Annotated in this window: 48 protein-coding genes, 1 tRNA gene and 2 pseudogenes (2 of these 51 cut by a window edge); 28 read left to right on the top strand and 23 right to left on the bottom strand. The window is 67.1% G+C overall.

Going from position 1 to position 56647, the window contains the following annotated elements; all coding sequences use genetic code 11:
• The 5 genes from BBJ41_RS05535 to BBJ41_RS05515 all read right to left on the bottom strand — a co-directional run.
• A protein-coding gene (locus BBJ41_RS05535) for an MATE family efflux transporter (RefSeq protein WP_069745663.1) crosses the window boundary here: on the bottom strand, window positions 1-1135 show its 5' portion. 230 nt of this gene lie to the left of the window's left edge; only the first 1135 of its 1365 coding nucleotides appear in the window; its start codon is at window positions 1133-1135; its stop codon lies off the left edge, out of view.
• Window positions 1136-1145: 10 nt separating this feature from the next.
• Window positions 1146-1469 (bottom strand): DUF2288 domain-containing protein, encoded by a 324-nt coding sequence (locus tag BBJ41_RS05530; RefSeq protein WP_069745662.1) that lies wholly within the window; start codon window positions 1467-1469, stop codon window positions 1146-1148.
• Window positions 1470-1532: 63 nt separating this feature from the next.
• Window positions 1533-3152 (bottom strand): acyl-CoA synthetase, encoded by a 1620-nt coding sequence (locus BBJ41_RS05525; RefSeq protein ID WP_069745661.1) that lies wholly within the window; start codon window positions 3150-3152, stop codon window positions 1533-1535.
• A 367-nt stretch (window positions 3153-3519) separates the two neighbouring features.
• A complete protein-coding gene (locus BBJ41_RS05520) occupies window positions 3520-4221 on the bottom strand; it encodes a peptidoglycan DD-metalloendopeptidase family protein (RefSeq protein ID WP_069745660.1) in 702 nt (233 codons plus the stop codon).
• Window positions 4222-4353: 132 nt separating this feature from the next.
• Window positions 4354-5265, bottom strand: a complete 912-nt coding sequence (locus BBJ41_RS05515) for an aldose epimerase family protein (RefSeq protein ID WP_069745659.1) — start codon at window positions 5263-5265, stop codon at window positions 4354-4356.
• 486 nt (window positions 5266-5751) lie between these two features.
• On the opposite strand from BBJ41_RS05515, the gene BBJ41_RS05510 reads away from it, so the two are divergent.
• From BBJ41_RS05510 to BBJ41_RS05500, 3 genes are all read left to right on the top strand, one after another.
• A complete protein-coding gene (locus BBJ41_RS05510; RefSeq protein ID WP_069745658.1) occupies window positions 5752-6582 on the top strand; it encodes an undecaprenyl-diphosphate phosphatase in 831 nt (276 codons plus the stop codon).
• Window positions 6583-6754: 172 nt separating this feature from the next.
• A tRNA-Arg gene (locus BBJ41_RS05505) sits at window positions 6755-6831 on the top strand.
• A gap of 174 nt (window positions 6832-7005) precedes the next feature.
• Complete coding sequence (locus BBJ41_RS05500; protein ID WP_156814745.1) at window positions 7006-7404, top strand: hypothetical protein; 399 nt, start codon at window positions 7006-7008, stop codon at window positions 7402-7404.
• 85 nt (window positions 7405-7489) lie between these two features.
• Here the strand turns inward: BBJ41_RS05500 and BBJ41_RS05495 are convergent, their stop codons facing one another.
• From BBJ41_RS05495 to BBJ41_RS05485, 3 genes are all read right to left on the bottom strand, one after another.
• Entirely contained in the window at window positions 7490-8764 is a 1275-nt protein-coding gene (locus BBJ41_RS05495; RefSeq protein WP_371295762.1) for an IS256 family transposase, read from the bottom strand.
• A gap of 104 nt (window positions 8765-8868) precedes the next feature.
• The gene (locus BBJ41_RS05490; protein WP_197680893.1) at window positions 8869-9246 is read right to left on the bottom strand and encodes an Imm1 family immunity protein; all 378 of its coding nucleotides are present in this window, start codon (window positions 9244-9246) and stop codon (window positions 8869-8871) included.
• A 25-nt stretch (window positions 9247-9271) separates the two neighbouring features.
• Window positions 9272-9964 carry a hypothetical protein gene (locus tag BBJ41_RS05485; RefSeq protein WP_069745656.1) on the bottom strand — a complete coding sequence of 231 codons (693 nt, stop codon included), beginning with the start codon at window positions 9962-9964 and terminating at the stop codon, window positions 9272-9274.
• Window positions 9965-10258: 294 nt separating this feature from the next.
• On the opposite strand from BBJ41_RS05485, the gene BBJ41_RS05480 reads away from it, so the two are divergent.
• Entirely contained in the window at window positions 10259-10573 is a 315-nt protein-coding gene (locus BBJ41_RS05480; protein WP_069745655.1) for a hypothetical protein, read from the top strand.
• 136 nt (window positions 10574-10709) lie between these two features.
• Here BBJ41_RS05480 and glmS read toward each other — a convergent pair whose 3' ends face one another.
• Window positions 10710-12527 (bottom strand): glutamine--fructose-6-phosphate transaminase (isomerizing), encoded by a 1818-nt coding sequence (gene glmS / locus BBJ41_RS05475; protein WP_069745654.1) that lies wholly within the window; start codon window positions 12525-12527, stop codon window positions 10710-10712.
• A gap of 49 nt (window positions 12528-12576) precedes the next feature.
• Window positions 12577-13670: pseudogene (locus BBJ41_RS05470) on the bottom strand (hypothetical protein).
• A 1326-nt stretch (window positions 13671-14996) separates the two neighbouring features.
• Here BBJ41_RS05470 and wecB point away from each other — a divergent pair.
• The 6 genes and pseudogenes from wecB (at window position 14997) to BBJ41_RS05440 (ending at window position 23558) form a co-directional block, all read left to right on the top strand.
• Window positions 14997-16213, top strand: a pseudogene (gene wecB, locus BBJ41_RS05465) (non-hydrolyzing UDP-N-acetylglucosamine 2-epimerase).
• 658 nt (window positions 16214-16871) lie between these two features.
• A complete protein-coding gene (locus tag BBJ41_RS05460) occupies window positions 16872-17333 on the top strand; it encodes a (2Fe-2S)-binding protein (RefSeq protein ID WP_069745652.1) in 462 nt (153 codons plus the stop codon).
• On the top strand, window positions 17330-19654 hold the full coding sequence (locus tag BBJ41_RS05455) for a xanthine dehydrogenase family protein molybdopterin-binding subunit (RefSeq protein ID WP_069745651.1): 2325 nt from the start codon (window positions 17330-17332) through the stop codon (window positions 19652-19654). The genes BBJ41_RS05460 and BBJ41_RS05455 overlap by 4 nt, the downstream gene beginning before the upstream one ends.
• Before the next feature lie 69 nt (window positions 19655-19723).
• Window positions 19724-20491 (top strand): class II aldolase/adducin family protein, encoded by a 768-nt coding sequence (locus tag BBJ41_RS05450; protein ID WP_069745650.1) that lies wholly within the window; start codon window positions 19724-19726, stop codon window positions 20489-20491.
• 108 nt (window positions 20492-20599) lie between these two features.
• The gene (locus tag BBJ41_RS05445; RefSeq protein WP_069745649.1) at window positions 20600-22429 is read left to right on the top strand and encodes an acyl-CoA dehydrogenase; all 1830 of its coding nucleotides are present in this window, start codon (window positions 20600-20602) and stop codon (window positions 22427-22429) included.
• 148 nt (window positions 22430-22577) lie between these two features.
• Window positions 22578-23558 (top strand): NADPH:quinone oxidoreductase family protein, encoded by a 981-nt coding sequence (locus BBJ41_RS05440; RefSeq protein ID WP_069745648.1) that lies wholly within the window; start codon window positions 22578-22580, stop codon window positions 23556-23558.
• A 62-nt stretch (window positions 23559-23620) separates the two neighbouring features.
• Here BBJ41_RS05440 and BBJ41_RS05435 read toward each other — a convergent pair whose 3' ends face one another.
• Complete coding sequence (locus BBJ41_RS05435) at window positions 23621-24538, bottom strand: LysR substrate-binding domain-containing protein (protein WP_069745647.1); 918 nt, start codon at window positions 24536-24538, stop codon at window positions 23621-23623.
• A 180-nt stretch (window positions 24539-24718) separates the two neighbouring features.
• Here BBJ41_RS05435 and BBJ41_RS05430 point away from each other — a divergent pair, with 180 nt between their 5' ends.
• Together BBJ41_RS05430 and BBJ41_RS05425 are read left to right on the top strand one after the other, a co-directional pair.
• Window positions 24719-25417: a pirin family protein gene (locus tag BBJ41_RS05430; RefSeq protein ID WP_069745646.1), complete on the top strand. Its 699-nt coding sequence runs from the start codon at window positions 24719-24721 to the stop codon at window positions 25415-25417.
• Between the two features lie 49 nt (window positions 25418-25466).
• Entirely contained in the window at window positions 25467-25883 is a 417-nt protein-coding gene (locus BBJ41_RS05425) for a DoxX family protein (protein ID WP_069745645.1), read from the top strand.
• Window positions 25884-25895: 12 nt separating this feature from the next.
• Here BBJ41_RS05425 and BBJ41_RS05420 read toward each other — a convergent pair whose 3' ends face one another.
• Complete coding sequence (locus BBJ41_RS05420; protein WP_069745644.1) at window positions 25896-26432, bottom strand: PadR family transcriptional regulator; 537 nt, start codon at window positions 26430-26432, stop codon at window positions 25896-25898.
• 148 nt (window positions 26433-26580) lie between these two features.
• On the opposite strand from BBJ41_RS05420, the gene BBJ41_RS05415 reads away from it, so the two are divergent.
• Window positions 26581-28602 (top strand): NADPH-dependent 2,4-dienoyl-CoA reductase, encoded by a 2022-nt coding sequence (locus tag BBJ41_RS05415; protein WP_069745643.1) that lies wholly within the window; start codon window positions 26581-26583, stop codon window positions 28600-28602.
• Between the two features lie 43 nt (window positions 28603-28645).
• Window positions 28646-29086, top strand: a complete 441-nt coding sequence (locus BBJ41_RS05410; RefSeq protein ID WP_069745642.1) for a nuclear transport factor 2 family protein — start codon at window positions 28646-28648, stop codon at window positions 29084-29086.
• 130 nt (window positions 29087-29216) lie between these two features.
• Here the strand turns inward: BBJ41_RS05410 and BBJ41_RS05405 are convergent, their stop codons facing one another.
• The 5 genes from BBJ41_RS05405 to BBJ41_RS05385 all read right to left on the bottom strand — a co-directional run bounded on the left by BBJ41_RS05405 (window position 29217) and on the right by BBJ41_RS05385 (window position 34294).
• Window positions 29217-30293, bottom strand: coding sequence for an alpha/beta hydrolase (locus BBJ41_RS05405; protein ID WP_069745641.1), 1077 nt, complete (start codon window positions 30291-30293; stop codon window positions 29217-29219).
• A 13-nt stretch (window positions 30294-30306) separates the two neighbouring features.
• On the bottom strand, window positions 30307-31965 hold the full coding sequence (gene mhpA, locus BBJ41_RS05400) for a bifunctional 3-(3-hydroxy-phenyl)propionate/3-hydroxycinnamic acid hydroxylase MhpA (RefSeq protein WP_069745640.1): 1659 nt from the start codon (window positions 31963-31965) through the stop codon (window positions 30307-30309).
• Between the two features lie 73 nt (window positions 31966-32038).
• Window positions 32039-33106: a maleylacetate reductase gene (locus BBJ41_RS05395; RefSeq protein WP_069745639.1), complete on the bottom strand. Its 1068-nt coding sequence runs from the start codon at window positions 33104-33106 to the stop codon at window positions 32039-32041.
• 7 nt (window positions 33107-33113) lie between these two features.
• Window positions 33114-33416: a Dabb family protein gene (locus BBJ41_RS05390; RefSeq protein ID WP_069745638.1), complete on the bottom strand. Its 303-nt coding sequence runs from the start codon at window positions 33414-33416 to the stop codon at window positions 33114-33116.
• Window positions 33413-34294: an intradiol ring-cleavage dioxygenase gene (locus tag BBJ41_RS05385; protein ID WP_069745637.1), complete on the bottom strand. Its 882-nt coding sequence runs from the start codon at window positions 34292-34294 to the stop codon at window positions 33413-33415. Before BBJ41_RS05385 ends, BBJ41_RS05390 begins: the two co-directional genes overlap by 4 nt.
• A gap of 118 nt (window positions 34295-34412) precedes the next feature.
• On the opposite strand from BBJ41_RS05385, the gene BBJ41_RS05380 reads away from it, so the two are divergent.
• From BBJ41_RS05380 to BBJ41_RS05355, 6 genes are all read left to right on the top strand, one after another.
• Window positions 34413-35336 (top strand): LysR family transcriptional regulator, encoded by a 924-nt coding sequence (locus tag BBJ41_RS05380; protein ID WP_069745636.1) that lies wholly within the window; start codon window positions 34413-34415, stop codon window positions 35334-35336.
• A gap of 174 nt (window positions 35337-35510) precedes the next feature.
• On the top strand, window positions 35511-36419 hold the full coding sequence (locus BBJ41_RS05375; protein ID WP_069745635.1) for a SphA family protein: 909 nt from the start codon (window positions 35511-35513) through the stop codon (window positions 36417-36419).
• 254 nt (window positions 36420-36673) lie between these two features.
• On the top strand, window positions 36674-38764 hold the full coding sequence (locus BBJ41_RS05370) for a TonB-dependent receptor (RefSeq protein ID WP_069747596.1): 2091 nt from the start codon (window positions 36674-36676) through the stop codon (window positions 38762-38764).
• A 20-nt stretch (window positions 38765-38784) separates the two neighbouring features.
• Window positions 38785-39561, top strand: coding sequence for an ABC transporter ATP-binding protein (locus BBJ41_RS05365; protein WP_069745634.1), 777 nt, complete (start codon window positions 38785-38787; stop codon window positions 39559-39561).
• Window positions 39558-40550: an ABC transporter substrate-binding protein gene (locus BBJ41_RS05360; protein WP_069745633.1), complete on the top strand. Its 993-nt coding sequence runs from the start codon at window positions 39558-39560 to the stop codon at window positions 40548-40550. Before BBJ41_RS05365 ends, BBJ41_RS05360 begins: the two co-directional genes overlap by 4 nt.
• On the top strand, window positions 40547-41593 hold the full coding sequence (locus BBJ41_RS05355; protein WP_069745632.1) for a FecCD family ABC transporter permease: 1047 nt from the start codon (window positions 40547-40549) through the stop codon (window positions 41591-41593). The genes BBJ41_RS05360 and BBJ41_RS05355 overlap by 4 nt, the downstream gene beginning before the upstream one ends.
• 45 nt (window positions 41594-41638) lie before the next feature.
• Here the strand turns inward: BBJ41_RS05355 and BBJ41_RS05350 are convergent, their stop codons facing one another.
• Window positions 41639-43015 carry an ATP-binding protein gene (locus tag BBJ41_RS05350; RefSeq protein WP_069745631.1) on the bottom strand — a complete coding sequence of 459 codons (1377 nt, stop codon included), beginning with the start codon at window positions 43013-43015 and terminating at the stop codon, window positions 41639-41641.
• Window positions 43016-43741, bottom strand: coding sequence for a response regulator (locus BBJ41_RS05345; protein ID WP_069745630.1), 726 nt, complete (start codon window positions 43739-43741; stop codon window positions 43016-43018).
• A 246-nt stretch (window positions 43742-43987) separates the two neighbouring features.
• Here BBJ41_RS05345 and BBJ41_RS05340 point away from each other — a divergent pair, with 246 nt between their 5' ends.
• Entirely contained in the window at window positions 43988-44734 is a 747-nt protein-coding gene (locus tag BBJ41_RS05340; protein WP_069745629.1) for a MipA/OmpV family protein, read from the top strand.
• A 296-nt stretch (window positions 44735-45030) separates the two neighbouring features.
• Window positions 45031-45345 carry a hypothetical protein gene (locus BBJ41_RS05335; protein WP_069747595.1) on the top strand — a complete coding sequence of 105 codons (315 nt, stop codon included), beginning with the start codon at window positions 45031-45033 and terminating at the stop codon, window positions 45343-45345.
• 171 nt (window positions 45346-45516) lie between these two features.
• Here the strand turns inward: BBJ41_RS05335 and BBJ41_RS05330 are convergent, their stop codons facing one another.
• Window positions 45517-46734, bottom strand: coding sequence for a lytic transglycosylase domain-containing protein (locus tag BBJ41_RS05330; RefSeq protein ID WP_069745628.1), 1218 nt, complete (start codon window positions 46732-46734; stop codon window positions 45517-45519).
• A gap of 420 nt (window positions 46735-47154) precedes the next feature.
• Complete coding sequence (locus BBJ41_RS05320) at window positions 47155-48315, bottom strand: porin (protein ID WP_069745626.1); 1161 nt, start codon at window positions 48313-48315, stop codon at window positions 47155-47157.
• Window positions 48316-49020: 705 nt separating this feature from the next.
• Between BBJ41_RS05320 and BBJ41_RS05315 the strand changes: the two genes are divergently transcribed.
• From BBJ41_RS05315 to BBJ41_RS05300, 4 genes are read left to right on the top strand one after another with little or no spacing between them, the layout of a single operon-like run.
• Window positions 49021-49530, top strand: coding sequence for a sigma-70 family RNA polymerase sigma factor (locus BBJ41_RS05315; protein WP_069745625.1), 510 nt, complete (start codon window positions 49021-49023; stop codon window positions 49528-49530).
• 3 nt (window positions 49531-49533) lie between these two features.
• Window positions 49534-50520 (top strand): FecR domain-containing protein, encoded by a 987-nt coding sequence (locus tag BBJ41_RS05310; RefSeq protein ID WP_069745624.1) that lies wholly within the window; start codon window positions 49534-49536, stop codon window positions 50518-50520.
• A gap of 53 nt (window positions 50521-50573) precedes the next feature.
• Window positions 50574-53159 (top strand): TonB-dependent siderophore receptor, encoded by a 2586-nt coding sequence (locus BBJ41_RS05305; RefSeq protein WP_069745623.1) that lies wholly within the window; start codon window positions 50574-50576, stop codon window positions 53157-53159.
• A 55-nt stretch (window positions 53160-53214) separates the two neighbouring features.
• Window positions 53215-53982, top strand: coding sequence for a hypothetical protein (locus BBJ41_RS05300; RefSeq protein ID WP_069745622.1), 768 nt, complete (start codon window positions 53215-53217; stop codon window positions 53980-53982).
• 28 nt (window positions 53983-54010) lie between these two features.
• On the opposite strand, the gene BBJ41_RS05295 is transcribed toward BBJ41_RS05300, so the two are convergent.
• Window positions 54011-54901, bottom strand: a complete 891-nt coding sequence (locus BBJ41_RS05295; RefSeq protein ID WP_069745621.1) for a LysR family transcriptional regulator — start codon at window positions 54899-54901, stop codon at window positions 54011-54013.
• A 111-nt stretch (window positions 54902-55012) separates the two neighbouring features.
• Between BBJ41_RS05295 and BBJ41_RS05290 the strand changes: the two genes are divergently transcribed.
• Both BBJ41_RS05290 and BBJ41_RS05285 read left to right on the top strand, forming a co-directional pair.
• The gene (locus tag BBJ41_RS05290) at window positions 55013-55438 is read left to right on the top strand and encodes a VOC family protein (protein WP_069745620.1); all 426 of its coding nucleotides are present in this window, start codon (window positions 55013-55015) and stop codon (window positions 55436-55438) included.
• A 132-nt stretch (window positions 55439-55570) separates the two neighbouring features.
• A complete protein-coding gene (locus BBJ41_RS05285) occupies window positions 55571-56155 on the top strand; it encodes a flavin reductase family protein (protein WP_069745619.1) in 585 nt (194 codons plus the stop codon).
• Between the two features lie 49 nt (window positions 56156-56204).
• Here the strand turns inward: BBJ41_RS05285 and BBJ41_RS05280 are convergent, their stop codons facing one another.
• Window positions 56205-56647: the 3' portion of a LysR family transcriptional regulator gene (locus BBJ41_RS05280; RefSeq protein ID WP_069745618.1), read on the bottom strand. Its footprint extends 454 nt past the window's final position; 443 of the gene's 897 nt are visible here — the last part of the coding sequence; the start codon falls outside the window, past its right edge; the stop codon is at window positions 56205-56207.

Here is a 56647-nt window from a genome sequence, read left to right as displayed (position 1 = left end):
AGCCCCACACGGACACGATCGGCGAAATCGCAGCCCACGGCAGGTAACGCAGCGCGACCGCGCGAATCTCCGCCTGGTCGGTCAGGCGCGCGACGATCCAGCCGCCGGCCGCCCAGTAGACGAGCGCGAACAGCAGCGCGCCGAGCGCCGACCAGAGCAGCGTGACGCGCACGGCCTGCCTGAACGCGCGGCGGTCGCGTGCGCCGGCTGCCGCGCCGACGAGCGCTTCGGCCGCATGCGCGAAGCCGTCGAGGCCGTACGCCATGAAGGTCTGGAAATTCAGCAACAGCGCATTCGCCGCGAGCGTCGCGTCGCCCTGTTTCGCGCCGAGGTGCGCGAACCAGCCGAATGCGCCGAGCAGGCACAGCGTGCGCAGGAAGATGTCGCGATTGAGTACGATCAACCGCTTGAGCGCCGCGCGATCGGCGAGGGCGCGCACCGCGATCGGCGCGAGGCCGCGGGGCCGCAGCCGCCACAGCATCCACGCGCCTAGCGCGAAGCCGCATGCGTCCGCGGTCGCGGTCGCGGCGCCGATGCCGGCGATGCCCCATCCGAAGCCATACACGTAGAGCAGCACCGCGCCGATGTTCACCGCATTGATGAACACCTGCGCGACGAGTGCAAGCCGCACCCGTTGCACGCCGAGCAGGTAGCCGAGCACGACGTAGTTCGCGAGCGCGAACGGTGCGCTCCAGATCCGTGCGTGACTGTAGGCGAGCGCCGTCGCGCGGACGGCATCGCTGCCGCCGAGCGCGGACAGCGCGAACGACAGCAGCGGCACCTGCAGCGCGAGCACCGCGGCGCCGAGCGCGAACGCGACGATCAGTGCGCGCAGCAGGTTCAGACGGATGCCGGCGGCGTCCCCGGAGCCGTGTGCCTGCGCGACGAGGCCGGTCGTTCCCATCCGCAGGAAGCCGAAGCCCCAGAACACGAAATTGAAGAACAGCCCGCCGAGCGCGACGCCGCCGAGATACTGCGCGCCGTCGAGGTGGCCGGCGACGGCCGTGTCGACGGCGCCGAGGATCGGCTGGGTCAGGTTCGCAAGGACGATCGGGAACGCGAGCGCGAGGACGCGCCGGTGCGTGACGGTGGCCGAGCCGGTGCCGGCCCCGTGCGGTAACGCGGATTCGGACATGGCGGAAGCGTCAGGCGCGTTCCTGCACGCACACCCACGGCGACACGACGACGGCCCACAGCTCGGGGTTGCGCGCCGCGTAGTCGGCGGCGGTCTCGGCCGGCATGCGTGCAACGAGGCCGGCGGACAGCCAGCGCGTGACCTGGTCGGATTCGTCACCGGCGATCGCTTCCGCGACGCTGACGAGGTCGAGATCGCGCGCGACGGACAGCAGCTTGCCCTGCGCGAAGAAGCGTTCGAGATCGCACCAGTCGATCTTGGCGGTCTCACCGAGGAGTTTGGCGTAGAGCGGGCTGTGCGACGCGCCCGCGGCGGGTTGGTGTTCAGAGGACATCGTTGTATTGGAAAGACTGCGTGGCGCCACTATAAACCATCCGGCCGGGGGCGCCGCGGGCGCTCACGCGTCGCGCAGCGCGCGGCGCACGATCTTGCCGGTCGCGGTCATCGGCAGGCTGTCGACGAACGCGATCGCGCGCGGATACTCGTGTGCGGCGAGCCGTGTGCGCACGTGCGCCTGCAGCGCGCGAACGAGCGAATCGTCGCCGGTGTAGCCGGGGTTCAGCACGACGAACGCCTTGACGATCTCGGTGCGCGTGGCGTCCGGTACGCCGACGACGGCCGCCATCCGCACCGCCGGATGCGTGAGCAGGCAGTCCTCGATCGGGCCCGGGCCGATGCGGTAGCCGGCGCTCGTGATCACGTCGTCGTCGCGGCCGACGAAGCGCACGAAGCCGTCGGCGTCGATCGTGCCCGTATCGCCGGTGAGCAGGTAGTCGCCCGCGAACTTGTCGCGCGTCGCACCGGGATTGCGCCAGTACTCGAGAAACATCACGGGATCGGGGCGGCGCACCGCGATGCGTCCCTCGACGCCGGGCGGCAGCGGCGTACCGTCGGCGTCGACGATCGCGACCGCATGACCGGGCACCGCCTTGCCGATCGCGCCCGGCTGCGCATCGAACAGCGCCGCGCACGACGACAGCACCATGTTGCATTCGGTCTGCCCGTAGAACTCGTTGATCGTGACGCCGAGCGCTTCGCGCCCCCAGGCCGTCAACTCGGTGCCGAGCGATTCGCCGCCGCTCGCGACCGATTTCAGCGACAGCGCGTAGCGTTCGCGCGGTGCCGGGACGGTGCGCATCAGCTTCAGCGCGGTGGGTGGCAGGAACGCGTGCGTCACGCCGTGCCGCGCCATCAGCGCGAATGCCGCTTCGCTGTCGAATTTCTCGAAGCGGCGGGCGAGCACGGGCACGCCGTGATGCCATGACGGCAGCAGCACGTCGAGCAGGCCGCCGATCCATGCCCAGTCGGCCGGAGTCCAGAACAGCCGCGCGTCGCGGGGGAAGCATTGCTGCGACATCTCGACGCCCGGCAGGTGGCCCAGTAATACGCGGTGGGCATGCAGCGCGCCTTTCGGTTTGCCGGTCGTACCGGACGTATAGATGATCACCGCAGGATCGTCGGCGGCGGTGTCGGCCGGCACGAACTCGGGCGATTCGGCCGCGAGCGCCGCGTCGTAGCGCAATACGCCCGGCGCATCGGGTGCATCGTCGCCGACGCAATAGACGGTGCGCAGCGCCGGCAACTGCGCGTGCAGCGGCGCGATTTTCGCGTAGCCGGCCGCGTCGGTGACGAGCGCGGCCGCTTCGCTGTTTGCGAGACGGTATTCGAGCGCATCGACGCCGAACAGCGTGAAGAGCGGCACCGCGATCGCACCGAGCTTGTACGCGGCAAGGTGCGCGATGGCCGTTTCCGGGCCCTGCGCGAGAAAGATGCCGATCCGGTCGCCGCGGCGCAGGCCGGCGCGCGCAAAGCTGTTCGCGAGCCGGTTAGAAGCATTCCTCAGGTCGTCGAACGTGAAGCGTGAAACGTCGCCTTGTGCCGTTTCATGGATCAGCGCGAGGCGCCCGCTGCCGTCCGCCCATTTGTCGCAGACGTCGACGCCGATGTTGTAGCGCGCCGGAACGTCCCATGCGAAGCGGGAGAGCAGGTCGTCGTAGCGGTCGGCGGCGGGCAGCATCGGGTTGTCTCCTTGGTGCCGATCATGGCGCCGGTCGCGCGGATTACATCAGGATTTCACGCGGGCGAAACCACAATGGCGTCTGATGATAGGGAATGTGCGGACTCGTCTGTTTGGTACTGCTCAGTGCACGATTCCGGAATGACGCATAAGATCACGACACAACAGTGATAGGACCATGGATTTGCTTCTGATTGCTGCGGGGTTCAGCCTGATCGGAATCGGCTTGCTGGTCGCGTTCGCGCGCCACGTCGATCCGTTGTCCGGCCGGTTTACCGGCCGTCTGCGCAAGCGCTGATTCAACCTTCCCGATTTTGCCCGAGACGGCACGCGATGCACATCGGCATCGCGTGTCGACTGCCCGCGCTCAGCGCGCCGGCAGGTAGCGCGACGGATCGATCGACCGGCCGCCGTAGCGCAGCTCGAAATGCAGCGCGACGCGATCGCTGTCGCTGTTGCCCATCTCGGCGATCGACTGCCCCTGCGTGACCGACTGACCTTCCTTCACCAGCAGCGCGCGGTTGTGCGCGTAGGCGGTGAGATAGTCGGCGTTGTGCTTGAGGATGATCAGGTTGCCGTAGCCGCGCAACCCGTTACCCGCGTAGACCACGACACCCGGCGCGGCCGCGACCACCGGCGTGCCCGGCGAGTTCGCGATATCGATGCCCTTGGATTTCGAGCCGTCGAACGTGCGGACCACGTTGCCGGCCGCCGGCCAGATCAGCGCGATGCTCGTGGCTGGCTTGACGGCCGATTCGACCGGCGCGGAAGGCGCGGGGCGGGCGCGGCCGGCACTGCCGGTGCCGGTGGTCGACGGCGTCGATGCGGTCGTCGTGCCGGGCGGCGGCGCGACGCGCAGCACCTGGCCGACTTCGATCGCGTCGGGGTTCGTCATCTGGTTCCAGCGCACGATGTTCTGTACCGACGTGCGGTTGTCGCGCGCGATCTTGTACAGCGTATCGCCGCGCTCGACGCGGTAGAACCCGGGGCCGACAGGCGCGGAGCCGCACGCGACGAGCAGGGCGGCGCAGGCGGCTGCGAAGAGTCGCTTCGTTGTTGTTCCGAACATTGAACCTCGCAAAACCCTGCCGCTGATGACGCGGCAGGCAACACAAAACGTCCGATTTTAACGGGTTCGACCCGTGTACCGCAGTTTGGGCCGTTGCGGGGGCTGTCGCGCGCCGCTTCGGCGCGCGGCGTATCAGCCGGCGAGCGGCACCACGCGAATTCGCAGCGTGGCCGTTTCGGTCGCGCCCGGCGCGAGCATGCGCAGCCCGAGGCCGTTGTGGATCGCATCCGGCAGGCCGAGCCACGGCTCGACGCAATAGAAGTCCGATTCCGGCTTTTCGGTCCAGGTCGTGACCGCGTACCACGGGATCGAGCCCGGCACGTCGAGCGCGATCTCGATCGTGCGGCGACGGCCCGGCATCACGATGCGCACCGGCGTGGACGGCTCGCCGTCGAGGCAGTGGAAGCGGTCGAGGATGTCCGGATCGTCGAGGCGGTAATGCGCTTCGCCCGGCTCGGGCGTGCTGATCGAGCCGTCCGCGCGCTGCATGCAACGGCGCGTGGGCGGCAGCTCGAGCGTGGTGTCGGCGCGTTCGCCGTGCGGCAGCGCGAAATAGAAGTGGTGGCCGGCGTAGTAGGGCAGCGGCGTGTCGCCGCGATTGGTCGTCGTGAGCGCGACGTCGAGCGTGTGCGCGTCGGCGAGACGGTAGGTCGTTTCGAACCGGAAATCGAACGGATAGCTCGCGCGCAGCGCGTCGTTCGCGTCGAGCGTCATCGACAACGCCGCGCCGTCGGCCGACGGTTGCGCGGCGAACGGCAGGTCGCGCGCGAAACCGTGCATCGGCAGGTCGCGGACCACGCCGGCGGCGTCGCGCCAGCGGCCGAGTTCGCCGTCGACGCGGTGGCGGCCGAGAAACGGGAACAGCAGCGGATTGCCGCCGCGTACGCGCGCGAGATTGCTCCAGTCGGCCGTTTCCGGCCAGAAGATGACCGGTTCGCCGTCGACGTGCCATGACAGCAGGCGGCCGCCGAATTGCGGGGCGACCCGGACGAGCGAAGGGCCGGCGTGAAGTTCGTGAATGTCGTGTTGCTGAAAGATCGGCATGGCGGATCGGGCTGAACGGGTGGACGGAACACTGCGCGACGGCGCGCTCCATTATCGGGCGCGATGCGGTCCGGGAAAACCCTTCTCGGGAAATCGCGAGTTTTTAAGACTGTCAACGGTCGGGATAATGCCTCTAAACCGGTGATGTTGCCGGGTCATGACACTTCGAGGAGGCGCCATGGATCTGGCAATGGCAATGGGACTCGCACTGTTCGGCATGTTCACCGGCAGCACGGTATTATTTTTCTATCAGCTCGGCCGCTGACGGCAATTCCTGCCGAAGTCGAAAGGCCCGCCATGCAAATGGCGGGCTTTTTGCTTTCTGTGTGCTTACAAGTTGCAAGCGTTTGTGTGCATTGCCGCAATATCCAGCCAAATGCCTTGGCGCAGTAATCCTGGCTCGGCATAATCGGGGCGCGTTTTTTCGGACGCGCATCGCGTCGTCCGTCTTTCTTCCCGCTTAATTTTCACTAAAAGGACCGACGCGTGAGTCTCTGGTTTCTGGTATTCCTGAGCGTCCTGCAGGGCGTCACCGAACTCTTCCCCGTCAGCAGCCTTGGCCATACGCTGCTCGTGCCGGCGCTGTTCGGCATGCACATCGACAAGCACGCGCCGCAGCTGCTGCCGTTCCTCGTGGCGCTGCACCTCGGCACCGCGCTGGCGCTGCTGTGGTACTTCCGCGCGCGCTGGATCGCGCTGATCACCGGCTTCTTCGCGCAGCTCGGCGGCCGCAAGAACGACGACGGGCACCTGATGTGGGCGCTCATCATCGGGACGATCCCGACCGGCATCGTCGGCCTGCTCCTCGAGAAACGCATCGAACGCGTGTTTCACGACCTGCGGATCGTCGCGATCGCGCTGATCGTGAACGGCGTGCTGCTGTGGCTCGGCGATCGCATCCAGCGCAGCCGCGCGCATCAGGCGCCCGAGAAGATGACGTTCAAGCAGGCGTTCTTCGTGGGCCTTGCGCAGATCGGCGCGCTGATTCCGGGCTTTTCGCGCAGCGGGCTGACGATGATCGCGGGCAACGCGGCGGGGCTGACGGCAGAGAAGGCGGCGGAGTTCTCGTTCCTGCTCGGCACGCCGATCATCTTCGCGGCGGGCGTGCTCGAACTGCCGAAGCTGTTCCATGCGCGCGACCAGCTCGCCGACGCGCTGCTCGGCGGCGTGCTGACGGCGATCGCCGCGTACCTGAGCGTGCGGTTCCTGATGCGCTATTTCGAAGGGCGCGGCCGGCTCGCGTCGTTCGGCGTGTATTGCGTGATCGCCGGCGTGTTCTGCCTCGGCTGGTTCATGCTGCATCCGCAGCCGGTTTGATGCTGTGATGGCCGGCGTCGCGTGAGGTGACGCGATGATCGGGTATAATTTCGGGCTCGGTTACATACCGGGCCCGTTTCGTTTCGGGGCTTCGAGTTCGGTGGCGCGGTTGCTATTGCTCGAAGGTTCGTGCCAAATGCGGTCCGCGTCAGGCCGTGTCTTTTCTCCTCGACCGCCCTTAGCTCAGTTGGATAGAGCAACGGCCTTCTAAGCCGTAGGTCACTGGTTCGAATCCAGTAGGGCGGGCCAATGTTCCTCGGCAGATCAACGGGTTGTACGCTGTCTGTTTCCCTCGGTGGGTTGCAGGGTCGGTCTTCATCGCATACGGTTCTCGCGTGGGCTGGCGCACCCCGATGACAAAGACATCGGATTGCGCGGCCGTTATGGTGCAGTCGTTGCGATTGCTGTGGAACGGTTAAAGACATGCGAAGAGAAATTCGACCCGCAGCGGTTTCGTTTCTGATGGTGTTCGCGATCGCGACGCGCGCGACAACGCCATGTCCTGGCGATGCCAAATGCGAAATCTCCATCGAAGACAGCGTAGCCATCTATGCTGAAATGGCTGCGATCACCCAAATATGTGCCGAACGGGATGCCGTTAATGCCAGTCGATACGATCTGGGTCTCCGCAAGGAAGTCGAGTTCGATTCGCGAGCAGACCAAGAGCGCTTGAATGCCGTTCTAAAGCATCCTGACCTTCCGAGGCTCATTCAAGATGCATACCGAGCGATCGTCGCCGAGCAGGGGAGTTCATGGCGTCATGATTGCGAGGCGCTGCTGAGAAGTGCGGATGCGATCAAAGGCGGGAAAAGCCCGAATTAAGTCATCGCTCAAGCCGCGTCGCAGCATTTGGCCGCCTTCGTCGAACCTGTCCGCATTTTTGTGGGCGAGGCGGTTGAACAACAGGTTATCCACGCGCCTGCGTGAATCGCTCGCCGAACAGGATAGCAAACTGGTTCATCGCTGATTTCCAGTCGAAGGCGGCCCGCACGGTCTTGGCCAGCACGTTGCGCAGCGCCAGCCAGAGCAGCTTGATCGCCGCCTCGTCATTGGGGAAGTGACCACGGGTCTTGATGATCTTGCGCAGTTGCATGTTCAGACTTTCAATGGCATTCGTTGTGTACACGACCCGTCGAATCTCCGGCGGAAACACGAAGAACGGTATGACGTGCTCCCAGGCGCGCTGCCACGATTGCACGATGGTCGGATATTTCTCGCCCCACGGGCCGTCGGCGAAGTCCTGTAACGCCTGCCTTGCCGCCTCTTCGCTAGCGGCTGCGTAGATCGGGCGCAGGGCTGTGGCGAGCGCCTTACGGTCCTTGTAGCTGGCGTACTCGAGGCTGTTGCGGATCAGATGCACGATGCAGGTCTGAACGGTTGTCCGCGGATAGGCTGCACTGATGGCCTCGGTCAGCCCCTTCAGGCCATCGACCACGGCGATCAGGATGTCCTGGCAGCCGCGCGTCTTGAGTTCGTTGAACACCTTGAGCCAGAACTTGGCGCCCTCGGTCTGCTCGATCCAGAGGCCCAGCACGTCGCGCTGGCCGTCGGCCTGGATGCCCAAGGCCAGATAGACGGCCTTGTTGCTGACCACGCCGTCGTCGCGGATCTTGACCCGCAGCGCATCGAAGAACACCACCGGGTACATTGGCTCGAGCGGGCGGTTCTGCCAGCTCAGCGCCTCGGCCATCACCTCGTCGGTGACCGAGCTGATGAAGTCGGGCGACACTTCGGTGCCGTAGTGCTCGGCCAGAAACCCTTGAATCTCGCGCACACTCATGCCGCGGGCGTACATCGCGATGATGCGTTCGTCGAAGCCGGTGAAGCGGCGCTCGTGCTTGGGAATCAGAATCGGCTCGAAGCTGCCGTCGCGATCGCGGGGGACTTCGACCCGAACCGGGCCACGATCGGTGATGACCGTCTTGCCGCTGGCGCCGTTGCGCTCGTTGGCTTGCCCGGTAGGCTTGGACTGGCCGGACGGGTAGCCCAAATGCAGATTCATCTCGGCGCCCATTGCGCGTTCGATGATCGCTTTGTTGAACGCCAGCATCAGATCCTGGACCTCGGTCGGCGTCATCGGCCCCTTGACCAGTTGGTCCAGCAGTTCCTTGGGCAACTCAGGCAGCGGCCCGCGGGCCGCTGCCTGACGCGCTACGGTTTGTCTTTTCTTCTTCATCGGCATATCCATGGCTTTTACACCTCATGATATGCCCCGCCCACAAAATGACGGATAGGTCCCCTTCGTCTGCCCAACCTTCGGTGGAAGGTTGAGCCCACACCCCACGACTAGCTCTCCAGCCAGTCGATCCATTCCGGTCGCGCGCCGTCATTTACATAGAAGTCTGCGATGGCCTTGTAGCACTGTTCCACCTGAATGCACCACGCCACCGGGTACTCGTCTTTTTGACCGTTGCTCAACGTGTATTCTTCGTTGCCGGGCTGGCCTGCCTTACCGATCGAGGTAAAGCCACTGTCACCCTCATGACGCAGGTACATGAGCCACGCGTGCTCGCAGTTGCGCAGCATGCACATGCTGGGTCCATCTGCGGCTGACACCCAAAGCTCAAACTGCGGCACTTCATCAAAACGGTTCAACGCCTCGCCCAGTTCCTTCAGCGAGACGATGCTTTCCGTACAGCCATTGAACGAGATCGACACGGTCATCGTGGGCACGCTGCGAACAGTCGCGTTATGGGTGTTTGGATCCCGGCGCGAGAGCGCCGGCGATTCCGTCAAGGACGGTCGCCAGGACCCCGCCCATCGCGGGGGAGCCCCAGGTTTTCCCGTCGGCTGTCGTTTGCAGTTTCATGGTCGCGGAGATCCGCTTTTCCGCCGGTGCGGCATCGAGAGCGGTGGCCTCCTGGATCAACTGGTCCACCGTAATGCTGCTGTCGTTCGGGAAGTCGAGCGGCAGGATTACCTTCGCGGCGTCAGGGACGAGACATTCATAGGTGACCGTTGCCGACGCTCCGAGATGGGGTTCGGCATAGGGCGTCACCGTGCCCCCGGTGGTGTGGCATGCCGAGCGACGGACCGCTGAAGCAACCGCATGGGCAAACGTAGCGACAGCCTGCTCTTTCCGGGCGTGATCGGGCTCATCATCCGAACTGAAATGCCTCAGCAGATTGTGCGTCAGTGCTTTAGTGAGACTGTCGCCGACATAGGGAGCGTCGGAGAAATCGAGCGGCTGACCGTTGGAATCCTTCCAATAGATGCTCAGCGGGCGCACGCTCGCTTCATCGCCTTTCACGACGACGGCGATAATCATGTCGGCGGCCTGCGCCGCGGAGATAGCCGTCTGATCGCTATCGATCGCCGCATTGACCCCGCTGATCAGTAATGCCAGGGCGACCCCGACGATACCGGAACGAACCATAGCCATTGCAACTCCATGTCAATCAGGATCACTCGATCCATGCTGCAAACCGTGCCCGAAAGGTGCGGTCGCCCAACTCATGCGGCAGGGTAACACCAATGGTTTGGGAGGCATCGCCGACCCGATCAGCAGCGTAAAGCGATGTACGATTCTGCGCGAAAACGGTCGCTCGGACTCAAAGCCTTTGCCCGGCTTGGACAAAACTGCACGCGCTTCTGCCGGCGCCGGGAAGCAAAACATCGTTCACGGGCGGGATTGTTCGGGGTGCCGCCGAACCTGCCCGCATCGAGGTGACATCGCATGAAGGTCGTGGATCACGCTCCCCCCGTCTGGTTCCTGCTCGAAGAAGGCGACATCTTGTATTTCGATGCCGCTTGCGACCACGGCGCATTCGGCTACTCGTGGCTTATCGAACTCAACGAAGACGAGCGTCGCCGCTTCAAGGAGCAGGGGCGGCTCTTCCTGAATTGGTTGGCGCAGGACATCCACAACAGTGTGCCTATCGTCGAGCGGAGCTTGTCTCCGTACAAGGAGCGCAACCGCGATCGGGAGCTCGGCGAGAAGGTCATGGAAGCAGTGAAGGCTTGGCGCAGCAGGGGAACGTCAAGCCATTGAGGGTGCGGGATGTCGATCAATACCGCAGCCTACGGCCTTCTTTCAGACCGTAGGCCACTTGATCGAGTCGTGCAGGGCGAGCCAATCCTCGCATGTCAAGACCTTCTCCGACTATCCCGCGCGTTACCCGAACCCATCACTCCACCGTCACCGATTTCGCCAGATTCCTCGGCTTGTCGATATCCGCGCCACGCAAACAAGCTGCGTGATACGCGAGCAACTGCAACGGCACCACATGCAGGATCGGCGACAACAGCCCGTAGTAATCCGGCATCCGCAGCACCGACACGCCTTCGCTATTGTCGATCCGCGTATCGGCATCGGCGAACACATAAAGCTGCCCGCCGCGCGCACGCACTTCCTGCATGTTCGACTTCAGCTTCTCAAGCAACGAATCGTTCGGTGCGATCGTCGCGACCGGCATCGTGTGGGTCACGAGCGCCAGCGGTCCGTGCTTGAGCTCGCCCGCGGGATACGCTTCCGCGTGGATATACGAAATCTCCTTCAGCTTCAGCGCACCTTCGAGCGCGATCGGGTAGTGCAGCCCGCGCCCGAGAAACAGCGCATTCTCGTGCTGCGCGAATTCCGCCGCCCAGCGTTCGATTTGCGGCTCCAGTGAGAGCACGTCGTCGAGCGCACCGGGCAGCCGCCGCAACTGCGTCGTGTAGCGCGCGAGTTGCGCATCGTCGACATAACCGCGCAGCCGTCCGAGCGTGACGGCAAGAATGAACAGCGCGACGAGTTGCGTCGTGAACGCCTTGGTCGACGCGACGCCGATTTCCGGGCCGGCCCGCGTCAGGAACCGCAGGCCGGTCTGCCGCATCATCGCGCTGGTCGGCACGTTGCAGATCGCCAGCGTGTCGATGTGACCGAGCGCTTGCGCGTACTTGAGCGCGGCGAGCGTGTCGGCGGTCTCGCCGGATTGCGACACGCTGACCACCAGCGTATTCGGCAGCGCGAGCGCGTCGCTGTAACGGTACTCGCTCGCGATCTCGACCTGCGCGGGCACGCGTGCGATCGTTTCGAGCCAGCGGCGGGCGGTCAGGCCGGAGTAGTGACTCGTACCGCACGCGAGTATCAGCACGTTGTCGATCTGTTCGAACGCCCGCGCCGCATCGGGTCCGAATATGGCCGGGTCGAACAGCCCCGCATCGGGAATGGTCGCGGCCACGGCTTGCGGCTGTTCGAAAATCTCCTTCTGCATGAAGTGCCGGTACGGTCCGAGTTCTACGACACCTTGCGCGGAGGACACGGTCTGTATCGCACGCTCGACCGGCGCACCGCTGCGATCGAGCACCCGCACGCCGCCCACCGTCAGCTCGACGATGTCGCCTTCCTCGAGGAAGATGAAGCGGTCGGTGATACCGGCGAGCGCGAGCGCATCGGACGCGAGGAAGCATTCGCCATCCTTCACGCCGACCACGAGCGGCGAGCCGGCCCGCGCGCCGATCAGCCGCTGCGGCTCGTGTTTGCTGAATACCGCGATCGCGTAGGCGCCGTGAAGCTGCGACGTCGCATCGCGCACGGCGGAGAGCAGGTCGCCTCGGTACTTGCTGTGGATCAGGTGGGCGACGACTTCGGTGTCGGTCTGGCCGTCGAATTCGTAGTGCTCGTCGGAAAGTTGCTTGCGCAACGTTTCGTGGTTCTCGATGATGCCGTTGTGCACGAGCGCGATTTCGTCGCGCGAAAAGATCGGATGTGCGTTGCAGGTTGCCGGTGCGCCATGCGTCGCCCAGCGAGTGTGCGCGATGCCGGTGCTGCCGGTCAGGCCGGTGCTGCGCACGTGTGCGTCGAGATCGGCGACGCGCGACACGCTGCGCTCGCGTCGCGCCTGGCCGTCAACCACCGTCGCCACCCCGCACGAATCGTAGCCGCGATACTCGAGGCGGCGCAAACCTTCAATCAGAATCGGGACGATATCCCGTTGCGCGACCGCGCCGACGATGCCACACATGACCCGTCTCCTTCCCTGTTGATCGTCATGGACCGCGTGCGCCGTTGCGTCAGCGCGATGCGGTTGCCGTTGCCGTTGTTGCCGCCGTCGTGAATCCGCATCGAGCGGGCGCGACGGGATCGGTCATCCGGCTTTCGAATGCCAGATAAAGCGATTCCTCCAGTACGTTCCAGTGCGTGCCGTGGCGATATGGACCGGATCGCGCGTGCCAGCAGGCAACCGTGTTCCAGTCGTTCATCTTGAACGCGATCAGCGCGATCAAGCCCCACGGGTAATCGGTGCCGGCCAGTTGCAGCCAGGTCTTGCCGTATTTCCGCATCCATTGCGCATAGATCGTCTCGTTCGATTGTTCGGGTACCTGAATGCCGGACAGGAGCGGGAAAATCTGCGCGACTTTCGCCGGATAAAAGCTCGTGTCGCTGATGTGCTGCGTGCTGGCGCGGAAGCCGGATTGCGCGCCGCGCCAGAACACCTTCAGGATCGCCGATGCGAGCCGGTCGGCACGCTGGCTCCACGGGCCCGCATGCGCGTAGTCGGCGCGCCGGACGTAGTACGCCGCAAGCGCCTGGAATGCGCTGTGTACCTCGACGTTGTCCATCAGCAGCGCGACGTGCTGCGACGACGAGATCTGATAGACGCCGGCAAGCTTGTCGAGCAGCGTGTCCAGATGCTTGCCCGCGCGGTTCAGGCTGAGTTCCCATGCGGCGGGCAAGCCATTGGGGGGCGCGAAGCGGACGAGCAGTTCGATCCAGGTCGCCATCATCGCGTCATCGGCGTCGGCTTCGGCGCATGCGCGGTACCGGCCGTTCTTCACACAGAAGCAATCGAAGCTGCCATCCGGACGCTGGCGCGGCAACAACCATGCGATCCACGCGAGCGCGGCCTGATGCGCGTCGAGTTGGGCGTCGGCGGCGGCGAGCAGCGCCTTTGCCGCGAAATACGGATCGATGCCGGCGCCGTTCAGGCGCACGGTGATCGCCCCGTCGGGGCGTTGGTACAAGTCGTTGAGCTGGAGCTCCGCAGCGCTCGCGTGCAGCGCGAAGCCGCACGTGACGGTACAACAGGCGACGCGCCACAGGCGGCGCAGCCGGGGGCGGCCGCCGCGCATGCGCGTGCGGCCGGGAAAAGCGCGGGCCGGTTCATGATCGGGGGCTCCTGCGCGGTGGTCCTTCGCAATCGTCGCCGGATGCGGCGTTGGCCGCGTCGCGTCCGGCGAGCGTGTCGACTGTATGGCTCAGTGCACCTGGATGCGGGTGGACTTGAGGCTGGTGCCGTTACGCGCGACCGCAAGCCGGTTCGTCGCATGAGCGGTGAACGCGGCCCGCGGATCGCGCGGATGTCGACGGGAAGCGGCGGCGCGTTCGTCACGCTGCAGCGGCTGGCTTTCGTCCCAGGCGGACGGATCGCGTCGCCTCCCGGCTTCGTTGCTTGGGCGCCCCGTCTGTCTGCTGACGTGCGAGTGCGTCGGGACACGCCTCTTTGGCATTAAGCAAGGCGTGAGCCATCGGCCGCGATGCCCCGTGCGGCAAGGGCCGGGGAGCGGGCCGAGCATGCGTGCCGGGCGGTGGCGGCATGTTTTGATTCATCGGCGAATCAGCCGGTTCGCAAGCGGCCCGATCGCGTGCGGCCGGCGCCACGGCCGGCACGCGTCATGCGGCGAGCGATTCGTCTGCCGAACACGTGCCGCCTTGCGGGACGAGGCTCGGGGTGGTTGGCGCATCGTGCGAAAGTGGTTGCGTGCGCATCGTTATTGGAACCGGGACGGTTCCGGTGATCGCATACGACGAATGAACGGGACTCCGATACAACGACCTCGTTCGGGATCTGCGTTACACATTCGCAACATTTCCGGACCCGTCGATTCATGTGACGCAATCACCGTGGCGTGTCGGGGAAACCCTTCGTGTGAGACTCCGGCCGGACGTCGATCGAGTGCCGCGTACTGCACAGACAAAAGTTGCGAATCGAGACGACGCAAAGCGCCATCTGAAGATGGGCGAGTCGCGCTCCGCAATCGGCGCTGGACATGATTGCGCCATTCATCGGACGACGCGGTCGGACGGATCGCGCACATGACCGGATGTTTGTCCGTATCGCGCTTGCGAGGCGGTGCGATGCCCGTAGCAGTTGTGAAACATTCCGAAACGTCCGCACGTGAGCCGCGTGCGCTGCGCGAATCGAGCCCGGCCGCAGGGCGGGTGGTTTGAATATTGCTGTAGTGGAGGTGACGTGACGAACAAGCGTGACGCTCGACACTACGAGGAACGACTCATGACTTGACTGATCAGTGCAACGGGACGCTGGTGGTAAGACGATTCGCGTGGCGTAGACCGCGCGGACAGGACGGCGCGCTCGCCCCGCGACACATCTACGTGTGGATCGCGCGCGAGTACGGGAGGCGCCGCCTGACTACATGCTTTGCGCCGTGTAAGGGGCCGTTCGGTGCAAGGAGGCTAAACGAGGATAACGATGAAGAAGATCTTGCTTGTGTTCGGGACGCGGCCCGAGGCCATCAAGATGGCGCCGCTGGTGCGCGCGCTGAAGGCGCACCCGGATGTCGACGCCAGGGTGTGCGTGACCGCGCAGCATCGGGAAATGCTCGACCAGGTGCTGACGCTGTTCGACATCAAGCCCGACTACGATCTCGACCTGATGCGGCAAGGTCAGACGCTGACCGACGTGACGACCGGCATTCTTCGGGAGATCGGCGTGGTCTTCGACGAATTGTGCCCGGACGTCGTACTGGTGCACGGCGATACGACGACCACGCTCGCGGTCAGTCTCGCGGCGTTCTACCGTTACCTGCCGGTCGGGCACGTGGAGGCCGGGTTGCGCAGCGGCGATATCTGGTCGCCGTGGCCGGAGGAACTGAATCGCCGCGTGACCGATGCGGTGTCGTCGTGGCATTTCGCGCCGACCGGGAAGGCGCGCGACAACCTGCTCAGCGAGGGTGTTCCGGGGGGCGCGGTCGTGCTGACAGGCAATACCGTGATCGATGCGTTGCACGAGGTCAAGCGCATGCTGGATCACACCTCCGCGCTCACGGAAAAGGTGGCCGCGAATTTCCCGTTTCTCGATCCGTCGCGCCGCGCCGTGTTGATCACCGGCCATCGCCGCGAGAGCTTCGGCGAGCCGTTCCGGCATTTCTGCGAGGCGCTGTGCGCGCTCGCGAACCGCTATCGCGATGCGCAGTTCGTCTATCCGCTGCACATGAATCCGAACGTGCGCGAGCCGGCGCGCGCAATGCTCGGCGCGGTGCCGAACATTTACCTGATCGAGCCTCAGGAGTATCTGTCGTTCGTATTCCTGATGTCGCGCGCGCATTTCATCATCACCGATTCCGGCGGTATCCAGGAAGAAGGGCCGGCGCTCGGCAAACCGGTGCTCGTCACGCGCGACACGACCGAGCGACCCGAAGCGATTCAGGCCGGCACCGCGCGGCTCGTCGGCACCGATCGGGAGCGGATCGTCCGGGAGGCGTCGCGGCTGTTCGACAGCGACAGCGCATACGAGGAGATGGCGCATGCGAGCAATCCGTACGGCGACGGCCATGCCAGCGAGCGGATCGTTCACGCGCTGATGCGTACGTCGGGGTGACCGCGAAGACGACGAGCTTCTCGATGGGCGCCGCGGAGATGCCGTACAACGCGCTGACGCTGGGGCTGCAGGCGTTGAGGTCGCGGTGAGCGCGATGACGCCGTAGCGGCCGCGCCGTTCGGTGCGGTTTTGCGAGGATCCGGTCCGGCCGGGAGGCCGGCCGGACATTTGCGCGTGTGCGATCCCGTCGCGCGGGCAAGTTTCGCGCGTGATCGCGTCATGCGTGGTCGCGCGCAACATCGTCGCGCGCCGGCGCGAATTCCCGCTCCATTCAAAAGTGCGTTCGCCGAATGCCGGTTTCCCGGCCGCATGTCGCGCGATGTTTCGCCGGTGAATGCCCGTTTCGCATCTTCCCGCTGGGTGTCCGATCCTGGCGAGCCGTGAACGCGTGTTATGCGATCGACAGGCAGCCCCGGCGCCTGCAATCGACACCGAAGCTGATCCGGCCGGCCTTCCTGCCCCGATTACCCGAAAGCGCCTGAACCGGGCCAATCAGACGACGAATCCGAAATGGTTCGATAATGCGATCGGCGATCCATGCGGGCGAGCGGTTGACCGGAATGTCGTGGAGCGGGTGCACGGAAACCGGACGACAGCATCGTGTGCAGCATCTGCCCGATCGTGTCTGCAGGCGACACGGTCCACGAAACGGCGCCACGCCTGCCTGGTTGTCCGGAATGCGCGTCGCGCCGTTCGAATCCCCACTCGATGCCTGTCTGCGCGGGCGTCGCAACCAGGAGGTGAACGATGATCACGCTGACCGTCAACGGTAGCGAGCAGCACTTCGACGGCAATCCCGACATGCCGTTGCTCTGGTATCTGCGCGATGTCCTTGGCCACACCGGCACCAAGTTCGGTTGCGGCATGGCGCTGTGCGGCGCGTGCACCGTGCATCTCGACGGCGTTGCGATCCGGTCGTGCATCACGCCGGTCGCGGCCGCTTCCGGCAAGCGCGTGACGACGATCGAAGGATTGTCGACGGACCTGACCCATCCGCTGCAGCAGGCATGGCAGGAGCTGAACGTCGCGCAGTGCGGCTACTGCCAGTCCGGGCAGATCATGCAGGCCGCGTCGCTGCTGAAGACGAATCCCCATCCAACCGACACCGACATCGACGATGCGATGTCCGGCAACATCTGCCGCTGCGGCACCTACACGCGCATTCGCGCGGCGATCCGGCTGGCGGTGCGCCGCGGAGGTGCCGCATGAGCGCGCCCGAACTCTCCGTCCACAACGAAAGCCGCCGCGCGTTGCTGCTCGGCTTCGCATCCGGCGGGCTGCTGCTTGCATTCGGCGTGCCGTCGCTCGCGCGCGCGGCGGTGCCGGTGCAGCCGCCGGTCAGCGCGAATCCGCAGTACGGCGGCGCGGGGATGCCGCACGGGTTGCGCGACGATCCGCACCTGTTCGTGGCGATCGCACCGGACGGCACCGTCACCGTGACCTGCATCCGCTCGGAGATGGGGCAGGGCGTGCGCACCAGCGTCGCGCTTGTGGTCGCCGACGAACTGGGCGCGGACTGGGCGCGCGTGAAGGTCGCACAGGCCGTCGGCGACGAGCCGCGCTACGGCAACCAGAACACCGACGGGTCGCGCAGCCTGCGGCAGAGCTTCGCCGCGCTGCGCCGCGCGGGTGCGGCCGCGCGCACGATGCTCGAGCAGGCTGCCGCCACGGCGTGGGGCGTCGACGCGGGTCAGGTCAAGGCGACGGTGCACGAGGTCGTCGATACGAAGAGCGGGCGCAAGCTCGGCTTCGGCGAGCTCGCGGCGAAAGCGGCCGCATTGCCAGTGCCGGACCCGGCAACCGTGGCGCTGAAAGCGCCGGCGGAATTCCGCTATATCGGCAAGGGCGAAACGGCGCTGATCGACGGACGCGACATCGTCGGCGGCCGCGCGCACTACGGGATCGACACGCGGCTCGACGGCATGCTGTACGCGGTCGTCGCGCGCCCGCCCGTCTACGGCGACACGGTGGCGTCGTTCGACGCGTCGGCGGCGGAGAAGCTGCCGGGCGTCGTCAAGGTCGTGCAGCTTGCGTCGACGCCGCTGCCGTCCGGCTTCCAGCCGCTCGGCGGTGTGGCTGTCGTCGCGCGCGATACGTGGACGGCCATCCAGGCGCGCGCGCAGTTGAAGATCGACTGGAAACACGGGCCGAACGCGAACTACGATTCGGCCGCGTATCGCAAGACGCTCGAAGCGGCCGCCGCGCAGCCGGGCGACGTGATCCGCAACGACGGCGACGCGGCCGCGGCGCTCGCCGGCGCGGCGAAGCGCGTGCGTGCGATGTACTACATTCCGCACCTCGCGCACGCGACGATGGAGCCGCCCGCGGCCGTCGCGCGCGTGGCCGACGGCCGCTGCGAAGTGTGGACCTGCACGCAGGCGCCGCAGACCACGCGCGATGAGATCGCGAAGGCGCTCGGATTGCCGGCGGAGCGCGTGACGGTCAACGTGACGCTGCTCGGCGGCGGCTTCGGCCGCAAGTCGAAGCCCGACTACGTGGTGGAAGCGGCGCTGCTGTCGAAGGCGGTCGGCGCGCCCGTCAAGCTGACGTTCACGCGCGAGGACGACATCGCACACGACTATTTCCACGCGGTGTCGCTCGAAGCGTTCGAAGGCGGGATCGATGCGTCGGGCAAAGTCATCGCGTGGCAGCATCGCACGGTCGCGCCGTCGATCCAGTCGACGTTCAAGGCGGGCATCGTGCACGAGCAGCCGGGCGAGCTCGCGCAAGGAATCGCGGATCTGCCGTTCGCGATCCCGAACGTGCGGATCGAGAATCCGGCCGCGGAAGCGCACACGCGGATCGGCTGGTTCCGCTCGGTCTACAACATCCCGCACGCGTTCGGCATCCAGAGCTTCGTGTCGGAGCTGGCGCACGCGGCCGGCCGCGACCCGAAGGATTTCCTGCTCGACCTGATCGGGCCCGCTCGGCGTTTCGAGCCGCATATCACGGTGAAGAACGTGAATTACGGCGAAGATCCGGCGCTGTATCCGGTCGATACCGGGCGCTTGCGGCGCGTGGTCGAGACGGTTGCGCGCGAAGCCGGCTGGGGACGCAAGCTGCCGAAGGGGCACGGGCTCGGGATTGCGGCGCATCGCAGTTTCGTGTCGTATACGGCAGCCGTGTGCGAGGTGCAGGTCGGCGCGGACGGCAGGATCACGGTGCCGCGCGTCGACATCGCGATCGACTGCGGGCCGCAGGTCAACCCGGAGCGCGTGCGCTCGCAGCTGGAGGGCGCGGTGGTGATGGGGCTCGGCATCGCGCTGCACGGCGAAATCACGTTCAAGGACGGCCATCCGGAACAGAGCAACTTCAATGGCTTCCAGGTGCTGAGAATGAACGAGGCGCCGCGTGAAATCCGCGTGCATCTCGTCGCACCGGACGACTATACGACGCCGCTCGGCGGAGTCGGCGAGCCGGGCCTGCCGCCCGTCGCGCCGGCGCTGACCAATGCAATCTTCGCGGCGACGGGCACGCGCATCCGCAGCCTGCCGGTCGCCGATCAGCTCGCGAAGCCGCAGGCGGGTTGACGCAGCAGTTCGCGCCGGGCCGCATCGTGCGGCCCGGCGTGCATGAACCCTTGAACGAGGAGTGTCGACGTGGCCTTTTCCGATGTCAGCCTGAAGCAGTCGGTTTCCCCCGCCGAATGGGATGCGCGAGTCAACCTGGCGGCGGCCTATCGCCTCACCGCGCTGTTCGGCTGGGACGATCTCGTGTTCACCCATATTTCCGCGCGCGTGCCCGGCCCGGAGCACCATTTCCTGATCAACCCGTACGGGATGATGTTCGACGAGATCACGGCGTCGTCGCTGGTCAAGGTCGATCTCGACGGGCGCAAGGTGTCCGATTCGCCGTACGAGATCAATCCGGCCGGCTTCACGATTCACAGCGCGGTGCATGCGGCCCGCGACGATGCGCTGTGCGTGATGCATACGCATTCGATCAACGGCGTCGCCGTATCGGCGCAGGAAGCCGGCCTGCTGCCGCTGTCGCAGCAGTCGCTCGGCGTGCTGGCGTCGCTCGGGTATCACGACTACGAGGGCATTGCGCTCAACGAGGGCGAGAAAGCCCGCCTCGTGCGCGACCTGGGCGGCAACACGAACCTGATGCTGCGCAATCACGGCCTGCTGACCGTCGGCGCCACGCCGGCCGACGCGTTCGTCGCGATGTACTTCTTCGAAGCGGCGTGCATGATCCAGGTCCGCGCGCAGGCCGGCGGCTCGGCGTTGTTGCCGATCGCGCAGCCGATTCTCGACGGCATCAAGCAGCAGATCGCCGCGGTGACGCGAGGAATGGGCGCCGGCGCGCTCGTCTGGCCCGGATTGCTGCGCCGGCTCGATCGGCGTAATCCCGGGTACGCCGACTAGCGCGTCCGTCGTTGTCGTTTGCGAACGACCGTGCTAAATTCCTGCCAGCATTTTCGATCACGGATTCCTTCATTCGGCTGACAAGGCCGGCACCCGGGAGGCAGCACGATGAGCCTGTTGATGTCGCGACGCGATCTCGCGTTCCTGATGTACGAATGGCTCGATGCCGAAGCGCTCGCCACGCTGCCGCACTATGCGGACCACAGCCGCGAGACGTTCGAGGCCGTGCTCGATACCAGCGAGCGCATGGCGGCCGAGCTGTTCGCGCCGCATGCGGCGCGCGGCGATCGCGAGGAACCGCATTTCGACGGCGAGCGCGTGACGCTGATCCCGGAAGTCGAACCGGCCGTGCGGGCTTTCGCGGATGCCGGGCTGATCGCGGCCGGGCACGACGAGGCGCTCGGCGGCATGCGCTTGCCGAAACTCGTCGAAGCCGCGTCGTTCCTGTTCTTCCAGGCCGCGAACATCGCGACGGCCGCTTATCCGTTCCTGAGCGTCGCGAACGCGAACCTGCTGATCGCGCACGGTAGCCCCGCGCAGATCGACGCATTCGCGCGCCCGGAGCTGGAAGGGCGCTTCTTCGGCACGATGTGCCTGTCCGAGCCGCAAGCCGGTTCGTCGCTGTCCGACATCGTGACGCGCGCGGATTTCGAGGGCGATTCGCCGCTCGGCCCGCGCTACCGGCTGACCGGCAACAAGATGTGGATCTCCGGCGGCGAGCACGAGCTGGCGGAGAACATCGTGCACCTCGTGCTCGCGAAGATTCCCGACGAACACGGCCGGCTGCTACCCGGCACGCGCGGCATCTCGCTGTTCATCGTGCCCAAGTACCTGCCGGGAACCGATGGCGGCGCACCCGGCGAACACAACGACGTCGTGCTCGCCGGGCTGAACCACAAGATGGGCTATCGCGGCACGACGAACTGCCTGCTGAATTTCGGCGAAGGCACGCGTTACCGCCCCGAGGGGCGCGCCGGCGCGATCGGCTATCTGGTCGGCCAGCCGAACCACGGCCTGGCGTACATGTTCCACATGATGAACGAGGCGCGTATCGGGGTTGGGGCGGGCGCGGTGGCGCTCGGCTACACGGGTTATCTGCATGCGCTCGACTACGCGCGCAACCGGCCGCAGGGGCGTCCGCTCGGGCCGGCCGGCAAGGATGCGGCCGCGCCGCAGGCGCCGATCGTCGCGCATCCGGACGTGCGGCGGATGCTGCTCGCGCAGAAAGCGTATGTCGAAGGCGGCCTCGCGCTGATCCTGTACTGCGCGAAGCTGGTCGACGAAGGGCGCGCGCATGCGGACGCCGACGTACGCGCCAACGCCGCGCGCCTGCTCGACATCCTGACGCCGATCGCGAAAAGCTGGCCGTCGCAGTGGTGTCTCGCGGCGAACGATCTCGCGATCCAGGTGCACGGCGGCTACGGCTACACGCGCGATTACGCGGTCGAGCGGCTCTATCGCGACAATCGCCTGAATCCGATTCACGAAGGCACGCACGGCATCCAGGCGCTCGACCTGCTGGGCCGCAAGGTCGTGCAGGACGACGGCGCGTCGCTGCGCGCGCTCGACGCACGGATCGGCGCGACCGTCGAACGCGCGCGGGCGCTGGATGCCGGCCTGCACGAGCAGGCCGATGCGCTTGCCCGGCGCTGGGCGCGGCTGCGCGACGTCACGCAACAGTTGGGCGCGCTCGGCGATCCGCAGCAGCGGCTCGCGAATGCGAGCGTGTATCTGGAAGCGTTCGGCCATCTCGTCGTTGCTTGGCTGTGGCTCGACGTGACGCTTGCCGCGCATGGGCACAGTGACGATTTCCACGACGGCAAGCGTGCGGCGGCCCGTTTCTTTTTCAACTGGGAATTGCCGAAGGTGGACGCGCAGCTCGATCTGCTGTCGAGCGTCGACACGACGACGCTCGACATGCGCGACGCGTGGTTCTGAACGTTGCCGCGAGTCCATTCCGGAATGCTGACGATAGGGCGGGTGCCTCTACTGGCGGCCGCCGCTTCTTCGTCGTGAACCTGCCTTGCGGGCGCACCCCGCAGGCTGCATCGATGCGCGGCCGCGCCGTGCAAGGAGAGAGAACCGCATGAAAGCCCTGTTGTGTACCGCATTCGGCCCGATCGACAGCTTGCGCATCGAGGACGTCGCGATTCCCGAGCCGGCCGCGGGCCAGGTCCGGGTCCAGGTGAAGGCCGCGTCGCTCAATTTCCCCGACGCGCTGATCGTCCAGGGCCTGTATCAGGTGAAGCCGGCGCTGCCGTTCTCGCCGGGCGCGGAGTTCGCCGGCGTGATCGATGCGGTCGGCGAAGGCGTGACCGCGTGGCGGCCCGGCGATTCCGTGGTCGCGTTCACCGGCCACGGCGGGTTCGCGCAACAGTGCGTGGCCGATGCACACCAGATCGCCGCGCTGCCGCCCGGCATGACGTTCGAGCAGGGCGCGGCGCTCGTGCTCGCTTACGGCACGTCGCTGCACGCATTGCAGCAGCGCGCGCGTCTGCAATCGGGCGAGACGCTGCTCGTGCTGGGTGCGGCGGGCGGTGTCGGGCTTGCCGCGATCGAGATCGCGAAGGCGCTCGGCGCGCGTGTGATCGCGGCGGCGTCGAGTGCGGACAAACTCGCGCTGTGCCGCGACGCCGGCGCCGACGAGACGATCGACTATGCGGCCGAAGACCTGCGCCGCCGCGTGGACGAGCTGACCGGCGGGCGCGGCGCCGACGTCGTCTACGATCCGGTGGGCGGCGCCTACACCGAGGCGGCGCTGCGCGCGACCGCGTGGCGCGGCCGGTTCCTCGTGGTCGGTTTCGCCGCGGGCGAGATCCCGAAGATCGCGCTGAACCTCGCGCTGCTCAAGGAGCGCGACATTCTCGGCGTGTTCTGGGGCGATGCGGTGCGCCGCGACCCCGCGCAGCATAGGGCAAACATGCAGCAGCTCGCCGAATGGTTCGCAGCCGGCAAGGTGCGGCCCGCGATCACCGAGCACGTGCCGCTCGCCGGCGCGGCCGACGCGATTGCGCGGATGGCGAACCGGCAGGTGAAGGGCAAGGTGGTGATCCTGCCGGACGCATGATCCGGACCTGACGCGCGGCGGCCGGTGCAGGCCGCGCACTGCGCGCGTCGTGCCGGCAACCGTCACGCGATCCGGTTCAATTCCTCGAAACCCGCGACGAGCGCATCGAGCAGATGGCGCACCGCCGGCACCATGCCGCGACGCGTCGGGAAGATCGCGTGGACGAGCCCCGGCGGCGTCGACAACGCGGGCAGCAGGCGAATCAGCTGCCCGGCCTGAAGATCGGCGCTCACCAGTTCGCGCGGCAATTCGGCCACGCCGATGCCGCCGATCGCCGCGATCCGCAGGCTCGCCAGATCGTCGGTGGCCAGGCGCGGCCGATGGGCGAACGACGTCGCGCGCCCGTCGGCGTCCGTCAGGTTCCACACGAACCGGTCGCCGCCGCCGGCCATTGACACCGTCGGCCAGTCCTTCAGGCTGTCGATCGACTCAGGCGCCGGATAACGTGCGGCCAGCGCCGGGCTGGCGACGAGAATCCGCACCGATACCCCCAACTGCCGAACCGCGAGATCGGTGTTCTCCAGCGGCGGAACGCGGACCCGGATCGCGAAATCCAGGCCTTCCTCGACCACGTCCACGCGCCGGTTGGTCGCATCGAGCAGCACCTGAACCTGCGGATTGTTCTCGATGTAGCGCGCGACGATTGCGGCGACGCCCGAGCCCAGCAACCCGACCGGGCAGCTGATGCGCACGGTGCCCTGCGGCTGCGTGCGCGTTCGATCCACGATGTCCTTCGCGGCCCTCGATTCCGCGACCAGCGCGACGCAATGCTGATGGAACTGCCGCCCGGTTTCCGTCAGCGACAGGCTCCGGCTCGTGCGATTGAGCAGGCGCACGCCGAGCTCCTCCTCGAGCGCGCGAATGCGCCGGCTGAGCTTCGAAGTCTGCGCGCCGAGGCTGCGCGCGGCGGCCGTGAAGCTGCCGTGTTCGACCACTTCCGCGAAGAGCCGCAAATCGTTCAGGTCGGTGATGGGGTACATGGCGACGGCTCCGTTCGACGAGATCGTTCTACTGGCGGCAATGATACGTTGCGATTCAGGAGATATGCGAGCGATCTTTGCGAAATTAGCATTCATCCAAGGTTCGGCGCTTCGCAGATTCCGGTGCGGCGCCGCCAGGTAACCGCCCGTCGTCAGGGCAGCAGGAAAAAGGATGCGGACATGCTCACTCATCGGCGTTGGGAATCACTGGATGCGGCGAATCACGGCTGGCTGCGCGCGAAATATCACTTCGCGGTCACGCCGGACGGCACGCCCGAGCATGCGCCGCTGGGCCCGCTGATCGTCTGGAACGACGACGAGATCGCTGTCGGCAGCGGGTTCCCGATGCACGGGCACCGCGACGTGGAAATCATCACGTACGTGCGGCAGGGCGTGCTCGGCCATCGCGACACTTTGGGTTCCGAAGGAACGATCGGCGCGGGCGACGTCCAGGTCATGAGCGCGGGAACGGGCATCCGTCATGCCGAGTTCAACCGGGGCGACGTGCCGCTGAAGGTCTATCAGATCTGGCTGGTGCCGCGCGCCGGCGGCGGGGCGCCCGCGTGGGATACGAAGCAGTTTCCGAAAGGCGACCGGTCCGGACGGTTCGTCGTGCTGGCGAGCGGTTTCGCCGGCGACGACGGCGCGCTGCCGATCCGTGCCGATGCGCGGGTGCTCGGCGCGACGCTGAAGACGGGCGAGCAGGTCCGGCACGTATTGGGCGCATCGCGCCGCGCGTATCTCGTCGCGGCTTCGGGGCGCATCGAAGTGAACGGAGAACGCGTGGGGCCGCTCGACGGCGTCGCGATCACGAACGAGGGTGCGGTGACCATCACCGCGCTCGAAGATTCTGAGCTGGTGATGGTGGACGCCGGCTGAGTGCCTTTATTTCCCAGTCCATCGAATCATTTCATTTCAGGAGTTCATCATGGATCGTTACAAGTATCTTCCGCTTCTCGGCCGCATTCTGATCGGCGCGCCGTTTCTGATGAGCGGGTTGAGCAAGCTGGCCGCGCACGCGACAACCGTCGGCTACATCGCATCGGTCGGCTTGCCGGCGCCGTCGCTCGCATTCGTGGTCGCGGTGCTGGTCGAAGCGGGTGGCGGCCTGCTGCTGATGTCGGGTTATCGGGCCCGTCCCGTGGCGCTGGCGATGGCGCTGTTCAGCCTGGTGACCGCGGTGTTCTTCCATCACAACTTCGCCGACCAGAACCAGATGATCCACTTCCTGAAGAACGTGATGATGGCCGGCGGCCTGCTGCAGATCGCGTACTTCGGCGCGGGTGCGTTCAGCCTCGATGCGCGGATCGGGCGCGCCGCGTTGCGTATCGCGCCGGCAGCGTGAGCCGAACGCCGATCAGTCCTTCGGCAAGCGCAGGGTGTCGAGCGCATCCTGCGAAAACTCGACCCAGAACCGTTCGTTCGCGATGCCGGCCTGCAGCACCAGGTGCTGCAGGCGCTTCGCGCGCGAATCGCATTCTTCCGAAAAATCGCGCGCCTCGATCTGCAGATACAGGTCGAGTTTCTCCTGATGGAGCGCGATGCGCCGCCTGATTTCATCCTCGAGGCCGGCAGGACCCAGCACCGCTTCCGCACGCAGGCGGACCATCAATGCTTCGCGCAGCGGCGTCGGATCTTCCTGTTCGGCGATCCAGCGCCGCAGCTCCTTCTTGCCGGCCGGCAGGATCCGGTACGCGCGCTTGCGGCCGCGCCCCGATTCGGCGGGCAGCGATTCGATCCAGCCCGTTTCTTCGAGACGCCCGAGCTCGCGATAGATCTGCTGATGCGTCGCCTGCCAGAAATAGCCGATCGAGCGATCGAAACGGTCGGCGAGTTCGGAGCCGGAGCCGGGGCGTTCGGCGAGAGCGGTGAGGAGCGCGTGAGGCAAGGACATGTCGGATCGGAAAAGGGCGCGAATGAACCGCATCTTGCCATATCGGGTCCAGGGGACAAGTGGGTAGCCTTGTTTGTGCAACATGTTGCATAAACGAAATCGGCGCGCTAGTATCTCTGCAACTTGTTGCATTAACCGGAGCCTGCCGATGTCCCGCTATCCGCATTTGACGACCCCGCTCGAACTTGGCTTCACGTCGCTCAGGAACCGCGTGTTGATGGGGTCGATGCACGTCGGTCTGGAGGAAGCACCGAACGGCTTCGAGCGGATGGCGGCGTTTTATGCGGAGCGCGCGCGAGGCGAGGCTGGCCTGATCGTCACGGGCGGCTTCGCGCCGAACGAACGTGGCCGTCCGGCGCTGGGCGGCGCGATGCTGACGACCGAAGCGGAGGCCGAGCGTCATCGTGTCGTGACGCGCGCGGTGCATGCGGAGGGCGGCAAGATCGCGTTGCAGATCCTGCATTTCGGGCGTTATGCCTATCACCCGGCGCTTGCCGCGCCGAGCGCGCTGAAAGCGCCGATCAACCCGTTCACGCCGCATGCGCTCAGTAGCGACGAGGTCGATGAGACGATTGCCGATTTCGTGCGATGCGCGGCGCTCGCGCAGCATGCGGGCTACGACGGCGTCGAAATCATGGGCTCCGAAGGCTACCTGATCAACGAGTTCATCGCCGCGCGCACGAACCATCGAGACGATGCGTGGGGCGGCGCATACGAGAGACGCATCCGCTTCGCGGTCGAGATCGTGCGGCGCGTGCGCGAGCGGGTCGGCGCGAATTTCATCGTCATCTACCGGCTGTCGATGCTCGATCTCGTCGAAGGCGGCTCGACGCTCGACGAGGTGATCCGGCTCGCGCAGGCGATCGAGGCGGCCGGCGCGACGATCCTCAATACCGGCATCGGCTGGCACGAGGCGCGCATTCCGACCATCGCGACCAAGGTGCCGCGGGCCGCGTATGCGTGGGTGACGCGGCAACTGATGGGCAAGGTCGGCATTCCGCTCGTCGCGACCAACCGGATCAATACGCCGGAAGTCGCCGAGCAGCTGCTCGCCGACGGCTATTGCGACATGGTGTCGATGGCGCGGCCGTTCCTCGCCGATGCCGAATTCGTCCGCAAGGCGCGGGAAGGGCGCGCGGACGAAATCAACACCTGCATCGGCTGCAATCAGGCGTGTCTCGACCACACGTTCAGCGGCAGGATCACGTCGTGTCTCGTGAATCCGCGCGCGTGCCATGAAACCGAACTCGTGATTCGTCCCGCGCAGCAGCGCAAACGGATCGCGGTGGTCGGCGCCGGCCCGGCAGGCCTCGGCTTTGCAGTCACGGCGGCCGAGCGCGGGCACGCGGTGACGCTGTATGAAGCCGCTGCCGAAATCGGCGGCCAGTTCAACATCGCGAAGAAGGTGCCCGGCAAGGAAGAGTTCAACGAAACGCTGCGCTATTTCCGCCGGCAGATCGAACTGCGCGGCGTGACGCTTCATCTCGATACGCGTGCGACTGCCGAGATGCTGTTGGAAGGCGAGTTCGACGAAGTGGTGCTCGCGACGGGCATCGTGCCGCGCACGCCGCCGATCGACGGCGTCGATCATGCGAAGACGCTCGGCTATCTCGACGTGCTGCGCGACGACAAGGCCGTGGGCCGCAGCGTCGCGATCGTCGGCGCCGGCGGAATCGGCTTCGACGTCGCGGAATTCCTCATCCATCGCGGCGAAGGCACGAGCCGCGATGCGGACCGGTTCTTCGCCGAATGGGGCGTCGACCAGTCGTATGCGAACGCCGGCGGCTTGAGCGACGCGCAGCCCGAGGCGGCAGCACGACAGGTGCATCTGCTGCAGCGCAAGGCGTCGAAGGTCGGCGACGGGCTCGGCAAGACCACCGGATGGATTCACCGCACGGGGCTGAAGGCGCGCGGCGTCGGGATGTCGTCGGCGGTCACTTACCGGCGCATCGACGATGAAGGCTTCCACGTGACGATCGACGGTGTCGAACAGACGCTGCCGGTGGACAACGTGGTGATCTGCGCCGGGCAGGAGCCGTTGCGCGAACTGGCCGTGCAATTGCAGGCCGCGGGCTGCAAGGTTCACCTGATCGGCGGTGCGTACGAAGCGTCGGAACTCGATGCGAAGCGCGCGATTCATCAGGGCACGACGCTGGCCGCCACGCTTTGATGTTGCTTCGTTCCTTTCACATCCGACGAAACAGGAGTCTGCGATGACGAATTTACCGATGCATGTTCATCCCGCTGTCGCGAAATCGCTCGACACATGGCATGCGCTGATTGAACGCAAGGACCTCGGCGCGCTGGACGCGATCGTCCATCCGGATGCGGTATTCCGCTCGCCGATGGCGTTCAAGCCGTACGGACCGGCGCCCGCGCTGTTGATGGCGCTGCGCACGGTGATCACGATTCTCGAGGACTTCACCTATCACCGCCAGTTCGTCGCCGACGACGGCAAGAACGTGGTGCTGGAGTTCAGCGCGAGCGTCGGCGACAAGGCGTTGAAGGGGATCGACATGATCCGCTTCGACGACGACGGGCGGATCGTCGAATTCGAAGTGATGATCCGTCCGTTCAATGCGCTGCAGGCGCTCGGCGCGGAGATGGGCGCACGGCTCGGGCAGCAGCTTCCGGCGTTCAAGGTCAACGGCTGAACGCGGGGCCGTTGTCTGTCGTGCGGTAATTGCAGTCCGGCCGGTGTTTCGTGCGGCTGGTCGTCACGGACGGATGCGTGAACGCACTGCCTGCCGCAGGGCGATCAATACACGTGCGGCGCCCGCATCGTCACACGCCATCCGCGCGCGCCAGCCGCTCGACGAACCAGTCGCAGACGAACGCGGTTCGCTCCGACGCGTGGTTGTAGATCGTGTGCTCGCCATCCGGCCACACTTTTAGCGTCGCGTCGCCGGACGTTGCCGCATCGAGAAACGGCTGCTGATCGTCGAGCCGGATCAGCGGGTCCTCGCCGCCGTGCAGCACCAGCAACGGACACGCGATGCGGTCGCGCTCGGATGAAAAGCTCATCCGAACGAAGTTCGCGGTGACTGCATCCGGATCGTCGTTGCCGAGCATCGCTGCAGCCTGTTCGACGAACGTGCGGAACGGCAGCAGCGTCGGGGCCGACAGCGCGCCGTTCACGCAGCAGGCCGCGATGCGCCGGTCGGCCGCGGCGGTCGAAGCCGCCCACAACCCGCCGATGCTATTCCCCCAGATACCGATCGGCCCGGGCGAGCGGTCGGCGACATGATCGACGAAGCGCCGGTACGCGGCGCTCATGTCGACGTCGACGAAGATCCGCTGTTCGAGACGCGTCTCGCCCTGGCCCGGCCCTTCGGCGAGCAGCGTGGCGAGGCCGCGCGCCGCGAGCGCGCGCGCGATCGGCCAATACGCGAAGCCCCAGCCGCTCTGGCCGCCAAACACGATCACGGTGCCGCGTACACGCTCAGCCGCCGGCTTGACGAGCCAGCCGATCAGGCGCGCGTCGCCGAACGGCACTTCGACGCGTTCGATCCGTTTGTCGGACCAGCGTGCGAGATCGTGCGACGCTTCGACGAGCCGCGCATACAGCGCACGCTTGCGCGGTACGTCGTGGTTGAACGCCATCTGCGCGAACAGCAGATTTGCGATCGCCATCGCCTGAGCGTCGGCGGCCGTGACGAGGTGGCCGGTGTCCGCCGCTTGCGTGGCGCGCGCGAGCTGCGCATCGGCCAGCGCTTCGGCCGCGACATCCCAAGGTTCGCCCGCCGACGTGCGCGCATGCAGCGCCATCGCGTCCGCATAGTCCATCCCGCAATCGAGCAAGCGCGTGACGGGCATCGCGCGTTGCAGCGACAGCGCGAAGGGTGACAGTTCGGTCGTCATGCGTGTGTCTCCTTCACGATGCGTGTACGCCGGCCGCCGCGGTCGCGGACGGCTCGGTGGACAGCGCCGACCAGTGCAGCTTGTCGCGCAGATCGTCGACGAGCGCGCCGAGGTCGCGCAGGTCGGCCACCGAGCCGAACACGATGAAGTCGGGGCGCCTGATATACGCGCCGATCCCGTGCGCGTTCATGAATGCATGTTGTTCGCCGTCGAGATCGATCACGGCATCCGGTGTGCTCACGTCGTCGGACAGCACGGCCACGTGACAGCCGAGCTGCGCGAGGAACGCGCGCTGCGTCGCGTCGAGATAGCGGGAAGGGTGCTCGCGCGCGATCAGCTGGAAACCCTGGCCGACCACGTCGTCGAGGCGGCCCTCGGCTGCGCCGCGGCGTGCACGTCCTTGCGGCGCCGGCGCGCCCGTCGTCGGCAGCAGCGTGCCGTCGGTTTCGTCGTGCACGATGCCATGGCCGATCTTCGGGAACGGCGGCATCGGCGGCATGTTGCCGGAGCGGAATGCCGCGTCGCGCTCGGCGACCTTGCGCGGATCATCTTCGTTGACGACCTGCCCGAGAAACAGCGACATCTGCGTGATCGCGCTCACGTGCGGGCGGCGTTCGGTTTCGTAGGTATCGAGCAGGTCGTCCGACGCGCGCCCGGTCAGCACCAGGTCGAGCTTCCACGCGAGGTTGATGCCGTCGCGCATGCCGGAGCACGCGCCTTGTCCCATGTACGGCATCATCGTGTGCGCCGCATCGCCCGCGAGCAGCACGCGGCCGGTGCGCCAGCGCTCGGCCATGCGCGTCTCGAACGTATAGACCACATGGCGCAGCAGCTTCAGGTCGTCCGGGCCGTAGCCGTAGTGGTCCTTCAGCCATTGCCAGCCGGCTTCTTCCGTTTCCCATTCGGCCGTCGATTCATCCGGCAGCACGCGCAGTTCGAAACGCGTGCGCTTCGTTCCGATCGGCATGTGCATGTATGCGCGCGCCGGGTCGCAGAAGATCGTCGTGCGCGCGCAGCCGTCGCCGAGATCGCGCTTGTTTTCCGAATCGAGATTGAGCCAGCGCTCGTTGTAGCCGAAATCGGTGCGCTCGATGCCGAGCGTGCGGCGCACGAAGCTGTTCGCGCCGTCCGCACCGATCACGTAGCGGGCGCGAATGGTGCGCGGCTGGCCGGTCCATTGCGCGTCCTGGCCGCCGCGCCACGGATGTGCGGTCAGTGTCGCGCCGTTGGCGTCCTGCTGCAGCGTTTCGACCTCCCAGCCGCGCAGGATCGTGACGTTCCTGAAAGTGCTTGCGCGCGCATCGATCGCATCCTCGATGTCGGGCTGGTAGATCGAGATATGCGCGGGATAGCCGCACGCGCGGCCCGTCCAGTTCAGTTCGAGCAGCAGGTCGCCGTTCGCGTCGCAGTAATGGTAGGTGTCGACGGCCTTCGCGCTGCGCAGCGCCTGATCGACGTCGGCGCTGGCCTGCACGATGCGTGCGGTTTCGCCGTCGATGTGCGTGAGGCGCGGCAGCCCGTAAGGCGTCGGCCAGCGTTCGAGGACGATCACGCGGTGGCCGGCGCGGCCCAGCATCGATGCGGCGACGAGGCCGGTCGGGCCGTAGCCGACGATCGCGACATCACACTGTTCGACGGTGCCGTCACAGTTCGCGCTCGGTTCGGTATTCATTCGGGTTGTCTCCATGATGGGTTCGTTTATTGGTCTGTGGTGCATCGTTCGGGCAGCGCAACCGCGTGAGAGGTCAGCCCGCGCTCGAGCGGGGCAGGCTGCCGTCGAATGCATCCTGTAGCAGCGCGCGCAAGCCGTCGCGTTCGATCGGGCGCGGATTCCGGTACGGATTGGCCACTGCGAGATCGGCCGCGCGATCGAGGTCGGCTTCCTGCATGCCGATCGCCTTCAGCGAGACCGGTGCGCCGTTGTCGAGCGCCAGTGCGTAGAGGCCGCGCGCCGCGTCGTTCGTGCCGATCGCGCGGGCGATCCGCTGCATCGCATCCGGCGCGTGCGCCGCGTTGTACGCGAGTGCATGCGGCAGCACGATCGTATGGGTTTGCGCGTGCGGCAGATTGAAGCTGCCGCCGAGCGTGTGACAGAGCTTGTGATGCAGCGCCATGCCGACGTTGCCGAGCACCATGCCGCACAGCCACGCGCCATAGAGCGCGTCGCCGCGCGAGGCGATATCGGCCGCGTTTCTCCGCACGCCGGGCAGGCCGCGCGCCAGCGCGCGAATGCCTTCTTCGGCGACGAGGCTCATGACCGGATTCGCGTCGTGCGCGTAGAGACCTTCCGCCGCGTGTGCGATCGCGTTGATGCCGCTCGTCACGGACAGTTCGACCGGCAGCGTGACGGTGAGCTCGGGGTCGTAGATCACCGTTTTCGGCAGAACGCGCGCGTCGCTGCCCGTGCGCTTGACGCCGCCTTCGGTCAAGCCGTAGATCGGCGTCATTTCGCTGCCGGCGTACGTGGTCGGGATCGCGAGGATCGGCAGGCTGCTTTCGAGCGCAATTGCCTTGCCGAGGCCGATCGTCGATCCGCCGCCGATCGCGATCGCGCAATCCGCGTCGCACGACCGCGCATACGCCCGCGCGTCGCGTGCGATTTCGATCGGCACGTGCATCGTCGCGCGGTCGTACAGGCCGGCCGCGCGCGCGCCGAGCCGCTCGACTATGCGTTGCGCGAGGTCACGCTGCTCCGGCGTGCAGAGCACGATCGCGCGCTGTGCGCCCAGCGCCAGCACTTCGCGTTCGAGATGCTGCAGGCTGCCCGCACCGAAGATCACGCGTGCGGGACGCGCCTGGTAGATGAATTCCATGTCGTCGTCACTCCGTTGCATAGTCGACCTGATGGCGCGCGATGCGCAGGCCCGCCAGCGCGTCGCGCACGCGTTCGTGTTCCGGATGCGTCGCATAACCGTCGAGCGCCGCGCGCGATTCGAATTCGGCGACGAGGATCAGGTCGCACGCGTAATCGACCGCGCTGAAATCCTCCCCGACCTCGAGATGCGTCATGCCCGGAATCCGGCCGCGCAGGCTTTCGAAGGCGGTTTTCACGCTGGCGCGCGCCGTTTCGCGCTCGCGTTCGGTCGCACCGGCGACGTTCCACATCACGACGTGCCGGATCATGCGGCACGCTCCGCGCGATTCAGCACGAAGTCGTAATCGAGCGTGTAGAACGGCGTATCCATGCGCGATCCGTCGGGCGCCACGCCGGGTGCGTGCCGCACCCAGTCGGCGACCAGCGTCGAACGCACACCGAATACCGCGTCGGAGTCGAGATAACGATCGCCGTCGCGGAACACGTGCGTGATCAGCGTTTCGTAGCCGCGCGCCTCGATCATGAAATGCAGGTGCGCGGGGCGCCACGGGTGACGGCCGAGCGCATCGAGCATCGCGCCGACGGGGCCGTCGTGTGGAATCGGGTACGGCTCGGCGAGGATCGAACGGAATGCGTAGCGGCCGTCGGCGCCGGTGCGCAGCCGGCCGCGCGCGCGATGCGTGACCGAGCCGTCGTCGGCCGGTTGCTGCACGTCGTAATGCCCGTCCTCGTCGGCCTGCCAGACTTCCAGCGACGCGTGCGCGACCGGCGTGCCGTCGATCCCGCGCACATGGCCCGACACGAAGCACGGCTCGCCGCATGCGCCGTTCGCGATGTCGTCGAACAGTCCGAACTCGGGGCTGCCTTCGACGTAGAACGGACCGAATACGGTCGCCTCCGTGCAGCCGGCCGGCTTCGCGTGGTTCTGCGCGGTGACGAGCGTCGACAGCCCGAGCACGTCGGACAGCAGGATGAATTCCTGGCGCTTGTCGTCGGTGATGTGGCCGACCGCAGTCAGGAAGCCGATCGCGGCCTGCCATTCCGCTTCGGTGAGCTTCGTTTCCCGTGCGAACGAATGCAGGTGCTGGACGAGGCTGGTCATCACCGTGCGCAGCCGCTCGTCGCGACAGCCGCCCAGCGATGCGATCACGGCCTGCGTGATGGTGTCTTCGTTGAGATTGCGCATTGGGGTTGTCTCCTGATGTCGTTCGAAGGCGCGTTGACGTAACATTAATTCTTCCTTTGATCGTAAAAAAGATGGTTTGGAGGAGTTTTGTTCTCCGCCAGGTGGAAGAATCGAACGCATGGACAAGTGGACCCAGATCGAATTTTTCGTGCAGGTGGCCGAACTGGGCAGCCTGTCGAAGGCCGCCGAGCGGCTCGGCATGTCGAGCGCGGCGGCGAGCCGTTGCCTGAATGCGCTGGAAGAGCGCCTGGCCGCGCGCCTCGTCGAGCGGACCACGCGGCGCCTGTGGCTGACGGACGCCGGCCACGAATATCACCGGCGCTGCGTCGCGATCCTGACGGAGATGGCGGAGGCCGACGCGGCGGTCAACGAGGCGAGCGTCAACCCGGCCGGCACGCTGCGCGTGACCGCGTCGGTGTCGTTCGCGTCGATCTACATCGCGCCCGCGCTGCCCGAGTTTCATCGGCGCTACCCGAACCTGAACGTGCAGATCGTCGCGGCGAACCGCTACCCGGATTTCATCGAGGCCGGTATCGACGTGGCGATCCGCACGCGCGAGCATGAAGCGGATTCGGGCATCACCGTGCGCAGGCTCGCCGAGACGCGGCGCGTGCTGGCGGCTTCGCCCGGGTATCTGGCGAAGCACGGCGCGCCGGCGACGCCCGATGCGCTGTGCGACCACCGGTTGCTGGTCTACAACCTCGCCAACGATCCGTACGTGCTGCATTTCCGCCATGGCGCGAAGAAGCAGTCGATCACGATCAAGAGCGTGCTCGATGCGAACGAAGGGCAGGTGATCCGCGCGGCGGCGCTCGCCGGGCTCGGCATCCTGATCCAGCCGCTTTACATCATTCACGACGATATCGTCGCGGGGAAACTGGTGCCGGTGCTCACCGACTGGCAACTGCCGGCGCTCACCGTCAACATCGCGTACCAGAGCCGCCGTCACCAGCCGGCGAAGATCCGCGTATTCACCGAATTCCTGATCGAGCGCTTCGAACGCCTCGGCCTCGCGCGCAAGTGGAAGGAAGTCAGCCGCTGATCGCGGGCCGCGCCGTGGCGCTCACGCTCGCGCCCGCGTATTTCTCCGTGTGACGGAGAACTGTTCTCCCGATCGTCGTCTTTTTCGCCGTTGTCGTGCGCTTTACATTGCGTCTCGCCCGGGCCGAAGCATCCGGCTTGCGGCCACACGATAAAAATCCGGTTTGGAGACGACATGAAATTCGCATTGCGACGGATGCCATTGGCATTCCTGATTGCTGCCGCCGTTCACGCACCGGCATCGGCCACGGAGAACGGCCAGATCAGCTACCCGTTCGGCGTCAACACGGTGTTGAACGGGCTGCTGCCGCCGCCCGGCGGCACGCAGTATTTCAACTACGCGCAGTACTACGCGGCGAACCGGTTTGCCGGGCCGGGCGGTGGCAGCGCGGTGCCGGGGTTCCACCTGAGCGTCGTCGCGCAAACGCCGCGCGTCGTTCATACGTGGGGCGCGACGTTCGGTCCGTTTTCGCTGTCGAGCAGCGCGATCGTGCCGATCGTGCACCTGCATCTGTCGACGCCGGGCGGCACGGGAAACCGCACGTCGCTCGGCGACGTGATCCTCGAACCGTTCATGATCAACTACGCGAATGCGTCGAAGACGTTCTTCGCATTCTTCTCGCCGTCGTTCGCGGTGCCGACCGGCGCGTATGCGGCGAACCGGATCGCGAACACGGGGCTGAACACGTATGCGTTCCTGCCGTACCTCAGCACGACATGGTTTCCGGGCCGCGACTGGGAGATCTCGACGACCACGGTGCTGGAGCTGAATTCGCCGAACCATGCGACGCAGTACCACTCGGGCGCGGTCGCCGTGCTCGACTACCTGATCGGCTATTCGATCGACCGGCGCGTGCAGCTCGGCGTGCAGGGCACGTTCCTGAAGCAGTTCACCGACGACACGCAAAACGGCGTCAAGGTTGCGTCGGACGGTTTTCGCGGGCAGTCGGTCGCGATCGGCCCGCAACTGCGTTACATGTGGGGGCCGGCGTCGGGCGTGGTCGTGAAGTACCAGCACGAATTCGCAGTGCGCAACCGGCCGCAGGGCGACAAGCTCTGGGTGCAGTTCAGCTTCCCGATTTAGCGGCATCGAGCGGGGCGACCCAAGCTGACAAAATCCTGACGCAATCGGATTGATATAATGTATCATCTGACGTTTTCGTTGCCTGCCGACCGGGCTGCCGGGCATGGCCGCGTGCGACGACATCACACGAAGATCGATACGAAGTGACGAAGACCAGAAGCAAGCCGGCGCGCGGGGAGCGGCACCACGCCGCGTCGCGCCGGGATACCGGCGCATGGCGCGCACGCGGCTGCACGACCCTGCTGGGCTGCGCGATGGCGACCTCCGGCGCGTTTGCCGCCGAAGCGACAGCACCCGCGCCGGACGACCGGCACGCGCTGCCGGCGATCAACATCACCGCGCAATCCGCGTCGGCCGACGCACTGACGCAACCGCTCGAAACGGGCTCGCGGCTCGGGCTGGCGAGTCTCGATACGCCGGCAAGCGTCGAGACGGTCACGGCCGACGCGATCGAAGCACGCGGCGACCGCACGGTGCGCGACGCGGTGACACGCACCGCGGGTTTCGCGAGCGCGACGGCGCCCGGCAACGGCGGCACCGCGCTGAGCGTGCGCGGCTTCAGCGGGCAGGAATCGGTGATGACGCTGCTCGACGGCGTGCGGCTGATGCCGGCGGCCGGCACGATCACGTTCCCGTTCGATACCTGGTCGGTCGAGCGTATCGAGGTGTTGCGCGGCCCGGCGTCGGTGCTGTACGGCGAAGGGGCGATCGGCGGCGTCGTGAACGTCGTGCCGAAGCGGCCGCAGCGCACGCGCGAGACGACGCTGCAGGTCGGCGTCGGCCCGGACGGCGCGAAGCGCGTCGCGTTCGATACGACGGGCGCGCTCGGCCCGCGGCTGTCGTACCGCTTCTACGCGAGCGATGCGCGCGCAAACGGTTTCGCCGAGCGGGCCGATACGCATACGACGGCGGTCGGCGGCACACTGAAATTCGACGTGAGCCCGCAACTCACGCTGACGCTCGACTACGACTACGGCCGCCAGATGCCGGCGACCTACTATGGCGTGCCCGCGCCGAACGGCGTGCTCGATCCGTCGCTGCGCAAGCTCAACTACAACGTTGCCGACGCAACGATCGCTTACTACGACCAGTGGACGCGCCTGTCGGCCAGCTTTCGCCCCGCGGCCGGCGTGACGATCGACAACCAGCTCTACTACCTGACGTCGAACCGCCACTGGCGCAACGCCGAAGCGTATGCGCTCGACCCGGCGACGGGGCGCGTGACGCGCAGCGATTATCTCGACATCGGCCATCACCAGCGGCAGATCGGCGATCGCCTCAGCGCGCGTTTCGACGGCACGCTGTTCGGCCGCGCGAACCGCTTCGTCGTCGGCACGGAGTTCAGCCAGATCACGTTCGACGGCACCAACAATTCGCCGTACGGCGGCGAATCGACTGTGCCCGCGCACGGTTTCGATCCCGGCGGGTTCGCGAGCCCGGACCCGACGGTGCCGCAGTTCAGCACGCGCGCGCGGCAGGCCGCGGTGTTCGCCGAGAACCGCCTCGAAGTGCTGCCGCGGCTCGCATGGGTGAGCGGCCTGCGTTACGACCACATCGCGTTCAGCCGCGAGCAGGCGGCGACCGGCGCGGGCTTCGACAAGCGTTTCGCGAACGTCGGCTGGCGCACCGGTTTCGTCTTCGAAGTCGCACCGACGCTCAGCGCGTATGCGCAGTACACGACGGGCGCGGAAGGGCTCGGCTCGCTCGTGACGCTGTCCGCGTCGCAGGCGAACTACCGGCTCGCGACCGGCGAACAGTGGGAAGCCGGCGTCAAGCAGACGCTGCTCGACGGCCGCGCGTACTGGACGTTCGCGGTGTACGACATCACGAAGCGCAACCTGCTGAGCACCGATCCGTTCAATCCCGCATTGCGCCAGCAGGTCGGCCGGCAATCGTCGCGCGGCGTCGAGCTGACGGGCGGCGCGCGGCTGCCGCATGGCTGGACGATCGATGCGAACGTCGCGCTGCTGCGCGCGCGTTACGACGAATTCAACCAGACGTCCGGCGGCACGACGGTATCGCGGGCCGGCAACGTGCCGTCGAACGTGCCGCAGCAGACGGCGAACCTGTGGCTCGGCTGGGCGTTTGCCGAGCGCTGGCAGGCGAATGCGGGCGTGCGCTACGTCGGCGCGACGTACGGCGACGATGCGAACCGCCTGCAGGTGCCGTCGTACACGGTGTTCGACGCATCGCTGCGCTGGCAGCCGAGCTCGCGCACCGAACTCGCGCTGTACCTGCGAAATCTCGCGAACCGTACGTACGCGGTGACGACGTCGAACGGCGGCGAGCAATGGCTGCTCGGCCCGTCGCGTTCGGCGGAGCTCGTCGCGACGATGCGCTTCTAGCGCAGGGCGGCGCGCTTCCGATGACGCACATGCTCGAAATCGATCGCGTGAGCTGGTCGCCCGGCGGCGCGATCGCCGTGCTCGATTCGGTGACGCTGCGCGTTGCAGCCGGCGAATTCGTCGGGCTGGTCGGCCCGAACGGCAGCGGCAAGACGAGCCTGCTGCGCTGCGTGTTTCGTTACGCGCGGCCGGATGCCGGCAGCGTTGCGCTCGACGCGCAGGACGTGTGGCGCATGCGGCCGCGCGCGGTCGCGCAGCGCATCGCGGTGCTGCAGCAGGAGACGCCGGACGATTTCGGGCTGACCGTCGATGAACTGGTCGGCATGGGTCGCACACCGCACAAGCGGGCGTTCGATGCGGAGTCGGCCGACGATCGCCGGATCGTCGATTCCGCGCTGCACGACGTCGGCCTCGCCGCGCGCCGCGCGCAACGCTTCGCGTCGCTGTCGGGCGGCGAGAAGCAGCGTGCGCTGCTGGCCCGCGCGCTCGCGCAGCAACCCGAACTGCTGCTGCTCGACGAACCGACCAACCATCTCGACCTGCGTCACCAGCTCGAACTGCTCGCGCGCGTGCGGCGCCTCGGCATCGCGACGCTCGCGACGATTCACGACCTCAATCTCGCGGCCGCGTACTGCGACCGGCTCCACGTGCTCTCGCACGGCCGGATCGTCGCATCCGGCGCGCCGGCCGACGTGCTGACCGAAGCGCTGCTGCGCGACGTGTTCGGCGTCGCCGCGCTCGTCGACCGCCATCCGGTCACGGGCCGCCCGCGCATCACGCCGCTTCATCCGGAATGACCGCCATGCCGTTTTCTGTCCTGTCCTTCGTGTCCCGCCGGTTCGTTGTCGCTGCCGTGCTCGGCTGCGCGACCGTTCACGCGGGCGCCTATCCCGTCACCGTGCGCAGTTGCGATCGCGACGTGACGTTCGAGCGTGCGCCGGCGCGCGCGGTGAGCAACGACGTGAACCTGACCGAGATGATGCTCGTGCTCGGGTTGAAGGACCGGCTCGTCGGCTATACGGGCATCGGCGAGTGGAAGACGGGCACTGCGCGGGTGCGTGAAGCGCTGCGCGGCGTGCCCGAACTGGCGAGCCAGTATCCGTCGCTCGAAGTGCTGGCCGCCGCGCGCGCGGACTTCTATCTCGCGGGCTGGAACTACGGGATGCATGTCGGCGGCCCGGTGACGCCCGCGACGCTCGCGCCGTTCGGCATCCGCACGTATGAGCTGACCGAATCGTGTTCGCACGTGATGAAGCAGGCGCCGGCATCGTTCGACGACGTATTCCGCGACCTGACCAATCTCGGCAGGATCTTCGGCGTCGATGCGCGCGCCGCGCAGGTGGTCACCGCGATGCGCGCGCGTCTTGCGGCGGTGTCGCGCGCGATCGGGCGGCCGGCGCCGCTGCGCGTATTCGTCTACGACAGCGGCACCGACAAGCCGATGACGGCGGGCGGGCTCGCGATGCCGACCGCGCTGCTGGCGGCAGCCGGTGCACGCAACGTGATGGACGACGTGTCGCGCAGCTGGACGCAGGTGAGCTGGGAGAGCGTGGTCGCGCGCGATCCGCAGGTCATCGTGATCGTCGATTATTCGGCCGTGACGGCCGCGCAGAAGCGGCAGTTCCTGCTGAGTCAGCCGGCGCTCGCGCGCGTGGCCGCGATTCGCGACCGGCGCTTCGTCGTGATTCCGTACGATGCGGCGACGCCGGGCCCCGAGAACGTCGCGGCCGTCGAGACGCTTGCGCGCGCGCTGTATCCGGCCGCGTTCGCCGGGCCGGCGCGATGAGCGTACACGTGCGCGTGCGTGCGTCGCGGCCCGCCATGCGCGTGGTGCTGCCGGCGCTGGGTGCGCTGCTGATCGTGTCGATCGTCGTGTCGGCTGCGTTCGGCCCGACGCCGATCGCGATGCCGGCCGCGGTGCGGATCGTCGTCACGCATCTTGCGTCGGCGTTCGGCGATGCCGGCGCGTTCACGGCGAGTGCGGGCGACGACAGCATCGTGTGGCTGATCCGGATGCCGCGTGCGCTGCTGGCCGCGATCGTCGGCGCAACGCTGGCGGCGGTGGGCGTCGCATTGCAGGCGGCGACCGCGAACCGGTTGGCCGATCCGCACCTGCTCGGCGTGAGCGCGGGCGCGATGCTCGGCGCCGTCGCGGTCACGGTGGTGGCCGGGGCGGCGTTCGGCCCGTTCACGCTGTCGGCCGCCGCATTCGCGGGCGCGCTCGCGGCAACCGCGTGCGTCGTCGCGCTCGCTTACCGGAGTGGCCGGCTCGAGTCGGACCGGCTGCTGCTCGCGGGTGTCTCGGTGTCGTTCATGATGGCGGCGTTCGGCAACCTGCTGCTGTACCTCGGCGACCAGCGCGCCGCGTCGTCGGTGCTGTTCTGGATGCTCGGCGGCGTCGGGCTCGCGCGCTGGGATCTGTTGCCGGTGCCGGCCGTGTGCGCGGCGCTTGCCGGCGGCGCGCTGTACGCACGCCGGCGCGAACTGAATGCGCTGATGTCGGGTGATGTTGCAGCAGCGGCGCTTGGCGTGCCGAGCGCGCGGATGCGGCGCGAAGTGTTCGTGATCGCGTCGTTCGCCACGGGCGCGATGGTCGCGGTCAGCGGGGCGATCGGGTTCGTCGGGCTGGTGACGCCGCATCTGTGCCGGCGCGTCGTCGGCGCCGAGCACGGCAGGCTGCTGCCGGTCGCCGCGCTGACGGGGGCGATCCTGCTCGTGTGGGCCGATGTGGCCGCCCGCACGCTCGCGGCGCCGGAGGATTTGCCGATCGGCATCGTGACCGCGTTGTTCGGCAGCCTGTTCTTCGTCGCGTTGCTGCGCCGGCGCTGAGCGGTCAGGCGAGGGCGGGGCAGGGGCGAGCGCCCGCCGTGCATCTCATCGCGACGGCGCGGCCGTGCTCGTGCCGTTGCCGATCACGTTGGCATGCGTGATGGTGTCCGCGACGTCGAAGAGGCTGTCCGGCAGTTCGCGCGCGGGCAGCGTGATTACGAAGCGTGCGCCGCCGAGCGGCGAATCCTCGAGCCGCACGTCGCCGCCATGCACCAGCGCAACGCGCCGCACGATCGCGAGCCCGAGCCCGAAGCCGCCGGTCTGCCGGTCGCGGCTGGAGTCGAGCCGCTGGAACGGTTCGAACACGCGCGCGCGTTCGGCGGCCGGAATGCCGGGGCCATCGTCGTCGACGCTCAGCACGAGCGCGCCGGTCTCGTCGCTGGCGGCGGCCAGCAGCACCTTGCGCTGCGCATAGCGCGCGCCGTTGCGGATCAGGTTCAGCAACGCCCGTGCGACGAGTTTCGGATCGCACACGTGGGTCGGCGGCGCGCCGCGCATCGACACGTCGAGCGTGACGCCGCGATCGGCGACGTCGTTCACGACATTGCCCGCGACGCTGTCGATCAGCGCATCGACCACCACCTCCATCGGCGCGAGCTGGCCCGCGCCCTGTTCGAGCCGGCCGATCGTCAGCAGCTCGGTGACGAGCTCGTCGAGTTCGCGCACGTCGCGCCGCAGCGCGTCGCGGCGCTCGCGCATCCGTGCCGTTTCGTCGGGTTCGGCGAGCAGCGCGAGCCCGAATTCGAGCCGCGCGAGCGGCGTCTTCAGTTCGTGCGAGATGCCGTGCATCATTTCGCGCTGCTGCTTGATCGACGCCTCGATGCGCTCGGCCATGTCGTTGAACTGCTGCGACAACTCGTAGATGTTCGACTTGCCCGACAGCTTCACGCGCGTCGACAGCGTGCCGGCGCCGAACGCGCGCGCGGCCTCCTGCAGCCTGCGCAGGTCGCGCCAGTGATAGTGGATCCACAGCACCACGGCGAACAGCGTGCTGATCGCGAGCAGCAGGTACGCGTAGATCCGGATGTCGAGATCGGGCGCTTCGACCGGCCGCGCGTGCAGCACCGTGCCGTCCGCGAGCGGCATGTAGTAATCCTTGCCGTTGTAGCTGATCGCGATCCTGCCGGCATCGAGGTCGTGCAGCGGCGTGCCGCTCAGTTGCGCGCGCGCGGCGGTCATCGACAGGAAGCCGAATCCTTCGTTGCCGTGTTTCGCGAGCTCGCGCAGCGCAAGCGTGCGCTGCCCGCCGGGATGGCGTTCGAGGTAGTCGTTGAGCACGAACGCATAGGTCGTCAGCGAGTCGCGTTGCGCCTGCGCGCCGCGTTCGTAGAAGATCCGGTCGAACGAAAACTGGATGATCACGATCGACGCGGCGACGAACAGGATCACGATGAGGTACAGCCTGATCAACGGGCGCAGCATTTATTCGTCCCACGCGGAAGGGCTGAACAGGTAGCCGCGGCCCCAGATCGTCTTGATCTTGTGCGGCTCCGACGACGCATCCTCGAAGCGGCGGCGCAGCTTCGAGATGCCGGAATCGACCGAGCGGTCGAGCCCGTCGAATTCGATTCCGCGCAACTGCTTGAGGATGTCGTCGCGGCTCAGCACGGTGCCGGCCGAGCGCGCAAGGATCAGCAGCAGGTTGAATTCGGCGGTCTTCAGGTCGACCGGCTCGCCGCGCCACGTGACGGTGCGGTTCGGCGGCGAGATCGCGAGCTCGCCGAACACGAGTGCTTCGGGTGCGGCGACGGGCGCTTCCGCGGCGGCCGGCTGCGCGCGGCGCAGCAGCGCGCGGGCGCGCGCGACGAGCACGCGCGGCTCGATCGGCTTCGTCACGTAGTCGTCGGCGCCCGTCTCGAGGCCGGCGACCTGGTCGTAGACGTCGACGCGCGCGGTCAGGATCAGCACGGGGACGTTGGTGAACGCGCGGATGCGCCGGCAGACTTCCATGCCGTCGAGATTGGGCAGCATCAGGTCGAGGATCACGAGGGCCGGCTGGTGCTCGCGTACCGCCGCGACAGCGAGGTCGCCGCGCCGTACGACCGTCACTGCGAATTCGTATCCATCGAGGTATTCGCGGACGAGCTGCGCGAGGCGGTCGTCGTCCTCGATCAGCAGCACACGGTATTTGAGCGGATCTTCGTTCATGGTCTCCTCGGAATGCGCACGCCGTCTCACGCTCCGACAAGCCGGTGTGCCGCGTGGCACGCGAATTCTATCCGGCGTTCCCGCGGCCGGGACAGTGGTAAGACAATCTCGAACAATCGAACACAATTGAGCACAGATTCTCCGCAGATTCAGGACAGTCTCGGCGCAGGGCGGCACCTAGACTGCGGGCTCCGTCACTCTTATCTCAATATTGTGCGCCCAATACTCCGCCGCTACCGCTATTGCATGCCGCTCGCCGGCCTGACCCTCGCCGCCGCCGCTCACGCGGAAAACCAGTATTCGCTGTCGCTCGGCGGCGGGTTCGCGCCGCGCTATCAGGGCAGCAAACAGTATCGCGGCGTCGTCGCGCCGTCGTTTTCCGCCACGTTCGGCAACGGCTTCTTCATCGACAGCACGCAGGGCGCGGGCTACCGGCTCGACCTGCCGCACGGCGTGTTCGTGTCGGCAGCCGTGAACTACGACCCGGGCCGCGCGGACGAGACCCGTTTCGACCTGCCGGGCTCCGACTACCTGAAGGGCATGGGCCGGATTCCGGGCTCGGTGCTCGTCGGCGTGCGCGCGGGCGTGACGCTTTTCAATGCGGCCGAACTGAGCGTCACGATCGACACGCCCGTGACGCACACGTCGCGCGGCGTCTCGGGGCACATGGATCTCGCGGTGCCCGTGTTCAAGACCGCGCAGCACGAGATCATCGTGACGGGCACCGTGCACGCAGGTTCGGGGCGCTATACGCAGACGTTCTACGGGGTGACCGACGCGCAGTCGATGACGAGCCGGTTCCGGCCGTATTCGGTGAGCGGCGGGATCGACAGCGCATCGATGGCGGTCGCGTGGAACTGGACCCTGTCGCAGCACTGGTCGGTGCTCGCGACCGGCGGCGTGACGCGGCTGCTCGGCCGCTCGGGCGACAGCCCGATCGTTCAGTCGCGCAGCAACTACTACGGCATTGCGGGCGTGACCTACAAGTTCTGAGCGGTCGATCCGGTGCGTCGCGTTGCGTCGGTGCGATCGTTGCGCGCGCAACCCGCGACGTATCGGCGCCGCGTCGTGACTGCCGATCGCGTGCGGTAACATGCAGGCGGCTCCGGCGTCAGGCCGGGCCCGCGGCCCGGACGTGCGGAATCGGTGCGGCCGGGGCGCGAGCGTGCGGTTCGCCGGCCGGCATCCGTCAGGAAGCGGCCAGCAACGCGTGGAACCGCACATGCATGCAATGCCCGGCCGGCGACGAACGCTGCCGCTGCCCGGCCGGGTGCGAAAGGGAGAAATCGATGAAGAAGACGATCGCGATGATGATGGCACTGGTTGCGGGCGCAACGTTTGCGGGGTGCGCGGACATGAACACGAAAATCACGAGCCCGGGCAGCACGCCGGCGAATGGCGGGCAGGCGTGCAAGGCCGACGCGGGGCCGGACGACGCGCTGATCGGCAAGACCGAAGCCGACGCGGCCGCGCAACTCGGTGGCTGCCTGTGGCGCGTGCTCGAGCGCGACGGCCAGTCGTTGCCGGGCACGATGGATTACCGTCAGGAGCGCCGCAATCTCGGCATTCGCGACGGGAAGGTGATCTGGGTGCGGCGCGGGTGATCGATCGACGCGACGATTGCGCGGCCGGATCGCCGATGCCGCGTTGTCCGCGCGTGTCATTCAGGAAGAACGGCACGGCGGAACTGCAGTGGATGGGCGGCATGAACGCGCCTGCGTTGCCGCCGACCGTGGACAAACGATCGCCGCGCGATGCGCGCGATCGCGTGCGCGTTACTTCGAGATGTACCAAAGCGCGTCCGTACTGACGCGCGAGGGTTGAGCAGCCGGCGCCGGGGCCGGTGCGGCAGGCGGCGTGTTCGACGTGACGGCCGTCGGAAACGTGGCGGGCACGTTCGCTGTCGACGGCGACGCTGCTGCCGATCCCGACGTCGACGGCGTGTTCAGATACCAGAGCGCATCGGCTGACGCCGTGCGTTTCGTCGCCGGATTGGCTGCCGTATTCGCTGCCGCATCGGCAGGCTGCTTCGAATTGGACGCCGCCGTCGTCGCTCCCGGACGCTGCGCGGCCGTCCCGGCCTGCGCGGTCATGCCCGCGGCCCCGGCCGCGCCGCGTTGCGCGCGCGCCTCGAACGGCCCGAGCTGGAAGATTAACGTTTGCGCGGGACGGGTCAGGACGGCATACGGAAACTGCAGCTCCCACGACATCAGCACGCGGCCCGATGACGTTTCGGTGAAGATCGCCGGCACGTGCTTCATGTCGCTGAACTGCACGTAGATCCGCGCGCCGTCGTCGAAAACTTGCGTCGGTTTTGCCTGGTCGGCGCCCGTGACCGTCCAGCCGAAGTTGTACGTACCAGCCGGGCCGGCGGGGCCACCCTGCGGCGGCGGCGGGGGCGGAGCCGGCGATACCGTGCGCGGGCGCGCAGCGACGGGCGGCGCGGAGACGCTCAGGCTCGCGAACGGGTTGTACGTCTGTGCCTGCTGTGGCGGCGTGAAGGAGGGTGGAAGGATGGGCATGGGAGTATCCGGCGAATCCGGCAGGGTCCGGATTGCATCATAGACCTTGCGCGCATACGCGAGGCGCTTGTCGGGCGACGCGGAGTTGTACGCGCCGATCGCGTTCCAGTTGGCGCCGAGCTGGCGGATGTTCTGCGACAGGATCCACGCGCCGACATAGGCGTTCGTGCACGCATCGAACAGGCTTTCCCGCGTGATGCCTTCGCGCGCGAGCGTCGGCAGCCACGTGCTGTTGATCTGCATCAGGCCGATGTCGACCGTGCCGTTCGTATTGGTGTTGACGGCGTTCGGATTCATGCCCGATTCGACTTGCGCGATGCCGCGCATCAGGCTGACGCTCACATGCTGGAACGCGGCCGCGTCGTCGAGGCAATCGGCCCGCGCGACGCTGTGCAGTACGCACGACATCGCGATCGTCGAGGCGATCTTCAGCGCTTCACGGCTGATCGAACGGGTTGTCTGACGCGGCATGGCAGGATGGGGCGGAATCCGGCCGCCCGGTGCAAGGAAATGACGAGAGACGCGAAGTTTGCCATAGCGGACAGGCAAATGGCTCGCGTCAAACTTTCCTTTGCATTTGCCCGTGTGCGTGCCGCGCATTTTTATCGCGCCGGATCACCGGCCGCGACGCATCCCGATCGGTAAAAATGGCCGGCTTTTCGGTGAATCCCGGTGCAATGGCGACGCCCGGAATACTGACGTATCGCGTCAGTCATGCGAGGAAACGGCGCGGAATCAAACGGGACGGAAATCGCGCGGCAGTCGGCGCCGGCGCCGGAAACGGCGAGGAAAGACGCTCGCAAAAACAACGGCGGCCGAAGCCGCCGTGCGGATGAATGCGGTTCCGGCCGAACGGCGGCCGCGCGGCGCGCAACCGGCCGTCCGCCGTCATCAGAAGCGGTGACGCAGGCCGAGGTTGACCATCGTCTGCGAACTCGTGCCCGCATAGCCATACGAGCCGATCGACGCTTGCGCGGCCATCGAGCCGCCGTTGCCGTCGCCGGTCTGGCCGCTCGCGTGCTGGTACGCGGCGGTCAGGTAGACGTCGGTGCGCTTCGACAGGTTGTAGTCCGCGCCGGCCGAGACCTGGTGGTAAGTCGCCGACGTGTCGCCGCCCGAGCGCGTGTAGCTGTAGCCGACGCCGACGAGCAGCGCGCTCGTCGCCTGGTAGTTCACGAAGCCCTGGCCCGTGTTGTAGTGCTCGTTCGAGCCGAACACCGAGCTCGCGTCGCGGCGGTATTGCGCGTTGCTGTAGCCGACGCCGAACGTGAACGGGCCGGCGACGTACTGGCCGGCAACCCGCGCGATGCCGAACGAGTGCGCGCTTGCGTAGCCGCTGTTGATCGGGCCGTCGAACGTGCCGTCCGACGAGCTCGTCCAGCCGCTGCGCAGGCTGTTCGACGCGGGGCTGTTGGTCGCGTGGAAATAGCCGCCCGCGACGCTGAACGGCCCGTTGTTGTACGACACGGCGGCCGAATACGACTGCGCGGCGCCGGTGCTGCCGGCGATGCCGCCGAACGAATACATCGCCGAGAACTGCAGGCCCGAATACACGGCCGACGTGTATTTCACCGCGTTGTCGACGCGGAAGCTGTTGTCGTAGTTGTCGACGTCGCCCGGCGTCGCGAACACGCTGCCGAGGTAGTTGTCGGCGGTGATGCCCTGCACGAGATCGATGAGCGGATCGTACTGGCGGCCGAACGTGAGCGTGCCGTAACGGTCGCTCGTCAGGCCGACGAACGCCTGGCGGCCGAACATGCGGCCGCCCTGGCCCTGGCGGCCGTTGCTCGGGTCGAAGCCGTTCTCGAGCTGGAACAGCGCCTTCAGCCCGCCGCCGAGATCCTCGGTGCCTTTCACGCCAAAGCGGCTGCCGGCCAGGTTGCCCGCGCTGCTGTTGCCGAGCATCCACGCGTTGTCCTTGCCCTGCGCGTGGTTCACGTAGGTGATCGACGTGTCGATTACGCCGTACAGCGTGACGCTCGACTGCGCCTGCGCGGCGGGTATCGCCGCGAACGACGCGAGGGAAATCAGCGAGAGGGTCGTGCGTTTCATTTCATCTCCTTGCGCATTGGCTTGTGTGCGTGATCCGGGATGGCAGGAGACTACAGAGCCGTAATAGAACGGCAAAAATGAAATTCTCTTTTGTGACGTAAAGCCGACAGGCACGTCCTCCGGTATTCTCTATTGAGGGATTTGAATTATTTGAAATAGCGTATCAATTGGTTTTGATTTCGCGATTCGGCTGATGCGGCTTGCGAATTTCGAGATAATTTCCGGTGATTTTCCGGGGAATGACGGCAGCCGGGATATTGTCGTTGATCCGTCAATTGATTATTGAATGAATTGAATTGGTCGCACTGTAATGAATGTGATAGCGGAGCATCGCTCGCGCCCGGGAGCGAGCGTGGGTCGACGAGCGAACCGTGTTTTGCGGCGGCGCCGGTTACCGTTTTTGCGTGCGGATCGTTGCGGCGTGTGACGTTCTCCTGGTCCGTTCGGATGCGCAGCATCCGGCAGGCATCGATCTGCCGTATGCGCCGACGGGCATCCCGATTTCATCGGCGCTGCATGCACGCGGCGCCACGAGCGTGCTGCGTCGGCATGACCGGCCGGCACCGGTGCGCCGCCGGCCGACGTCTCGCGCGCCACGGCATGCGGCAGTGACGCACCGAAACCCAGGCCGTCAGCATGCTTTTGTATATAATAATCATTCTCATTTACAAAATTGCCGCCGCCTGCGCACACCGGAACCCGGCCATGTCCGCTGACAAGCTGTCTCTCCATCGAGAAATCGACGCCCTCTATGCCGGCCACCACGCGTGGCTGCGCGGCTGGCTGAGCCGGAAGCTCGGTTGCGCGCACCGCGCGGCCGATCTGGCGCACGACACGTTCATGCGCCTGCTCGCGCGCGACGAGCCGATTCACGCCGACGAGCCGCGCGCGTTCCTGACGACGGTCGCGCAGCGCGTGCTGAGCAATCACTGGCGGCGCGAGCAGATCGAGCGCGCGTATCTCGACGTGCTCGCGCAGCGTCCGGAAGCGTATGCGCCGTCGTCGGAGGAGCGGGCGGTCGTGCTCGAGACGCTGCTCGAAATCGACCGGCTGCTCGACGGCCTGCCGGTCGCCGCAAAACGCGCATTCCTGCTCGCGCAGCTCGACGGGCTTACACAGGCCGAGATCGCGCGCGAACTCGGCGTGTCGCTCGCGACGGTGAAACGCCATCTCGTGAAGGCCGGCACGCAGTGCTTCTTCGCGATGGCGGCCTGAACGATGGCCGCCCCGGGAGCGCCGGCGGTGCCGCCGCACGTCGCGCGTCGCGCGGTCGAATGGTGGGTCGACCGGCAGGCCGGCCGCACGGACGACGCGTTCGCCGCCGCGCTCGCGCGCTGGCGCGCCGAAGATCCGGCGCACGACGCGGCATGGCGTCATATCGAAGCGATGCAGGGCAGGTTCGGCCGGCTGGCGGCCGGGCTCGACACGCAGGCCGCGCACGCGGCGCTGCTGCCGCCGCGTGCGGACCGCCGCCGCGCGGCGGTGAAGACGCTGGCCGTGCTGCTGTTCGCGGGCGGCGCCGCATGGATGGCCGAGCCCGCGCGGCGTGCGGCGATCTGGCCGGCCGACCTGCGAACGGCGGTCGGCGAGCGGCGCACGGTGACGCTCGCGGATCGCACGGTCGTCGTGCTCGATACCGACACGGCGCTCGACGTGCGCTTCGACGACACGGCGCGCTCCCTGCACCTGTTGCGCGGCACGATCATGGTGACGAGCGGCCACGACGATCGGGTGCCTGCGCGGCCGCTCGTCGTCGCGACCGCGCAGGGCGAGCTGCGGCCGCTCGGTACGCGCTTCACGGTGCGGCAGCACGATGGCGCGACGCGCATCGAAGTGTTCGCCGGCGCCGTGCGCGTGCAGCCGGCCGATGCGCAAGCCGGCGCGCGCGTGATCGCGGCGGGAGAGGGCGCGGATTTCACGCGCGATGCGATCGGCGCGGCGGCGCCGCTCGATGCGTATGCGTCCGCGTGGACGAGCGGCATGCTCGTCGCGTCGCGCATGCGGCTGGCCGACCTCGTCGTCGAGCTCGACCGCTATCGCCGCGGCAGCCTGCGCTGTGACGCGGCGGTGGCCGACCTGCGCGTGTCGGGCACCTATCCGCTCGACGATCCGGCGCGCGTGCTCGACACGCTGAAGGCGACGCTGCCGATCGACGTCGAGTACCTGACGCGCTACTGGGCGACGGTCGTGCCGGCTCGTTCGTGAGTGCGTCGAAAAAATTTTCGCCGACCTGAGCTGTTTCTCGATGTTCGCGTGACATGGGTAATGAAAGCAGCACTGGCCCATCGTCCACCGACTCCCCGATCATGGCTTCCATCCGTCTCACGTATCGGCGCCGCCCGGCGCCCGCCCGTCATCCGTCGCGTGCCTCGCACGCGGCCGCGCCCGCCGCGTCGGGCCGCTTCGCGCGCCGGCTGGCCGGCGCCGTCCTGCTGTCGGCGCTGTTGCCGCTGCCCGCGCTGGCCGACATCGACACCGACGCCGATGCGGCGCCTGCCGCGCAACGCGCGGCGCGCCGCGCGTTCGACATTCCGGCCGGCTCGCTCGAAGGCGCGCTGAACCGGTTCGGGCGCGACGCGGGCATCCTGCTTGCGTTCCCCGCCGAGCTGACGTCCGGCCTGACGAGCGGCGGCGTGCACGGCCGCTTCGACGTCGACGGTGCGCTCGATCGCCTGCTGGCGGGCACGGGGCTCGTCGCGCTGCGCCAGCCGGGCGGCGGCTACACGCTGATGCGCGCGAACGGCTCGGCCGCGCAACCCGCGGCGACTGGCGCGGCGGCGGCAGCCGAACTGCCGGCGATCAACGTGCGCAGCACCGCGCTGCGCGCCGAAAGCTACCGGCCGGCGAAGGAAGCCAATGTGCTGCGTTCGGACATTCCGCTGCTCGACACCGCGCAGGCGGTCAACGTCGTGCCCGCGCAGGTGCTGCGCGACCAGCGCCCGCGCAATCTCGACGACGCGCTCGGCAACGTGAGCGGCATCACGCAGGGCAACACGCTCGCGGGCACGCAGGACACGATCATGAAGCGCGGCTTCGGCGGCAACCGCGACGGCTCGATCATGCACAACGGGATGCCGATCGTGCAGGGGCGATCGTTCAACGCGGCGGTCGACAGCGTCGAAGTGCTGAAGGGGCCGACCTCGCTGCTGTACGGGCTGATGGACCCGGGCGGCGTCGTCAACGTCGTCAGCAAGCAGCCGCAGCTCACGCGCTACAACGCGATCTCGCTCGGCGCATCGACGTTCGGGCACGGCAAGAACGGCGGCAGCGCGACGTTCGACTCGACGGGGCCGATCGGCGATTCGCGGCTTGCGTACCGGCTGATCGTCGACCAGTCGAACGAGCAGTACTGGCGCAACTTCGGCGAAAACCGGCAGACCTTCGTCGCGCCGTCGCTCGCGTGGTACGGCCGCGATACGCAGGTCGTGGTGTCCTACGAGTACCGCAAATTCCATTCGCCGTTCGATCGCGGCACCGCGCTCGACCCGCGCACCAATGCGCCGCTCGACATTCCCGCGCGGCGTCGGCTCGACGAGCCGTTCAACAACATGGACGGCGAATCGCATCTCGCGCAACTGAGCATCGATCACCAGTTCAACGCGGACTGGAGCGCACACCTCGGCTACAGCTACAACCGCGAGACCTACGACGCGAACCAGTTGCGCACGACGGGCGTCGATCCGGTGAAGGGCACGCTGTCGCGCAGCAACGATGCGACGCACGGCTCGCTCAGCACCGACAGCTACGGCATCGCTTACGTGAACGGCAAGGTGACGCTCGCGGGGATGCGCCACGACCTGCAGCTCGGCGTCGACAGCGAGTACCGCCGCATCTATCGCAAGGACATGCTGCGGCAGGCCGTGAAGACGCCGTTCAGCTACATCGATCCCGTGTACGGGCTGCTGCCGCCGTCGAGCACGGTGTCCGCGAGCGACAGCGACCAGACCGACACCTTGCACGACACGTCCGTGTTCCTGCAGGACAGCATTCACCTGACCGACAAATGGATCGTGTCGGGCGGGCTGCGCTACATCACGTACAACCAGGTCGCCGGGCGCGGCCGGCCGTTCACGGCGAACACCGATCTCAGCGGCTCGAAGTGGCTGCCGCGCGCGGGCGTCGTCTACAAGTGGACCGACGCGTTCTCGCTGTACGGCAGCTATTCGCAATCGCTGAAGCCGTCGTCGTCGATCGCGCCGATGGCATCGGGCTACATGATCGACGGCTCGACGCCGCCGGAAGAGGCGACCGCGTGGGAGGTGGGCGGCAAGCTCGACCTGCCGGGCGGGATGACGGGCACGCTCGCGCTGTTCAACATCGACAAGAAGAACGTGCTCGTGTCGCAGTACAACGACACGACGAAGCTGACCGACTGGCGCACGTCGGGCAAGGCGCGCTCGCGCGGCGTCGAACTCGACGTGTCGGGCAGGATCGGCGAGCGCGTGAACGTGATCGCGAGTTATGCGTACATCGATGCGAAGACGGTCGACGATCCGCTGTATGCGGGCAACCGGTTGTGGAACGTCGCGCGGCACACGGCGTCGCTCGCGGCCGTCTACGACGTCGGCACGCTGGCCGGCGGGGACGACCTGCGCATCGGCGCGGCCGCGCGCTACGTCGGTGCGCGGCCCGGCGATTCGGCGAACAGCTTCACGCTGCCGTCGTACGTGCTCGCCGATGCGTTCGCGACGTACGACACGCGGATCGGCAAGCAGAAGCTGTCGTTCCAGCTCAACGTGAAGAACCTCTTCAACCGCACGTACTACCCGTCGAGCGCGAACCGCTACTTCGTCGCGATCGGCGACGCGCGACAGGTGTCGCTGCTGACCACGCTGCAGTTCTGACCACGCAACCGCCGTGCGGCATGCACCCTGTCGCGCGGCTTCGGAGAAGATCCACATGAACCGGAATACGAAGAGCGGTGCCGTGCGCGCCGTGGCCGCCGGCGCGCGGCGCCGCGCATTGCGCGCGATCGCGGGCTCGGTGCTCGCGTTGGGCGCGACCCTCGGCGCGGGCGCACCCGCATTCGCGGCCGATGCGCCGGCGGCCGTCACGCGCGTCGCGATGCTCGTGCAATTGCGCGGCCCGAACCTGAAGATCGACGAACGCATCGTCCAGCATCTCGGCGAACGCGGTTACACGGTGCGCCTGGTCGACGAATCGGCGACACCCGACGCGGCGCGCGACGCCGACCTGGTCGTGATTTCGTCCACGGTGTCGTCGAAGAACGTGCGGCCCGGCTGGCGCACGCTCGACAAGCCGCTCGTGACCTGGGAAAACGACCTGCTCGACGATCTCGCGATGACGGGCAAGCGCCACGACGTCGACTTCGGCGAAACGGGCAAGGAGCGCTACCTGTGGCTCGTCAACGCGCCGCACCCGATTGCGGCCGGGCTGCCGGCCGGCGCGACGAACGTGTACGGCAAGCAGGCGCCGATGAGCTGGGGCAAGCCGGGGCTCGGCGCGATCACGATCGCGACCGTGTACGGTCAACCCGACAAGGCTGCGATCTTCGCGTACGAGAAGGGCGCGACGATGGACTACGAATCGCTCGCGCCGGCGCGCCGCGTGATGTTCTTCCTCGACAACGACACGTTCGTGAACCTGTCGCCGGCCGGCATCGCGCTGTTCGATGCGGCGGTCGACTGGGCGGCCGGGCGGCGCTGAGACGCAGCGGCGCCGGTACGCACGCCGCTTACGCGGCCGGCGGCGGCGCGCGCCGTTGCGACGCTTCTTCGATCAGCCGCGCGAGCATCTGCGCCGGTTCCGACATCGTCCGCCGCGCGCGATGCACGAGCCCGATGTCGCGGTGAAACGTGTGGTGTCCGAGGTCGATCGCGCGCACGCCTGCCGGCCAGCGGCGATACACGGCGGTCTGCGGCACGATCGCGATGCCGACGCCGTTCTCGACCAGCTTGACGATCGCGTCGAGTTCGTCGAGTTCACAGGTTTCGCGCACCGCGATATGCATCTTGCGCAGGAAGCGATCGACCTGCCGGCCGCCGAACGACGCGCGGTCGTAACGGACAAACGGTTCGCTCGCGAGCAGCGCGGCCCAATCCTTGCCCTTGACGTTGCGCGGCACGATCAGCCGGAACGGCTCCTGCACGAGCGTCGTCCAGTGCAGGTCGCTCTGCAACGCAAACGGCGGCCGGATGATCGCGGCCATGTCGATCTCGCCCGCATCGACCCGGTTGACCAGCTCGATCGACAGCCCCGGTATCACGCGCGTCCGGCATGCCGGGTGGCGATGATGGAAATCGGCCAGTGCGGCCGGCAGCAGCGCGCTCTGCACCGACGCGATCGCGCCGATCGTCACGCGCACGGCGGCCGGCGAGCCGGGCGTCGTCGAACTCAGGTTTTCGTAAAGACGGATCAGCTCCTGCGCCTGGCCGAGCACGTGATCGCCCATCTCGTTCAGGCGCGCCGACCGGCCTTGCCGGTCGAACAGCGCAAAGCCGAGTTCGGCTTCGAGGCGCTGCATCTGCGCGCTCACGGCTGCCTGCGTCAGCCCGATGCGGTTGCTGGCCGCGGCGAACGTGCCTTCCCGGGCGACGGCGACGAGGGTTTTCAGCTCGCGGATCATTCATCAATTCCGTTTGTGAATCGGGAAATTATATATTGATTTAATTTTTGATCGGCGGTGGCTATCATGGCCCGTATTCGCACCGGGCGATCGTTCATTCACGAGGCATCCATGAGTCTTTCACCGTTTCATCTGGCGATTCCTGTCCACGATCTGGCCGCCGCGCGCGACTTCTACGGCCGGGTGTTCGGGCTGGAGGAGGGGCGCTCGAGCGCGCAATGGGTCGACTTCGATTTCTACGGGCACCAGCTCGTGATTCACGCGCATCCGAAAACGGCATCGCAGGACAGCGCACATACGAACGCGGTCGACGGTCACGACGTGCCGGTGCCGCATTTCGGGATCGTGCTCGACTGGCCGAGCTGGGAGGCGCTGGCCGAGCGGCTGAAATCGTTCGGCGTGGCATTCGCGATCGAGCCGTATGTGCGGTTTAAGGGGCAGGTCGGCGAGCAGGCGACGATGTTCCTGTTCGATCCGTGCGGCAATGCGCTCGAGTTCAAGGCGTTCCGCGACATCGGCCAGCTGTTCGCGAAGTGACGGAGCCGGCCGTCAGCGCCGATTGAAATTGGGTGCGAGAATGCGGCCTCGGGCCGGGGTGCGCGCACGCGCGCCGACCGGCGCCGCGCCGCACGGCATCCGTCCGTGCGCGCTGTTCTCCAAGGAACCCGTATGGACAGTCACATCGCTCCGGTGGAGCTGAAGAAAGCCTACCGTCTCCTCAACCACGGCCCGACCGTGCTCGTGTCGGCCCGGCACGACGGCGTCGACAACGTGATGGCCGCCGCCTGGGCGTGCGCGCTGGATTTCCTGCCGCCGAAGCTGACCGTCGTGCTCGACAAATCCGCGAAGACGCGCGAGCTCGTCGAGCGTAGCGGCACGTTCGTGATCCAGGTGCCGACGGCCGCGCAACTGCAGCTCACGCATGCGGTCGGCAGCCACAGTCTCGCGGAGCGGCCCGACAAACTGCGAGAGGCGGGCGTCACGCTGTTTGACGTCGAAGGCCACGACCTGCCGTTCGTCGCCGGGTGCTCGGGCTGGCTCGCCTGCCGGCTGATTCCCGAACCGCACAACCAGCAGACCTACGACCTGTTCATCGGCGAGGTGGTTGGCGCGTGGTCCGACACGCGCGTGTTCCGCGACGGCCACTGGTATTTCGAATCGGCCGATCCCGCGCTGCGCAGCCTGCACTACATCGCGGGCGGCAATTTCTATGCGATCGGCGAATCGCTGCACGTCGACCCGGACGCGCAGTAAGCCGCAGTAAGCCTCGGGCGGGCTTCCTGTCCGCCTCGGAGCGCGCGATTCACGCGCGCTTTTTCAATTCCGCGAGCATCGTTTCGGCGAACGCCTGCGCGACGCGCGGCAGCGTGCGCCCGCGCTTCGTGACGAGCGCGATCGGCCGCACGAACGCGGGATCGTCGATCGGTTTCACGACCAGGTCGGGCTCGGCGCGCACCTCGCGCGCGGTCGCGGGCAGGATCGTCACACCGAGGCCGCCGCGCACCATCGCGACGGCCGTCATCATGTAGGTCGGCTCGCACGCGATCTCGGGCGTGCAGCCGGCCGCTTCCAGCGCGGCATCGACGACGCTGCGTACGCTGGTGCCCTGCGCGGTGAGCACGAGCGGCACGCCCGCGACGTCGGCGGTGCGCACGCGGCGCTTGCGCGCGAGCGGATGATCCTTCGGGCATACGGCGACGAGCCGGTCGGCGCCCGCATACAGCACTTCCAGCGACGCATCGAACG

The sequence above is a fragment of the Burkholderia stabilis genome (genome assembly GCF_001742165.1).
Taxonomy (GTDB): Bacteria; Pseudomonadota; Gammaproteobacteria; order Burkholderiales; family Burkholderiaceae; genus Burkholderia; species Burkholderia stabilis.
Note: the sequence above shows the minus strand (reverse complement) of the source record. Positions and strands in the feature narration are given on the sequence as shown.

Coding starts and splice junctions, on each gene's coding strand:
- BBJ41_RS05530 (WP_069745662.1), bottom strand. CDS start 1,469: ATGTCCTCTGAACACCAACCCGCCGCGGGCGCGTCGCACAGCCCGCTC.
- BBJ41_RS05525 (WP_069745661.1), bottom strand. CDS start 3,152: ATGCTGCCCGCCGCCGACCGCTACGACGACCTGCTCTCCCGCTTCGCA.
- BBJ41_RS05520 (WP_069745660.1), bottom strand. CDS start 4,221: ATGTTCGGAACAACAACGAAGCGACTCTTCGCAGCCGCCTGCGCCGCC.
- BBJ41_RS05515 (WP_069745659.1), bottom strand. CDS start 5,265: ATGCCGATCTTTCAGCAACACGACATTCACGAACTTCACGCCGGCCCT.
- BBJ41_RS05500 (WP_156814745.1), top strand. CDS start 7,006: ATGCGAAGAGAAATTCGACCCGCAGCGGTTTCGTTTCTGATGGTGTTC.
- BBJ41_RS05495 (WP_371295762.1), bottom strand. CDS start 8,764: ATGCCGATGAAGAAGAAAAGACAAACCGTAGCGCGTCAGGCAGCGGCC.
- BBJ41_RS05490 (WP_197680893.1), bottom strand. CDS start 9,246: ATGACCGTGTCGATCTCGTTCAATGGCTGTACGGAAAGCATCGTCTCG.
- BBJ41_RS05485 (WP_069745656.1), bottom strand. CDS start 9,964: ATGGCTATGGTTCGTTCCGGTATCGTCGGGGTCGCCCTGGCATTACTG.
- BBJ41_RS05480 (WP_069745655.1), top strand. CDS start 10,259: ATGAAGGTCGTGGATCACGCTCCCCCCGTCTGGTTCCTGCTCGAAGAA.
- glmS (WP_069745654.1), bottom strand. CDS start 12,527: ATGTGTGGCATCGTCGGCGCGGTCGCGCAACGGGATATCGTCCCGATT.
- BBJ41_RS05460 (WP_069745652.1), top strand. CDS start 16,872: ATGATCACGCTGACCGTCAACGGTAGCGAGCAGCACTTCGACGGCAAT.
- BBJ41_RS05455 (WP_069745651.1), top strand. CDS start 17,330: ATGAGCGCGCCCGAACTCTCCGTCCACAACGAAAGCCGCCGCGCGTTG.
- BBJ41_RS05445 (WP_069745649.1), top strand. CDS start 20,600: ATGAGCCTGTTGATGTCGCGACGCGATCTCGCGTTCCTGATGTACGAA.
- BBJ41_RS05440 (WP_069745648.1), top strand. CDS start 22,578: ATGAAAGCCCTGTTGTGTACCGCATTCGGCCCGATCGACAGCTTGCGC.
- BBJ41_RS05435 (WP_069745647.1), bottom strand. CDS start 24,538: ATGTACCCCATCACCGACCTGAACGATTTGCGGCTCTTCGCGGAAGTG.
- BBJ41_RS05430 (WP_069745646.1), top strand. CDS start 24,719: ATGCTCACTCATCGGCGTTGGGAATCACTGGATGCGGCGAATCACGGC.
- BBJ41_RS05425 (WP_069745645.1), top strand. CDS start 25,467: ATGGATCGTTACAAGTATCTTCCGCTTCTCGGCCGCATTCTGATCGGC.
- BBJ41_RS05420 (WP_069745644.1), bottom strand. CDS start 26,432: ATGTCCTTGCCTCACGCGCTCCTCACCGCTCTCGCCGAACGCCCCGGC.
- BBJ41_RS05415 (WP_069745643.1), top strand. CDS start 26,581: ATGTCCCGCTATCCGCATTTGACGACCCCGCTCGAACTTGGCTTCACG.
- BBJ41_RS05410 (WP_069745642.1), top strand. CDS start 28,646: ATGACGAATTTACCGATGCATGTTCATCCCGCTGTCGCGAAATCGCTC.
- BBJ41_RS05405 (WP_069745641.1), bottom strand. CDS start 30,293: ATGACGACCGAACTGTCACCCTTCGCGCTGTCGCTGCAACGCGCGATG.
- mhpA (WP_069745640.1), bottom strand. CDS start 31,965: ATGAATACCGAACCGAGCGCGAACTGTGACGGCACCGTCGAACAGTGT.
- BBJ41_RS05395 (WP_069745639.1), bottom strand. CDS start 33,106: ATGGAATTCATCTACCAGGCGCGTCCCGCACGCGTGATCTTCGGTGCG.
- BBJ41_RS05390 (WP_069745638.1), bottom strand. CDS start 33,416: ATGATCCGGCACGTCGTGATGTGGAACGTCGCCGGTGCGACCGAACGC.
- BBJ41_RS05385 (WP_069745637.1), bottom strand. CDS start 34,294: ATGCGCAATCTCAACGAAGACACCATCACGCAGGCCGTGATCGCATCG.
- BBJ41_RS05380 (WP_069745636.1), top strand. CDS start 34,413: ATGGACAAGTGGACCCAGATCGAATTTTTCGTGCAGGTGGCCGAACTG.
- BBJ41_RS05375 (WP_069745635.1), top strand. CDS start 35,511: ATGAAATTCGCATTGCGACGGATGCCATTGGCATTCCTGATTGCTGCC.
- BBJ41_RS05370 (WP_069747596.1), top strand. CDS start 36,674: ATGGCGACCTCCGGCGCGTTTGCCGCCGAAGCGACAGCACCCGCGCCG.
- BBJ41_RS05365 (WP_069745634.1), top strand. CDS start 38,785: ATGACGCACATGCTCGAAATCGATCGCGTGAGCTGGTCGCCCGGCGGC.
- BBJ41_RS05360 (WP_069745633.1), top strand. CDS start 39,558: ATGACCGCCATGCCGTTTTCTGTCCTGTCCTTCGTGTCCCGCCGGTTC.
- BBJ41_RS05355 (WP_069745632.1), top strand. CDS start 40,547: ATGAGCGTACACGTGCGCGTGCGTGCGTCGCGGCCCGCCATGCGCGTG.
- BBJ41_RS05350 (WP_069745631.1), bottom strand. CDS start 43,015: ATGCTGCGCCCGTTGATCAGGCTGTACCTCATCGTGATCCTGTTCGTC.
- BBJ41_RS05345 (WP_069745630.1), bottom strand. CDS start 43,741: ATGAACGAAGATCCGCTCAAATACCGTGTGCTGCTGATCGAGGACGAC.
- BBJ41_RS05340 (WP_069745629.1), top strand. CDS start 43,988: ATGCCGCTCGCCGGCCTGACCCTCGCCGCCGCCGCTCACGCGGAAAAC.
- BBJ41_RS05335 (WP_069747595.1), top strand. CDS start 45,031: ATGAAGAAGACGATCGCGATGATGATGGCACTGGTTGCGGGCGCAACG.
- BBJ41_RS05330 (WP_069745628.1), bottom strand. CDS start 46,734: ATGCCGCGTCAGACAACCCGTTCGATCAGCCGTGAAGCGCTGAAGATC.
- BBJ41_RS05320 (WP_069745626.1), bottom strand. CDS start 48,315: ATGAAACGCACGACCCTCTCGCTGATTTCCCTCGCGTCGTTCGCGGCG.
- BBJ41_RS05315 (WP_069745625.1), top strand. CDS start 49,021: ATGTCCGCTGACAAGCTGTCTCTCCATCGAGAAATCGACGCCCTCTAT.
- BBJ41_RS05310 (WP_069745624.1), top strand. CDS start 49,534: ATGGCCGCCCCGGGAGCGCCGGCGGTGCCGCCGCACGTCGCGCGTCGC.
- BBJ41_RS05305 (WP_069745623.1), top strand. CDS start 50,574: ATGGGTAATGAAAGCAGCACTGGCCCATCGTCCACCGACTCCCCGATC.
- BBJ41_RS05300 (WP_069745622.1), top strand. CDS start 53,215: ATGAACCGGAATACGAAGAGCGGTGCCGTGCGCGCCGTGGCCGCCGGC.
- BBJ41_RS05295 (WP_069745621.1), bottom strand. CDS start 54,901: ATGATCCGCGAGCTGAAAACCCTCGTCGCCGTCGCCCGGGAAGGCACG.
- BBJ41_RS05290 (WP_069745620.1), top strand. CDS start 55,013: ATGAGTCTTTCACCGTTTCATCTGGCGATTCCTGTCCACGATCTGGCC.
- BBJ41_RS05285 (WP_069745619.1), top strand. CDS start 55,571: ATGGACAGTCACATCGCTCCGGTGGAGCTGAAGAAAGCCTACCGTCTC.